General features: G+C 48.3%; 37 protein-coding genes, 1 tRNA gene and 1 riboswitch (1 of these 39 only partly in view). Of the genes, 19 read left to right on the top strand and 19 right to left on the bottom strand.

The window, feature by feature from the left end; genetic code table 11:
* Positions 1–6: 6 nt before the first annotated feature.
* The 3 genes from WH37_RS05785 to WH37_RS05775 form a co-directional block, all read right to left on the bottom strand.
* Positions 7–1,908 (bottom strand): ATP-binding protein, encoded by a 1,902-nt coding sequence (locus WH37_RS05785; protein WP_046229622.1) that lies wholly within the window; start codon positions 1,906–1,908, stop codon positions 7–9.
* Between the two features lie 288 nt (positions 1,909–2,196).
* Positions 2,197–2,273, bottom strand: a tRNA-Arg gene (locus WH37_RS05780).
* Positions 2,274–2,395: 122 nt separating this feature from the next.
* Positions 2,396–3,595, bottom strand: coding sequence for an ROK family transcriptional regulator (locus tag WH37_RS05775; RefSeq protein WP_046229621.1), 1,200 nt, complete (start codon positions 3,593–3,595; stop codon positions 2,396–2,398).
* Positions 3,596–3,858: 263 nt separating this feature from the next.
* Between WH37_RS05775 and WH37_RS05770 the strand changes: the two genes are divergently transcribed.
* From WH37_RS05770 to WH37_RS05755, 4 genes are all read left to right on the top strand, one after another.
* A complete protein-coding gene (locus WH37_RS05770; protein ID WP_046229620.1) occupies positions 3,859–4,488 on the top strand; it encodes a chromate transporter in 630 nt (209 codons plus the stop codon).
* 26 nt (positions 4,489–4,514) lie between these two features.
* Positions 4,515–5,045 (top strand): chromate transporter, encoded by a 531-nt coding sequence (locus WH37_RS05765; RefSeq protein WP_046229619.1) that lies wholly within the window; start codon positions 4,515–4,517, stop codon positions 5,043–5,045.
* Positions 5,046–5,300: 255 nt separating this feature from the next.
* Complete coding sequence (locus WH37_RS37340; protein WP_280522244.1) at positions 5,301–5,501, top strand: methyl-accepting chemotaxis protein; 201 nt, start codon at positions 5,301–5,303, stop codon at positions 5,499–5,501.
* Positions 5,502–6,150: 649 nt separating this feature from the next.
* Positions 6,151–6,345 (top strand): aspartyl-phosphate phosphatase Spo0E family protein, encoded by a 195-nt coding sequence (locus WH37_RS05755; RefSeq protein WP_046229618.1) that lies wholly within the window; start codon positions 6,151–6,153, stop codon positions 6,343–6,345.
* A gap of 4 nt (positions 6,346–6,349) precedes the next feature.
* On the opposite strand, the gene tadA is transcribed toward WH37_RS05755, so the two are convergent.
* On the bottom strand, positions 6,350–6,820 hold the full coding sequence (gene tadA / locus WH37_RS05750; protein WP_046229617.1) for a tRNA adenosine(34) deaminase TadA: 471 nt from the start codon (positions 6,818–6,820) through the stop codon (positions 6,350–6,352).
* A gap of 215 nt (positions 6,821–7,035) precedes the next feature.
* Between tadA and WH37_RS05745 the strand changes: the two genes are divergently transcribed.
* The 3 genes from WH37_RS05745 to WH37_RS05735 all read left to right on the top strand — a co-directional run bounded on the left by WH37_RS05745 (position 7,036) and on the right by WH37_RS05735 (position 10,330).
* The gene (locus tag WH37_RS05745) at positions 7,036–8,922 is read left to right on the top strand and encodes an ATP-binding protein (protein ID WP_052736831.1); all 1,887 of its coding nucleotides are present in this window, start codon (positions 7,036–7,038) and stop codon (positions 8,920–8,922) included.
* Positions 8,923–8,958: 36 nt separating this feature from the next.
* Complete coding sequence (rluF, locus tag WH37_RS05740) at positions 8,959–9,705, top strand: 23S rRNA pseudouridine(2604) synthase RluF (RefSeq protein WP_046229616.1); 747 nt, start codon at positions 8,959–8,961, stop codon at positions 9,703–9,705.
* 94 nt (positions 9,706–9,799) lie between these two features.
* Positions 9,800–10,330: a DinB family protein gene (locus WH37_RS05735; RefSeq protein ID WP_046229615.1), complete on the top strand. Its 531-nt coding sequence runs from the start codon at positions 9,800–9,802 to the stop codon at positions 10,328–10,330.
* A 95-nt stretch (positions 10,331–10,425) separates the two neighbouring features.
* Here the strand turns inward: WH37_RS05735 and motB are convergent, their stop codons facing one another.
* Together motB and motA are read right to left on the bottom strand one after the other, a co-directional pair.
* Positions 10,426–11,265: a flagellar motor protein MotB gene (motB, locus tag WH37_RS05730; protein ID WP_046229614.1), complete on the bottom strand. Its 840-nt coding sequence runs from the start codon at positions 11,263–11,265 to the stop codon at positions 10,426–10,428.
* Positions 11,249–12,049 (bottom strand): flagellar motor stator protein MotA, encoded by an 801-nt coding sequence (motA, locus tag WH37_RS05725; RefSeq protein WP_046229613.1) that lies wholly within the window; start codon positions 12,047–12,049, stop codon positions 11,249–11,251. The genes motB and motA overlap by 17 nt, the downstream gene beginning before the upstream one ends.
* 160 nt (positions 12,050–12,209) lie before the next feature.
* Between motA and WH37_RS05720 the strand changes: the two genes are divergently transcribed.
* From WH37_RS05720 to WH37_RS05705, 4 genes are all read left to right on the top strand, one after another.
* Positions 12,210–12,503 (top strand): hypothetical protein, encoded by a 294-nt coding sequence (locus WH37_RS05720; protein ID WP_046229612.1) that lies wholly within the window; start codon positions 12,210–12,212, stop codon positions 12,501–12,503.
* Positions 12,504–12,665: 162 nt separating this feature from the next.
* Positions 12,666–13,940, top strand: coding sequence for an EAL domain-containing protein (locus WH37_RS05715; protein WP_082110670.1), 1,275 nt, complete (start codon positions 12,666–12,668; stop codon positions 13,938–13,940).
* Positions 13,941–14,205: 265 nt separating this feature from the next.
* Positions 14,206–15,669: an aminotransferase-like domain-containing protein gene (locus WH37_RS05710; RefSeq protein WP_046229611.1), complete on the top strand. Its 1,464-nt coding sequence runs from the start codon at positions 14,206–14,208 to the stop codon at positions 15,667–15,669.
* 54 nt (positions 15,670–15,723) lie between these two features.
* Complete coding sequence (locus WH37_RS05705) at positions 15,724–16,926, top strand: aminotransferase class I/II-fold pyridoxal phosphate-dependent enzyme (RefSeq protein WP_046229610.1); 1,203 nt, start codon at positions 15,724–15,726, stop codon at positions 16,924–16,926.
* 21 nt (positions 16,927–16,947) lie between these two features.
* Here the strand turns inward: WH37_RS05705 and WH37_RS05700 are convergent, their stop codons facing one another.
* The 4 genes from WH37_RS05700 to WH37_RS05685 all read right to left on the bottom strand — a co-directional run bounded on the left by WH37_RS05700 (position 16,948) and on the right by WH37_RS05685 (position 21,713).
* Positions 16,948–17,475 (bottom strand): GNAT family N-acetyltransferase, encoded by a 528-nt coding sequence (locus tag WH37_RS05700; RefSeq protein WP_046229609.1) that lies wholly within the window; start codon positions 17,473–17,475, stop codon positions 16,948–16,950.
* Between the two features lie 200 nt (positions 17,476–17,675).
* Positions 17,676–18,146 carry a C40 family peptidase gene (locus WH37_RS05695; protein WP_046229608.1) on the bottom strand — a complete coding sequence of 157 codons (471 nt, stop codon included), beginning with the start codon at positions 18,144–18,146 and terminating at the stop codon, positions 17,676–17,678.
* 1 nt (position 18,147) lies between these two features.
* A riboswitch (cyclic di-AMP (ydaO/yuaA leader) is annotated at positions 18,148–18,319 on the bottom strand.
* 469 nt (positions 18,320–18,788) lie between these two features.
* Positions 18,789–19,604, bottom strand: coding sequence for a hypothetical protein (locus WH37_RS05690; RefSeq protein ID WP_046229607.1), 816 nt, complete (start codon positions 19,602–19,604; stop codon positions 18,789–18,791).
* 15 nt (positions 19,605–19,619) lie between these two features.
* Complete coding sequence (locus WH37_RS05685; protein WP_046229606.1) at positions 19,620–21,713, bottom strand: M1 family metallopeptidase; 2,094 nt, start codon at positions 21,711–21,713, stop codon at positions 19,620–19,622.
* Positions 21,714–21,965: 252 nt separating this feature from the next.
* On the opposite strand from WH37_RS05685, the gene WH37_RS05680 reads away from it, so the two are divergent.
* The 6 genes from WH37_RS05680 to WH37_RS05655 all read left to right on the top strand — a co-directional run bounded on the left by WH37_RS05680 (position 21,966) and on the right by WH37_RS05655 (position 27,420).
* Positions 21,966–22,478: a YwhD family protein gene (locus WH37_RS05680; RefSeq protein ID WP_046229605.1), complete on the top strand. Its 513-nt coding sequence runs from the start codon at positions 21,966–21,968 to the stop codon at positions 22,476–22,478.
* A 65-nt stretch (positions 22,479–22,543) separates the two neighbouring features.
* Positions 22,544–23,221 carry an RNA polymerase sigma factor gene (locus WH37_RS05675; RefSeq protein ID WP_052736830.1) on the top strand — a complete coding sequence of 226 codons (678 nt, stop codon included), beginning with the start codon at positions 22,544–22,546 and terminating at the stop codon, positions 23,219–23,221.
* Positions 23,218–23,907, top strand: a complete 690-nt coding sequence (locus WH37_RS05670) for an anti-sigma factor (protein ID WP_046229604.1) — start codon at positions 23,218–23,220, stop codon at positions 23,905–23,907. The genes WH37_RS05675 and WH37_RS05670 overlap by 4 nt, the downstream gene beginning before the upstream one ends.
* A 25-nt stretch (positions 23,908–23,932) precedes the next feature.
* On the top strand, positions 23,933–25,135 hold the full coding sequence (locus WH37_RS05665; RefSeq protein ID WP_046229603.1) for a multi-TM2 domain-containing protein: 1,203 nt from the start codon (positions 23,933–23,935) through the stop codon (positions 25,133–25,135).
* Positions 25,132–25,764, top strand: coding sequence for a hypothetical protein (locus WH37_RS05660; protein WP_046229602.1), 633 nt, complete (start codon positions 25,132–25,134; stop codon positions 25,762–25,764). The genes WH37_RS05665 and WH37_RS05660 overlap by 4 nt, the downstream gene beginning before the upstream one ends.
* Positions 25,765–26,202: 438 nt before the next feature.
* The gene (locus tag WH37_RS05655; protein ID WP_046229601.1) at positions 26,203–27,420 is read left to right on the top strand and encodes a Fic family protein; all 1,218 of its coding nucleotides are present in this window, start codon (positions 26,203–26,205) and stop codon (positions 27,418–27,420) included.
* 91 nt (positions 27,421–27,511) lie between these two features.
* Here WH37_RS05655 and WH37_RS05650 read toward each other — a convergent pair whose 3' ends face one another.
* The 4 genes from WH37_RS05650 to WH37_RS05635 all read right to left on the bottom strand — a co-directional run bounded on the left by WH37_RS05650 (position 27,512) and on the right by WH37_RS05635 (position 31,465).
* Positions 27,512–28,303, bottom strand: coding sequence for an alpha/beta hydrolase (locus tag WH37_RS05650; RefSeq protein ID WP_046229600.1), 792 nt, complete (start codon positions 28,301–28,303; stop codon positions 27,512–27,514).
* A 59-nt stretch (positions 28,304–28,362) separates the two neighbouring features.
* Positions 28,363–29,193, bottom strand: coding sequence for a carbohydrate ABC transporter permease (locus WH37_RS05645; protein WP_046229599.1), 831 nt, complete (start codon positions 29,191–29,193; stop codon positions 28,363–28,365).
* 21 nt (positions 29,194–29,214) lie between these two features.
* Complete coding sequence (locus WH37_RS05640; protein WP_046229598.1) at positions 29,215–30,102, bottom strand: carbohydrate ABC transporter permease; 888 nt, start codon at positions 30,100–30,102, stop codon at positions 29,215–29,217.
* Positions 30,103–30,199: 97 nt separating this feature from the next.
* On the bottom strand, positions 30,200–31,465 hold the full coding sequence (locus WH37_RS05635) for a sugar ABC transporter substrate-binding protein (RefSeq protein ID WP_046229597.1): 1,266 nt from the start codon (positions 31,463–31,465) through the stop codon (positions 30,200–30,202).
* A gap of 575 nt (positions 31,466–32,040) precedes the next feature.
* On the opposite strand from WH37_RS05635, the gene WH37_RS05630 reads away from it, so the two are divergent.
* Positions 32,041–35,403 (top strand): GH36-type glycosyl hydrolase domain-containing protein, encoded by a 3,363-nt coding sequence (locus WH37_RS05630; protein WP_046229596.1) that lies wholly within the window; start codon positions 32,041–32,043, stop codon positions 35,401–35,403.
* Between the two features lie 414 nt (positions 35,404–35,817).
* A complete protein-coding gene (locus tag WH37_RS05625; protein ID WP_046229595.1) occupies positions 35,818–36,804 on the top strand; it encodes a LacI family DNA-binding transcriptional regulator in 987 nt (328 codons plus the stop codon).
* A gap of 44 nt (positions 36,805–36,848) precedes the next feature.
* Here the strand turns inward: WH37_RS05625 and WH37_RS05620 are convergent, their stop codons facing one another.
* The 5 genes from WH37_RS05620 to cyoA form a co-directional block, all read right to left on the bottom strand.
* The gene (locus WH37_RS05620) at positions 36,849–37,577 is read right to left on the bottom strand and encodes a peptidylprolyl isomerase (protein WP_046229633.1); all 729 of its coding nucleotides are present in this window, start codon (positions 37,575–37,577) and stop codon (positions 36,849–36,851) included.
* A gap of 178 nt (positions 37,578–37,755) precedes the next feature.
* Positions 37,756–38,079: a cytochrome o ubiquinol oxidase subunit IV gene (gene cyoD, locus WH37_RS05615; protein ID WP_046229594.1), complete on the bottom strand. Its 324-nt coding sequence runs from the start codon at positions 38,077–38,079 to the stop codon at positions 37,756–37,758.
* Position 38,080: 1 nt separating this feature from the next.
* On the bottom strand, positions 38,081–38,713 hold the full coding sequence (gene cyoC / locus WH37_RS05610) for a cytochrome o ubiquinol oxidase subunit III (protein ID WP_046229593.1): 633 nt from the start codon (positions 38,711–38,713) through the stop codon (positions 38,081–38,083).
* Positions 38,713–40,686, bottom strand: coding sequence for a cbb3-type cytochrome c oxidase subunit I (locus WH37_RS05605; RefSeq protein WP_046229592.1), 1,974 nt, complete (start codon positions 40,684–40,686; stop codon positions 38,713–38,715). Before WH37_RS05605 ends, cyoC begins: the two co-directional genes overlap by 1 nt.
* A gap of 24 nt (positions 40,687–40,710) precedes the next feature.
* Positions 40,711–40,991, bottom strand: partial view of a ubiquinol oxidase subunit II gene (gene cyoA / locus WH37_RS05600; protein ID WP_082110673.1) — the final stretch only. It continues 682 nt past the right edge of the window; 281 of the gene's 963 nt are visible here — the last part of the coding sequence; the start codon falls outside the window, past its right edge — the gene reads right to left on this strand; its stop codon occupies positions 40,711–40,713.

Here is a 40,991-nt window from a genome sequence, read left to right as displayed (position 1 = left end):
AACGGATCAGTCAGCACCTGCGTTAACTTTTGCTTCAATAGAGTTTACACAAAATTGTTGACAGACCCTCCAATCTTTCTCAATAACAGAAATCAACTCTGTCCATAATAGTTTCTCTATTAAATCATCAGTACTTAGTAGCTCAAGATGTTTCTTTCTTCTCTCATCTACTCGTTTTATTATTCTTTCATGAGGAGAAGGTTTCGTTTTATTTTGAAGTGCATCAAATCTTAAAAAATTTAATACAATACCTCTAAATCTTTTTTCGAGTATATTTCTTCTTCTACCAATAAGTGCGAGTTCATCTGCCCATTGCTCTATAAAAGCATGATCAGAAACTTCGGTTTTAAAGCGTATATCTAGAATTTCCGAATCATCTGTTTTTTCTTGAAATATTAATCCAAGGCCCTCTCTAACCATCGTTCCAGACAATTCATATTTACCATGTGTTATCTTCAATAATCCATACTTAAACATAATAGATAAATATGTTTTCGGCAACTCATCATAATTACTTTGATATGCCCTCTCACAATAAGTTTTAAGCTCAGGATAAACTCGAAAGAGATGTTGGATTGCAACTTGTGCAATAATAGCGCCTTCTGTTTGAACAAAATCATCTAGATGCATTCTAACCATGCCGATCTCTGGCTTAAACGGTCTAGATTGAATATCAATTCTACGATGCAAAAATGAACAAGCTTTTCTGACCCAATATGGAACGTCACAACAAGTGTTGGCAATAAGTTCAGCTGTCATCTCATCAAATTGTAGCCCCGCCACCCTAGAAAGAGATTTTATCATAGCAATTGTTGCACCTCTCGGAAGTGGGCTTAAGTAGTCTTCTGGAATAAATGCTAGAGCAGCATTCTCAATTCCATTTATTGATTCAACTCTAAACCATTTGCTAGAAACCCCACTCAACAATAATGAAAAGGGTCTATTAATTCTAGAGCATTCCTGGTAAATTACACGTAAATTTCTCCAAAATACATTGAAGTCATCGACCCAATGCTTTCCAGTAGGGCTTCCTGGTGTAATATAATCTATTTCATCAAAAACTATAATAACCGGAAGTTCGCTTGTCATTACGCTTGCAATTAATTGCCGCATACTTTCTTTTATATCATTTTTTGTTGATATAGGATCCAGCGAATAATATCTTTCAGGTATGGATTTTGCTTTATCTAGCGATGAAGCTATGGATAGCATAAGCTCCGAGGAGTTAAGAGACCATACTTCATCTCTTGAGCAATCGATAACAACGATAAAACATTCGTGATAATTTCTGCATGTCTCCACAACTCTATTTACTATTGAAGTTTTACCGATTTTTCTTATTCCTAAGGTCGCTTTAATCTGCCCATTTTGTAATTGACGTGATATATCCTGTGCTTCAGTTCTTCTCCCATAAAAATTATCATCATCAGAAACTGGACCAGTAATATCAAAGGGATCATATGAGAAGAGCTCTTTACAAAGGATATTTTCAAAAACATCAGGAGGTAGTGGGAATTTTTCTTCAGAATAATATATCGGAAGAATTGAAATTCCATTTTCTCTGCCCCACGTTTTAAGTTTGGTATTACCCGCTGGATCGGGGTGAACAACAATAACTATCGTAGGTTCGAGTCTACCACTAGAATCAGAAAGTAAAGTCTTAATGGTCTTTACAGTTCTGGCCTGCTGGGATCGAAAACTTGTAAATAGTATCAATATTTCTCTATCGACATTTAACAACGTAGCCATTCTGTTGGATGGCTTCCCATAAACTAAACCATAAATTGCGTTTCTTTCAGCATATATTTCATGGAAATCACGATTTGTCACCTCCAAAAGACCTTGAGCTCCTAATAAAAAGTGGTCAATCATATTTGTGATAGCTTGTTTCGGATTGAATACAGCCAAATTATATACCTCCTAAAATTTGTAATACTTATTATTCGACAATTATTCTTATTTTTCTTCTATTTTGTTTAGAACCTCAATTATTGCGTATAACGTCTTATTTACAAACATCGCAAATACCACTGGATAAAAATTCAATTCCTTCAAATTGACTATACCATGCCATTTGGCCTATGTATAGAAAATAGCGTCTTCTAACGCACACTTCGCCCGCAGGTTCCTACCGCAAACACGCTGACAAACACAAAAAAGAACCGCACATTAGTACGGTTCTCGACTCTTTAAATATGGCGCGCCCGATACGATTCGAACGTACGACCTGCAGTTTAGGAAACTGTCGCTCTATCCTGCTGAGCTACGGGCGCGCAGCATTGATTATTTTACCATGGAAGGCTGAATCAAGCAACATTGCCTACCTGCCTAATCCCTTGTTCAACCCATCCAGCTCAGAATTCAACATTCTGCTGCACCAATATCACAACGCTCATTAAATCCGCATCTTATTGCGCACAGTCAGCGCCGCGCCGGTCACGACGGCATCCTCTTTGAGCTGGCCTTTGGAAAACCTCGGCTCATAGGCGGGGGAATAGTAGGTGTTTTTCTTCGCGGTTTCTGTAGCGGTCTGAAAATACATCGGCTTAGAATTAATTAAAGCGCCGCCCAGAATAACAAGCTCCGGATGAAAAATATTAATCAAATTCGCCAGACCGACGCCGAAATAGACGGCGGACTGCTGGAACAGCTCCCGCACATACGGATCCTCCGCCGACAGGGCTTGCAGCAGCACTTCATAATTGAGCTGCTCGGGCGTGACGGAATACGCTTTGAGCAGCGAATCCTGCCCCATCTTCGCATGGGAGCGTGCCTGATGCTCCAGCGCCTGAATCGACGCGTACGCCTCCAGCGCACCGTAATTGCCTGCCGAAGACAGTCGAGGTCCATCGGTATGAATGATCATCTGCCCGATCGAGCCTTCCATATCCATCGTGCCGTGGACGATACGGCCGTACGACATCATCGCGGAGCGCAGGCTGACGCCGGCATGCACGTACAGCGCATGCTCGATGTCTTCATGACGCAGCGCCCAGCGTTCGCCGAGCAGCGCGGTGTTGGCACCATTTTCAAGAAACGCTGTGAATCCGGTTGCTTCCTCAAACATTTGGCAAATCGGCACCTGCGTCCAGCCTCGGGCGGCAAAATACAGCGGGTCCAAAATCATTCCGCTGCTCCGGTCAAGCGGTCCAACCGCCCCAATGCCAATGCCGAGAATTTGCTCCCGCTCGATCCGATGATCCCGAAGCAGCGTGCGCATCAGCTGCGACGCGTAGTCGACCAGCGCCTGCGGCGTCATCGCCTCATCCATCCGCCAGCGCACGAGTGATTTCTGATTCAGCTGCATATCGAATAAGCCTAGCGTCGAAGAGAAACGCGAAATTTCCAGTCCGAAAATGTACCGGTAATCCGCATGAATCTGGTATAAAATCGGCCGTCTGCCGCCACTGGAAGGACCAAGACCCGTCTCCTGAATCAGACCCTCCGTCACCAGCTCCTCCAGTACACGTGTGAGCGTACTGCTCGTCAGCTTGTGCCTGTCTAGCAGCTCCGCTTTCGACACGGTGCCCTGCTCGGCGATTTGTGTATAAATAAGCTCTTTATGAGAGGGAACGCTTCGCTGCGCTTTGTACATAACTAATCCCTGCTTACTATAGGTAGGATGAAAAAATGAAAGTGCCACTCTTCATTATATCGTAATTCAAGGACAGTCGCTATGTTCAAGTCCGTCTCGAACATTTTGTCAAAATGAAATAAACTTACTCTAAATCACTTATAATCCAGCCGATTGATTCCGATAAAATGAAGTTATAAGCCTTTTTTTCTTAAGTTAATCCCAAAATGAAATAAAGGTGGTACAATAGAGAGGTAGCATCACCCATCAATGGAGGGAACCTCATGGCAAATGAACAAAATAATCGGCTAGGCATGCTGCTGCAGCTGTTTTGGATATTTTTTAGAATTGGACCTACAACGTTTGGCGGCGGCTACGCGATGATGCCGATGATCGAGCGGGAGGCCGTGCAGAAGCGGCAGTGGCTGGATGAAAAAGAATGGATGCAGCTCATTTCGCTTGCAGGGTCCGCACCCGGCGGTGTAGGCGTCAATGCGGCAGCGATGGTTGGCTATCGGCAGGCGGGCGCCGCAGGGGCTATTATCGCCATCGTTGGCATCACGCTTCCTACGCTGCTGCTCGTTTTGCTGCTCGGCTTGTTCATGCGCGTTTTTGGTGATCATCCGAAGCTGGTAGCGGCACTTAAAGGGATACATGGAGCGGTCATTGCCTTAATGGTGATGGCAGCTTACCGCATGGCGCGGGCGGCGTTGTTTGATGTTGCGACGACGTTCGTAGCGGTTGTGACGCTTGCCGTGCTGCTGTTTACTACGATTAATCCGATTTACGTCGTCATGGCGGGTCTGCTTGGAGGCATCGTATTCACGAAGGGCAAGGAGCTGCTGGGGATGAAGGTGTTAACTGAGAAAGCTTCCGTCAGCAGAAACAGCAGCGAAATTGAATATTACATTTAGACGGGAAATGGAGAGGGGGACGGAATATGCTCGGAGAGCTGTTTATTGTTTTTTTGAAAATAGGCTGTGTCTCGTTTGGAGGGGGCTACGCGGTTATTCCGATTATTCAATACGAGGCTTTATCCCGAGGCTGGATGACGCAAGGTGAATTTCAGCAGGCCGTCTCCCTTGCCGGGATGGCGCCTGGCTCCATTGCAACAAATGCCGCGACGCTGATCGGTTATCAGTCCGCCGGCATCACGGGCGCGGTCATAGCGACTGCCGGCATGGTGCTGCCGTCGCTGGTGCTCGTGATTGTGCTGTCGGCGTTCATCCTCCGTCTCCAAAATAATAAATGGCTGTCGGCCTCCTTTTACGGCTTGAAGCCGATGATTACCGGCCTAATGGTCTATGCGGCCATTCATTTCGGCTATCCGAATGATGGATCGATCCTGAGCTGGTCGTTCGCTGGGATGCTGCTCATCGTTGCATGCAGTTTGTATTTGCTGCTGCGCTACAAGCTGCATCCGTTTATCATCATTGCCGGAGCAGGGGCGGCTGGTATTATTTTATTTTAGCGGGTGCTGTCGAAGGGGGCACAATGAAAAGGCTGTTCATCTTTCCTCTCCTATAGCCCTATACTTTAGCTTGGAACCTTATTAAGCCGCTTGTTTCGGGAGTGCTGCAAAGAGCAAACTCCCGAAACAAGCGGCTTTTGGCTTTCCTTCGGATCATGGATTCAACAGCATTCGAGGAGGACGATGTTCCATGTGGAACAAATTGTCGAACGCTAACGAGCCAGAATCAACTGGAGCATTGGACTTAATGCGGAAATTGAAGCGGCGCGCGCAGGCGAAGCGGGAGCAGGCTTTAGTGTCGTGACCCCCGAAGTGCGGAAGTTGTCTGTCGATTCCAAAAAAAGCGACAGTAGAAATGGAGAAGGCGCTTGGCGACATTCAGACGTTGATCAAAGGCATGGAGCGCGGAATTTCGCAAATTGTGGCCTCATCCGAGGAGCAGGCTTCCATGGTTAGCGCTTTTACGAGCGTTATCGAGCGTCTGCAGAACTCAAGCCAATCGATGAAGGACATTGCTGATCAGATGATTTCCTACAATTTTACGAAATAATGATTCGAGAACGAGAGATCCTGTTGAGATCAACGCTTTCAGCATCTTGGAAGCGAGGAAGGCCTTGCCCCATGACGATAACCGTCAAGCGGCAGGGCTTTTTTTCAAAACAAACATAGATAAAGGGTTCGCTTATAGGTGTACTTCTATGCTAATCGAAACGCATAAGGATGCCGTACGGATAGCCGCGGCTCTCCTGCTAATGTCAGCTTTCATTTACAAAAAAAGATTTATTACGACAAAATCGCGGTGGATAAATCGACATCGTTTGTCGGGAAAATAAAAAGGACTTTCCCAAATGAAGAAATGAACAGCAGCAACCATTCATGAATGTCATCTTTGCCAATATGTTGCTGATTTGGTTAATCATTAAAACTCAAAAATGGGTATTATGGACTACTATTTTGGAATCTAATCCTGATTTTGTCGAAAGTTGCCTGAAAATTATAGGTGATTGTCGACACGTTTTTACAAACAGCCCACCGGAATAAGCGTATAATAAAATAAAATTGCCACACGAGCGCTATATTTAAGGAGTGGGCCACGAAGCGAGCTATGGACAAAATAATTCTACTCGATCAATTGCAATCGCTAAGGCTAAAGCTCCATGAGATAGCCGAAGCACGAGGTAGTCTGACAGACCCTGACGTTCTTGCGATTAGCGAGGAGGCAGACCAACTAATCGTTGCACTTCAACAGATGCAGCGTGATGAGATGATTGGTTCTTCCATGCGTCGTAAAAACGACTAGTCAATTATATATTTTTTCGTCGCAGCTTCCTGAAGAACTGGGTAAGCATTGTGGCGCATTCTTGTTGCAATACGCCGCTAGTCAGTTCCGTTTCGTGGTTGAAACGCGGCTCCTGCAGCAAATTCATTAGCGTGCCTGCGCATCCTGCTTTGGGATCGCCGGTTCCATATACGACACGCTTTACTCTTGATTGGACGATAGCTCCAGCACACATTGGACAAGGCTCCAATGTTACATACAAGGTACAGTCGAGCAGCCGCCAAGCGTCCAGCTCCTTGCATGCATCGCGGATGGCGACCATTTCGGCGTGGGCAGTAGGATCATGCTGCGTTTCTCGAAGATTGTAGCCCCTCCCAATGATTTGATGATCCTTAACAACAATAGCTCCTATGGGAACCTCACCAATTTGCTCAGCTTTTCTGGCTTCCTCAATAGCCTGTTGCATCCAAAATTCGTCTTCCTGCTCTCGCAGCATGATGCAATCCCTCCTATAAATGTAAAATCAATTGCGTTTATTCAGCGAACAGATATTCTGTTGTTAACATGTGGTGGATAACATTGGGGATAACTTTATGGTTATGCACTTTTTTATACACAAAATATTCGACCGGTATGTGCATAAGTAGCGTATATTGTTCATAGAATGTGGATAAGTCGTTCGAATTTACGACGATAAAGGTGGTCTTCGTAGTGCCATTCAAACTCAAGCTCTGCTTACTAATTGCGATAGCATTCTTCTCCATGTTTGTTACCCTACTTATTGTGGACCAATATTCGATGTTTCGCAATATGCACAAAAATCTTGGCAGCATGCTGAGCAAAGCATCTGTACAGCTTTACGAAACGCTGTCTTTATCAGATAGCCAGCTGGCGGCGGGCATGCCTCCTGACGCAGAGACGGAGGAACAATTGCATAGGCTGATTGAAGGCTGGAAGCGATGGGACGCTCGCATTTTGGATATAACCATATTACAGCCGCATGATCATGAGGAGCAGGTTACGAGCATAGCTAGCTATGATGTTATTTATGGAGAGCAGAGCCATTACGATGCCGAGCTTGAACAGGAGCTGATTAATCAGACAGCCAGGGATCGCCTTTTTCGGGTCAATGAATTCGAAGAGGATGGGGTGGCTTATTTAAAGAGCTACTACAGCAATGAAAATATGAAGCCCGCCGTTATTCGCATCGTCTATAGCTATGAATACTTTCATGAACGGGCTGCATACAAGGTGAGGGATTGGTTGAAGTATGCCAGCATCTTTATGCTATTTATCCTATTTGGGAGCTATTTGCTGTCGGGCATGCTGCTCCGTCCGCTTAAATCGATTTTGTGGAAGGTCAATGAGGTGTCTCACGGCCGTTTTGATTCGTTCATTAAAGTGAGAAGCAGGGATGAATTTGGCTTGCTCGCTGTGAAAATAAACGCAATGTCGCAAAATCTCAGCATTTACATGGACAAGCTGCGCAAAGCCTTTGAAGAAAACCGCCGGATGAAAAATTATTTACAATCCTTCATTAATCATACGAGTGATGCGATCCATGTTGTCGATTTGCAGGGAATCATTATTCAAGTAAATCAAGCCTTTGAGCAGCTGTATGGGTATACAGCGGAAGAGGCGCTTGGTTGTTCGCTGGTGCTCACACCGGAAAGCCACCGGGGAGAAATGAAGCTGATCATTGCCTCGCTCCTTGCGGGCAAGGTGCTCCCTGCACAGGAGACGAAGCGTTTAACGAAATTGGGTGAAGTCATCCCCGTCAGTGTTACGATATCCCCGATTCGAGATAGTGCAGGCGAGGTGAAGGCGTTCGCGAGCATTACCCGCGACATGAGGAGCCGCAACAAGATGGAGGAGCTGCTGCGCCGCTCCGAGAAGCTGACGACGGTGGGTCAGCTTGCGGCTGGCGTTGCCCATGAAATTCGTAATCCGCTGACGACACTCCGAGGTTTTCTTCAGCTTCAACTGAAGAATCGTACGGGAAATGCCGAGCATACAAGCTTGATGCTGTCGGAGCTGGATCGCATTAACCTGATTGTCAGCGAATTTTTGATTTTGGCAAAACCACAGGCGACACAGTTTACCGTAAAGGATGTTAAACAGGTGCTGCGAGATGTGCTGCTGTTTCTGGACAGCGAGGCAAATTTACATAATGCGGAGTTTCTTACCGTTTTCACCGAAGAGCCCTGCCAGATTTCCTGTGAGGAAAATCAGCTCAAGCAAGTATTCATCAATGTGCTGAAAAATGCAATTGAAGCGATGCCGAGCGGAGGCCCGATTTACATACGCTTAAAACGAAACACCAGCCATATTACTATAGAAATAGCGGATGAAGGCATCGGCATTCCGGAGGAAATGATTCCGCAAATCGGCAGCCCATTCGTGACAGGCAAAGAGAGCGGTACCGGACTTGGCATGATGGTCAGCCAGCGCATTATCCAGAGCCATCATGGCATGATCGATATTCAAAGCCAAGTGAACGCCGGAACAACGGTGACTATTACGCTTCCTACTTTGAAAGACGAGGGCGACGGAGGTATACTAGTAGAAAAAGCAGGCGCTGCAGGTTTATATGGATAGCAGAATGAGCGGCATACTTGGATGAGGTGAGGGCAAGTGAGAATTAATAAATTTATTAGTGAAACCGGTTATTGCTCGCGTCGAGAAGCGGACAAGCTGGTAGAAGGCGGACGGGTGACGATCAATGGCAGCCCGGCACTTCTTGGCAGCCAAGCGGAGCACGGCGATGATGTGCGTATTGACGGCAACCGAATTGGAGAACATAAGGGCCATGTGTATATTGCTTTAAACAAGCCTGCGGGCATTACTTGTACGACCGAGCTGCATATTGAAGGCAACATCGTTGATTATGTGAGCCATCAAGAGCGGATTTTTCCCATTGGCAGACTTGATAAAGATTCCGAAGGGCTTATTCTCATGACGAATGACGGCGATGTCGTGAATCCGATTTTGCGCTCGGAGGGCAAGCATGAGAAGGAATATATCGTGACGGTGGATCGCCCGATCAGCGAATCGTTTGTCATTGGCATGTCGGAGGGCGTCAAAATTTTGGGCAGCATGACGCTACCCTGCAAAGTGACGCGCAGTGCGGAGCGCGTGTTCCGCATCGTATTGACAGAGGGTCGCAACCGCCAAATTCGCAGAATGTGCGAAGCCTTCGGCTACCATGTGCGGAAGCTTCAGCGTGTCCGCATTATGAACATTCAACTGGGCGAGCTGCCTATCGGCGAATGGCGCGACTTGACGGAGCTGGAGAAAGCGCAGCTGTTTGATTTGCTGGATTATACGCCAGCGTCGCCGTCATCTTCAGCACAAGCAGGCCCTAAATCAGAATCGAATTAGAAGCTGCTGTAAGAAGAAAATAAAATTTTTTTAGTGCTCAGATTTATATTTTGAAAATGGGCATATCATATAAAGCGAGGGTGGTTGAACTAGGATGCTTTACGATTTACAAGGTGAAGCAAATATGTCGCCAATTGTAGGCATGTTATATTCCGCTGTAAAAGAGAACAGCCAACGATTACAATTAATCACCGAGGGCATGTCTCAAGAAGAGGTAGATAACAAAGGACCTAATGGCAATTTGAATAGTACTGCTCAGTTAATCAAACATATCATGTATGTTGATCTGAACTGGGTTTACAGAATAAAGGGACAACCACTTCCGCAGTCATTGAAAGAACAATATGGCCCCATGATAGATGAAAATAATCGGCTTCCAATGGTCAAAGGAATACCCTTGAACACACTTATTTCTAACTATGTAGATATATTAAAAATGTTGAAAGATTCATGTACACAATTAACAGATGCTGATCTCGATAAAGTTGCCACATTTGGCCATGAAAATGAAAAGCAAGCAACCTTACGTTGGGGGTTATGGCATATGGCTGACCATAGCCGTTACCATCAAGCTCAAATTAACCAGCTTAGAAAGTGGTATAGTGAAAATGTTCTGTCTAAATAAAAGCTCTAGTGCGATAATCTTCATTGACAGCAAAAATAAGCCGTCACTTCCGATGCATGGGCACGGTAGTGACGGCTTTTCTGTTGCCAATCCGGTTATTTTTTTGGTTTGACTTTTAGCTCCTGCGCTTTCTCCAAATCTACATAGTTGCGGATAATGGATACTTCAACGCGGCGATTTTGCGCTCGGCCTTCCTCGGTGTCATTGCTGGCAAGCGGGCGATTTTCTCCGTAGCCGCTTGCGGTAAATCTGGTCGGTGAGAGCTGTTGGTTTTCAAGCAAAATGTCCATAAAACGTACAGCACGGGAGGTGCTTAAATCCCAGTTCGATCTGAAGAGATAGGTGTTAATCGGTTTGTTGTCCGTGTGTCCCGAGACGATAATTTCGTAGTCCGGATACTGCTGGAGCATCGTGCCAATGGATGTGGCCAGCTCGCGTGAATCTTCCTTCACTTCGGAGCTTCCAGATGCGAACAGTGCCTCGTCGCTAATGGTAATCATGAGCTGAGACTGGTTGAGCTTCGTCTCCAGGTCGGAGGTGAGACCATTTTTCTTAATATAGTCATCGATTTGCTTCTTAAGCTTCTCCAGATCCTCTTGTTCCTGCTTCATCAGCTCTTCACGGCGTTTCTGCGCATCGTCCTTCTCGTCATCACCAGCAGCCGGATTTTGTGTTGAATCGCTAGGCGACTGTTGTGGCGCGTCTTTCGAATCGCCCGTAGTGACCGCAGCCGGATCAGTAAGCAAGCCTGTACCGCCAGTGAAGGCAATATTAAACGCCTGGCTCATTTCCTGGAATTTTTTTACGTCTACCGAGTTCATTGAATACAATACGATAAACAGTGCCAGCAGCAGAGTGAGCAAGTCGGCATAAGGAATGAGCCAGGATTCGTCAACATGCTCCTCATGTTCTTCGTGCTTATGCTTTTTGCTCAACGGCCCCTTCCTCCTTCTCCCTCATCTTCTCACGCTCAGTCGGAGTCAGGAATACCGACAGCTTTTGGCTAATTGCGATGGTGGATACGCCGGATTGGATAGAGAGCAAGCCTTCTACCATCATCAGACGGATTTGAACCTCAGCTTTCGACATTCGTTTCAGTTTGTTGGCGAATGGATGCCATAATACGTAACCTGTGAAAATACCAAGCAGCGTCGCGATAAACGCACCAGCGATGGCGTGGGACAGCTTCTCAATGTCACTCATATCCGACAAAGCGGCAATCAGACCAACCACGGCACCGAGTACGCCGAGTGTAGGCGCATATGTACCCGCTTGGGTGAAAATAAGCGCGCCGACTTTATGGCGGTCCTCTGTAGCTGCAATATCCTCAAGCAGAACGTCACGAACGAACTCCTGGTCGTTGCCGTCAATAATCATCCTCATGCCGTTACGCAGGAAATTATCTTCGATTTCATCTACTTTAGCTTCAAGAGCGAGCAGGCCTTCGCGGCGTGTAATGCCGGCCCATTCCATAAATTGAGTAATGAGTTGTTCGCGTGAAGTTAAGTTCTGTGCGCCAAATACCATTTTAAACAGCTTGCCGACTTTTTGTAGCTCTGACATGGGGAAAGCGATCATAACAGCTGCGACGGTACCTAAGATGATAATCATATAGGCAGCAGGATTCAAGAGACTGGAAATCGGAGCTCCCTTTACCACCATCCCGCCAAAGATACCTATAATAGCTAGAACAATACCGATAATAGTTGAATTTTTCATTATACACCCCGTCCAATACAATTTCGAAAGTTCTCTATCTTTATTATCGACAGAAGGGGTCAAGGAGATTAGACCTGAAAGGGATTTAAACAGAAAGGCATTAAAATTTGTGAAAATGCGGTAAAATGAATAGTAAACCAGTGGAAGGTGGAACTTTATTATGGGCGTAAAGCATGCAAGGGAATATGCGGATATATTGAAGGAACTTACAACGGCGGTCAGCGCGATTGAGGGCAGCTACTCCTTTTTTGAAATGGAGAAGGAAGAGTGGGAGGCGCTAGGGGAAGAAGAGAAGCACGAGGTGATGGAGGCGTTGGCCGACGATGTGTTTTTCGGGCTGGGCGAGCAGTCGATAATCGAGGTGGGCTTAGGCAAAGTCTCCTATCACGCGAAGCATCATGTCATTGAGGTAGCGCAGGGCGATAATGTCACGCATATGGTACGATTGATTTAAACCATAGGGCATGCAGGGCGCTCAAACCCCGGTCATCTGGGGAAAAATCGGGCTTTGCGAACGCTGTCGCTTCTTTACAACGTATGTCGATTCCGCTACAATAGGGTCTAACTTTATCAATGGAAGAATATATGACATCGTTTTTATGTAGAGGAGCACGCGATGAAGGACCGACAAACGATGCGAAAGATGCCGGAATCGCTGGGCCTTACGGGTGAGCAGCTGGCTGCCTTCTATCAGCCTATCTTGGCGATGGACACCAGAACAATTATGGGGTATGAGGTGCTGGGCAGAGCCTGTGCAGGCGAGCGCGTGCGCAGCTTGGGTCCGTTTTTTGGAGATGCCTCCATTTCGGTAGAGGATCATATTGCCGTCGATCGGATTTTGCGGGAGCAGGCGATGCGCAAGCTGGGTGCAGAAAATACCGAATCGCTGCTGTTTATTAATTTAAAGCCGAACTGGATTCATCGCTACCGGCAATCCGGCGAGCTGTTTACGCTGCAGCTGATCGATAAATACCGGATTGATCCGCGCCGCATCGTCATCGAAATTACCGAGGAAAGCTTTAATGGCCCGATGGATGAGCTGCGCTCCATTGTGGATCTGTACCGTTCGAGAGGCTGCCTCATTGCGATTGATGATGTAGGAAGCGGATTCAGCAGTACGGATCGTATCGCCCATATCCAGCCGAATATACTGAAAATCGATATTCATATGATCAAAAAGAGCGCAACGCACAATGGCTATCTAGGCGCCCTTCGCTCCTTCTCCGCGCTAGCCGAGCAGATCGGTGCGTCGCTGCTAGCTGAAGGAGTGGAGACGCGCCAGGATTTGGTGCGTGCGATTGAAGCGGGTGCCCGCTATGTGCAGGGCTTCTTCTTCTCCAAGGCAGAGCCGGAATTTCAGCGGGCGGATCGTTTCGCCTCATCGCTGGAAGCTGAGCTTGCGGAATATGTCCGGCAGCGCTTGCGCTCCGAGACGAATTGGCAGAAGGAAGCGGCGCAGCTTGCTGCGCGCATCGATAAGGGGCGGGCTTGCGGGCAAGAGGGCGAACCAGGGGAAGGCAATGGATGGATTGCCGGACTGCTGGAGGAACTGCCGCCGAGCTGCATTCGCATTTATTTGTGCCGGGAAGACGGCATTCAGTTATCCGCCAACTATTGCAGGGTGGAGGCTGGCGAATGGGAACGGCAGGATGAGTATTATGGGGCGAATTGGAGCTGGCGCCCTTACTTCATTCCTACCATTGCGCAGTTGAGCGAGACGCAGCGCACCCTTGTGTCGCGTGCCTACGTCGATCTGGATACATGTGACTGGATTCGGACCGTATCGGTCCTTGCAGGTCCCGGCCTTATTTTATTTGCAGATATGAAGGATTATGAACAGCAGACGGACCGGCAACGCGAGGACGCTGCTTGCAGAACCACGACAGGATGAAAAATCCGGCGTCGTGGTTCTTTTGTTAAAATATAGGAAAGGATATGATGGTTCCATCCCTTCTCTATATTTCTCGGACTGAAACGCGCCGAGCCGCCAGAGGACGGCGACAGCCGTTTACGCTTGAAATATAGGAAAGTATATGATTTTTCTATCCTTTCTCCATATTTCTCCGCGAAACGACAGCTTTGCCGCCAGAGGACGGCGACAGCCGTTTACGCTTGGGTGGGAGCATATGCCATGATAAAGGTGGGGGCGATGAGAAATGTATCATGATTTCAAGCTCATAGAAGGCCGTCCAGTATCGATTCAAGTGAAAGATTATATGAAGCGTTTAATGATAAAAGGTGCGCTGCAGCCGCACCAGAAGCTGCCGTCGACACGTGAGCTGGGCGTATTGCTCGGTGTGAGCCGCAATACGGTCATTGCCGCTTATGCGGAGCTGGCGGATGAGGGCCGCGTGTATGCCTTGCAAGGCAAAGGCAATTATGTGTCAGAGGATTCGGCGGGCAGCGCCGCCCCGTCGTCCTTGTCCTGGCAATTGCCGTGGAAGGAGCGTCTGAGCAGGCAGGCTTTGCTTGCGGAGGAGCTGGACTTGATGAAGCGCGGCATTCGCGCAGGCAAGGATACGATTTCTTTTACGAGCATTGCCCCGGATGAGAAGCTGTTTGATTTGGATCATGTGAAGCAGGCGTTTCTGGGCCGTATGTCAGTGGAAGGCCATGTGCTGCTGAACTATGGCTACGCCAAAGGCTATAAGCCGCTGATCCAGTATTTGATGACATATATGGAGAACAAAGGCGTGGATGTGCAAGGCAAGGATATGCTCATTACTGCCGGCTTTACAGAAGGATTCGACCTTGTGCTCGCAGCACTTCAGCAAAAGCACGGCGCAGTCATCTGTGAAAATCCGACCCATCATACCGCGATTAAAAATCTCAAGCTGCACGGCTTTGACATTAAGGGCGTTACGATGGAGCCGGATGGCATCCATTTGGGAGAGCTTGAACGGGCTTTGGAGGAGCGGCCCTACGACTGTGCCTATTTTGTCCCCTCCTACCACAATCCGACAGGCATTGTGATGTCGATGGAGAAACGGCTGGCGCTGATGCAGCTCATGAGCCGTTATGAAATTCCCGTCATTGAAGACGGATTTAATGAGGAGCTGCGCTACTCCGGAGCGCATGTGCCGCCGCTCATCGCTTCGGCGGGCAGCGGCAACAGCGTCATTTATATTGGAAGCTTCTCAAAGGTGCTGTTTCCCGGCCTGCGAGTCGGGTGGGTGCTTGCAGACCGCGAGCTGATTGATTATTTGGAAAGCATGAAGCGGGCCCGCAACATTCATACCTCGACGCTTGACCAATCGCTGCTTTATCAATATTTGCATAATGGCAATCTGCATAAATATTTGAAGCGGGCGCGGGCGGAATACAAGCGGAAATACGAGCTGACGCTGCAAACCTGCAAAGCCTTTGTTCCTTATAAGACGCTGTCGGGCGATGGCGGGCTGCATCTGTTTGTGACGTTTCGGGAAGCGTGCAGCGTGCGGGAGCTTCTGGAGGCGTGCACACGGCAAGGCGTTATTTTCACCTTGGGCCATCATTTCTTTACGGATGGACGGGGGAGCAATACGCTGCGATTAGGATTTTCCCGTGTGGCGGATGAGGATATTGTGCGCGGTATTCGGATTATTGGTGATACGGCCAAGCAGCTGTGGGGCCTCGAATAAGGATTAGAGCGACACTTATACATTTTAATATTTTGAAAAGGGGATGCAGGCATAATGGTGCAGTATAACGTTTCACCGCTCGTAAAGAGCTTGCCCGCTTCGGGCATTCGCAAGTTTTTCGATATGGCCGGGCAGGATGAAAATATGATTTCGCTGGGCGTGGGCGAACCGGATTTTGCAACACCGGAGCGTGTGCGTGCCGCGTGCATACGAGCGCTGGAAAGTGGTCAGACGATGTACACGCCGAATGCCGGACTAATGGAACTGCGCGAGGAAATCGCTAATTATTTGGCGAGCAGCTTTCAATTGAATTACGCGCCGAAGGATGAGGTACTGGTGACGGTGGGCAGCAGCGAAGCGATTGATCTGGCGATGCGCACACTGATTTGTCCGGGCGATGAGGTGCTGATTCCGGTTCCAAGCTACATCGCCTATTCGCCCATTGTGGCGCTGCAAGGCGGCAGTATTGTAGACGTTGAGACGCACGAGCAGGAGCAATTTAAGCTGATGGCACGATCGCTGCGGGCAAAAATCACCCCGCGCTCCAAGGTGCTGCTGATCAATTATCCGAACAATCCGACGGGAGCGGTCATGTCCTATGAGGATTTGCTCCCAATTGCCGAGCTGGTTAAGGAGCATAATCTGATTGTCGTATCCGATGAGGTTTATGCGGAGCTGACTTATGAAAGCCAGCATGTAAGCATCGCATCACTGCCTGGCATGCAGGAGCGGACGATCGTCATCAACGGCTTCTCGAAAGCTTTTGCCATGACAGGCTGGCGCATTGGTTATGCTTGCGGCCCTATAGAAATTATTTCGCAAATGCTGAAAATCCATCAATACACGGCGATGTGCGCGCCTATTATGGGGCAGATTGCCGCTCTGGAATCGCTGCGCAGTGGACTGGCAGACAAGGATCTAATGAAGGAGGCTTACAAGCAGCGCAGGGCGATGTTCGTAAGCGGCTTGCAGAAGCTGGGGCTTTCCTGCCATATGCCGGAAGGGGCGTTTTATGCTTTTCCATCCATCGCACATACGGGGCTGAGCTCGGAGCAGTTCGCCTTCCGGCTCATGCAGGAAGCGGGCGTTGCTGTCGTGCCCGGGCATGTTTTTGGCCCGGGCGGTGAAGGGCGGATCCGCTGCTCCTATTCGGTATCGCCAGCGAAGCTGTCTGAAGCTTTGGAGCGAATGGGCTGTTATATGAGCCAGACCAGGCAGGCTGAACAGTTACAGCAGTTGGAGCGGATCGGCGGTTGAAGCGGATGGGAAGAGAAAGCGTTAGCCTTCTTTCCCTCCTTCGTAAACCATGCAATGAAATTCTGCTGCGCCTTGCGGTGTCGGGCGGATATACGTGTCGGTAATGCGGAAGCCTGCCTTCTCGTATACGCGAATAGCGCGTGCATTCCAGGTCAGCACCTCCAAATCCAGCTCGCTGTGTGGGGCACGTCGGCGAGCCTCCTCTACCAGCAGCGCAACAAAGGCGGTGCCTGAGCCCCTGCTGCAAAGCTGTGGATGCAGGCCGAGGCCAAGCCGCAGCACCTCATCTCCCAGCGGGAAAAACTGCGCAAAGCCCACCAGCTCACCCTGATTGCTGACAATAGCGGCATATTGCTTCTGGCGAAGCTCGGGATCACCGAACTCCATTTCGACATTCTCCATGACCTCCCATGCAGGCCACTGGTAGATGCCGTAAGGCGGTTCGTACTGCCAATCGCACAGCTGGCGGGCATGGGAAGTCTCCATTGCGACAACCTTCCAGCCAAATGGCGGCTGGACGCCGTCAGGACTAGCACTTGCTTTTGACATGATTACACAATCTCCTTATAAACATAGCGTTTGAACGCAGGTCTTTGCGGTGAATATATACATACATGGAAACGAGCCCCTTGTGTCCGTGCCAGAAAACAGCAAAGCCGCAAGCTATTTGTCCGAAGACAAATAACTGCGGCTTTGCTGTTTGAGACAGCAGCTTTTCGTTATGTAAGCGAAAAAAGCGTGGCCTGGCTCTATTGCTCGCTTGCGTACTTGTCGTAAGCGTCTTGGCTCATAATGCGTGTAGCTGTCACGTAACGATCAGCATAATAAGACTCGCTAAGTTTGCTAATGATAACGCCTCTGCTCGAGGAAGCATGTGCAAACTTTCCATCGCCTACATAAATACCAACGTGGGAGATGCCTTTGCCATTCGTGTTGAAGAATACGAGATCGCCAGCGATCAGGTCACTCTTCTTCACTTCACTGCCGTCGTTCGATTGGGCTTGGGACGTACGGGAAAGATCGATGCCCATTTTTTCGAAAACATACTTCGTAAAACCGGAGCAGTCGAAGCCTTTCGTAGTCGTTCCGCCGCTTTGGTACGGTGTGCCGATCAGATCAGCAATAACACCATCCATTTTCGAACTCGCGAACACGCTGCCTGCTTGGAAAGCAAGCATTAATACAAGACCAACGAGTAGTGCAGTAACCTTCTTCAAAATTTGAAACTCCTTCCGGTGCCGACGAGGTTAGCTGTGGGGTTCGGTTGTGAAGGTTCCCTATGATTTCCAAGACACTTGAATCAAGCTGTCCAAGCATCGAAATCAATTCACCCAAAGTGGTTCCCCCGTATTCCTATACCTTTGCGGTATAAGAAATTAGGCTGGTTTAATTTTGCTCTGCGCTAATAATTCGTTTTTTTCATGTGATTTCCTCCTATATGAATGGATTTCTAATAATTCTCATGTAACCTTTTGGCTCAATTTTGCGTTAAAACAGGTTTCTTGCCTAATAAATGTTCGTTCTATCGCCGTTCACGAGCAAAAAAACATTTTGTCAGTTTATATGAAAAATAGGCGGCCAATATGCTATGAATCGTACATATAGGTAAGAATTATAGCGTAAAATGAAGATTTAGAGAGTTTGGTCAGAATCATCCTCTGGATTGGAAAATAAATGGAAGCGTTGTCCGCGGGTGCCGGATAACCGCAAAAAGCCGATTGCGACCAAAAGGTCGCAATCGGCTTTTTTATGAGAAGGACTTTAGAAAAATGAGAATACTAAATGAGAATTAGGTCGGGATGTCCTCATTTTCCTAAGCATAATTTCCTAATTATGGGTATTTAAAGTCGCATAAAAGGGTCTCAGCTCTGCTTCGATTGCAGGCAATCGTATTGTGCAGCGAGCGTCCATACCTTTAACAAGGTACGCAGCAGATGATAGGCTTGATGCATAATGAGCGCCAGCATTCCTGCCCAAACATAGGAAAGCCCGGACACAGAGAGCGAAGCGGTGACAGCCAGCAGCCACATCAGCACAGAGAGGCCGGCATAAGGGAGAAGATTTCGGAGCGCATAGCCGAGCGAGCGCAAGGAGCCGGTGCCCGAGGCGGCGCCGAACTGCATGGCGAGCAGCAGCAGGTGAACGAGGAAGCTCCACAGCAGCCAGCCGCCAAAGCCTGGCAGCGTGCTTTGCAGCAGTTCGCTCAGTGAATGGCCCTCCATAAGCAGCTTGAAGGCGCGAGGCAGCAGAAACCAGCCGGGCGCGAGAATAAGCAGCGTGCGCAGCCAATAGAGCAGCGTCACGGGCTTCCAAGCTTTGCGAATGCCTTGAAGAAACTGTGTTCCGCCTGTTTCACCCGTGTGATGCAGCGAATAGAGCAGCCCCGCATTGAATAGCGGCGTCAGCAGCATGCGGGCAGCGAATAAGCCGCCCAGCAGCCATAGATAAGGGTTGATCAGATCCGTTTTCGTCAATTGAAACTGGGCCTCGCTGAGAAACAGCGAAACAGCCGAGTCCGACGGATGCTGGAGGGGAAAGCGCCGCAGCAGCGGCAGTATAGTCATATCAATAAAACGGTAAAGGAAAAATCCCCATAATAGCTGGTACAGGAACAACAGAATGACGATATAGAAATGGCGGATGGCGAGCCGCCAGCCTTGCTTCATATGCTGCTTCATTTTTTAACCTCCTCTCTACCAGCCTACGGATGCGAGCAAGCCTTCAATGAGCTTCGTCAGGCCGAGGCTCCACCGAATGCGCGATTGCTCCGGCACTTCTGCGCGCATGAAATTGTTAATATGCTTGTTGTCCAGCACATTGCTGTTTTTCGGGTCGACCGCTACCCATTCGAGCGGAGCCGCGTGCATCACCTTGTATTGAATATGCGACTCGGCGGCATCCCATATTTTCGAAACCGTTTCGCCGTCGGTAAAGGAGAAAATGAGCGGGATGGGTCCATTTTGTCCGCCATTGCGCTTAATCAGTACGGTGGACTCGTACTGCGTATTGCTGTCCTGGTTCACTTCATTCACTCGAATGGCCTCTACTGAAAAATCCGCCATCAGGCTGCCATATACATATTGGTGAAAATAGTCCTGCCATTTTTCCTTCGTAACCTGCTCGACCACTCGCTGGAAATCAGACGTGGTTGGATGCTTGAATTTATATTTTTGAAAATACGTGCGCATAATTTTTTGCATCGTCTTTGCTCCGACCTGCTTCTCAATGCCGACCAGTACGAGCTTGGCGCGCATATAGACATTTTCCGCGTATTCATCGCTGCTGTGATAGGCCCATGAAGGCTGCTTAAGCGGTGCAGGGGCTGTAATATAGCTGGCTTCCAGAGCCAGATTAGGCTCAACGTCATAGGCGTTCTCCATCACTTTATCCTCGGCATACGAAGTAAAGCCTTCGTCGAGCCAAGCTTCTTCAAACTCGTTCGATGCGACCATCCCGTACCAATACTGATGACCAATCTCATGTGCAACTGTCCGCTCGAGGCTGTAGCCAGGGTTGTCGGATTCAGCAGCCAAAGCGGTCACGAGCGTTGGGTATTCCATGCCGCCTGCGCCATTCGCACCCTTCGGAGGGACGATAATGGACAGCGTTGAATACGGATAATCACCGTACCACTCCGCATATTTGGACAGCGCTGATTTCGCTGCATGTAAATAGCGGTCTTTCAGCCCTTCGTGGGCAGGATCCAGATAAAGCTTGATGCGTACGCCCGGAATGCCCGGTCCCGACAACGTGTCCTCCGCATATATGAAGTCCGGCGAAGCTGACCAAGCAAAGTCATGCACGTCCTCGGCATAAAAATGATAGACGCTTGTGCCATTTTGCGTCACAGCTTCCTTCGTCTGAATGCCGGTAGCGGCGACCTTAAAGTTTTCTGGCACTGTTATCTGGGCGCTATACAAGCCAAAATCGCTGTAAAACTCGGAATCGCCATGGTACTGATGGACGTTCCAGCCTTCATTCGTTCGGCCGCGTGTGCCAGCCATTTCATAAACAGCAAGCTTCGGAAACCACTGGCCCGCCATAACGAAGCTGCCGGAATAGCCCATGCGGGCGAACACCTCGGGCAGCTTGACCTCATAGGTCATGGAGAGCGTTACTGATTTGCCCGGTGCGACTGGAACTGGAAGGTTGAGCTTCGTCAGCGTATAGTCGTCCATATTTCCATCATCGGGCTGGACATAATGCAAGCGGGGAAGCAGACTCTCGCCCTCTAGCGTTTGCAAGGTGATCAGCTTCAAATAACCTTGGCTGTCGACCGTGGCCTTGTCGCCCCGCAGCTGGCCGCCAGACTCGCGCATGAACGTAGACTTTTCTGATTGAAAGGCATTGGGGTACAGATGAAAATACAGCTCGGACACTGTTTTGTTGCCCGGGTTCGTCCAAGTGACAGTCTGGGAGCCATCCAAATATCTGATGTCCTCCCGAAGCGCAACATGCATGTTGTATTGGACGACTCTTTTGCTGAGCGTCTGCGCAGCATCAGGCTGGGCAGGGTCGGGCTGTGCCGGTGCTGCCGGGGCAGGCGGCTTGGCCGTTTGCGAAGCAGCCTGTGTGTCAGCTGCTATACCGGCCGCACCGCTTGGTGTGGCAGTAGTTGTGTGGGCTGCGGCGCTATTTACTGAACCAGCTAATGATGGATCTGAGGTGCCGGAGGCGTACGTATACTGGGATAGCCAAGCGTTTCCGAAGCCATGATGCAGCGACAGTCCGAGCAGGACAGCTGAGAGCATAATGAGCGCGATTCGTTTGAAAGGTCCTGGAGTCATTGAACGTTTCCCTCCCGTTGACAAGCATCTACAGCATGTATATGTCGGCTTGTACAGGAATAGTCTTGCGGTTTTTGCAGTGGGGCTGTTGAGGGCTTGTAAAGCGGCACCCTCTTGCGGATTTGGCAGGAATTTGTGTAGTGTACGCTTGTGTTATTGCGGAAAAACGTTCAAAATGGAAAGGAGAGATTGGCTGCAAGCTGCTGCGGCAGTACAATAGATGAAATGTGACGAGAGGACGTGTACGAACGGATGGAACAGCAAGGACAACCGGAGAAAAAAGAAAAGAAATCACTCGCGCTTAATGTCGTGAGCAATAAACAGCATAAAGGCTTTGGTGCGGGAACCATTGATCTAAGCCAAGTATCCTGCGTTATTATTGATGCTGGCGTCGCTTATATCGACGACGGCGCGATGCATGCGAAAAGCAAAGTAGAGCGCGGCATCAAGTTTTCGCCTAATAGAGAGGATACGCCAAATGGCCGCCAATGCTGGATTGTATGGGTGGCGGTAGAACGTGGAGAGAATGGCACGAATTATGCTGGCGCAACGGCTTGCGAAATGTGGATTGACACGGAAGCACGCCGCGGCTGGAAAATTCTTGCCGACCATGTCAACAAGCTCGATCATGCGATTAAGCGCCGCTACAACTTGGGCGAGCTGGGCGCGGAAGAGAAAGCCGCTTTCCGCAAGCTGCTTATTGAGCATAATGAAGAATGGTGGACCAACTCTTCCGATGAGCTGAAGCAGGCTTTGGAGGCGTAGGCTTGCAGAAAGCATGACCAAGACAGCTCCCAACTAGGAGCTTATAGGTAACGGGTTCCGCCCCAATGCGGCAGCGATTGCTGCGCTGGAGCGGGGCCTTTTTATTTTTTTCGAAAAATGTAGTTGCAGGTGCAGGGGATGACCGAGGTTCCGGCGTCTATTATAACGGGAAGGGGGAGAGCAAGATTCAGGATGAAGCATGGTTAATAGCGCTCCGCGACGGCGGGCCTGCGGAATTCCAGTCATTCGTGCAGGAATATGGCGCTCATATTTATAAAACGGTTTATGCTGTGCTTCATTCGCCGCATGATGCGGAGGATGTTACCCAGGAAGTGCTGCTGCAAATTCACCGCTCTCTCCCCGAGTGCAGGCTGGAAGGCTTTAAAACCTGGGTGACCCGCATTGCTGTAAACCGTGCGATTGATTGGAAGAGGAGCAAGGCACGCAAGCCGGAAGAACTGAGCGAATATGTGGACTATTTGGGACCGGACACCGATGGGCAAGGAGCCGCGATGCCCGCGGAGCGCGCTGCGATCGAGCGCGAGGAAAAACGCTACATACGAGAACAGGTCGAGCAGCTCCCGGACAATTATCGTGAAGTCGTAAACGCCTATTATATAGAACAGAAATCATACGAGGAAATTTCGTCCTCAACCGGGCTGGAGCGCAAAAGCGTAGAATCGCGCCTGTACCGGGCAAGAAACTGGATCAAGCGGCACTGGAGAAGGGAGGACTTTGAATGAGTCATCATGAGGAACACAAGCATGGCGATGGTTCGAAACCTAAACAACAGCAGCGGGAGCAGGGTGAGCAGCAGATAGCGCCAGCGACAAGTAAAGCATCCACGCCATGTAACCATGTGGAGGCTTCCCTTCTGGAGCAATACGTGGCGAATCTGCTTTCCGATCCGGAACGCGAGCAGATTGAGCGGCGGCTGGCGGGCTGCGACGCATGCTTGGAGCGTTTTATGCTTGTATTGGAGGCGGATATGGCGGTGAGTGTCCGTACGCCTGAGCTTCATATAGCAGGAGCAAGTCCGCTGAATCAGACGATTAAGCTCCCAGATTTCGAGCAGCTGGGCAGAGTGCTCAGCGAGCGGCTGTTCGGACCGTCTGAACTAGAAAAACAGGAGCAGCAGCTGTCTGTGCCAGGTCCTTTCCTTCAAGAGAAATCATACCGCCGCAAATCCTGGCTCCAGCATCCGGCAACGCATTATTCAGCTGCTGCGGTTATTACCCTGCTGCTGCTCGGTACAGGAGTGCTGAACAACATTTCGCAGGAGCTTGAAAAAATAGACCACAGCAGGCTGCAGCAAAAAGAGGAGCAGCACATTCGAGATACGGAGCAGCGCGAGTCCTCCTGGTCGCAGCAAATGATGAATCGTACTTCCCACTGGCTGGACGGCATAGCCTCCAAACGGTTTAAATAACGAATGATGAAGGAGAGATCAAGGGATGAATAGGGAGAAAAAGCCCATTGTTGCGCTGCTGCTGTCCATGTTTCCGGGCTTTGGCCATGCTTATCTGGGGCGTCCGATAAGATTTATTTTATACGCTGCAGGAGGGTTTGGACCGCTCGCGATTCTGATTCTAATTTCAATCGTAAATTATATTGAAGATGATACGGGCTTTATTCTGTGCTTAATCTCGTTTCTATTCTGGGGCATCAATATGCTTGATATGATTGTAACGCTCATTGGCAGGCGGCAGCCGTATCCGAATGAAGCTGCTTATGGTGCAGGAGCACCTCCAAGTCCAGATCAGATGTACAACAACATGCCGCCTGGAGCGATGCGCGCACAAGCTGACGCAATGACCTACAGCGAGCAGAAAGAGCGCACGAATACGCTGCTGCTGTCGATCATTCCTGGCTTGGGTCATATGGCAATGGGACTGATGCAGCGGGGTATTACCTTTCTCGTCGCATCCATCGGCTTGTTCGCCGTCGTCATTTTTATATCGTCGGTCACGGGGACGGAAGAGTTTCTTGTCTTTTTGCTAGGCGTGCCTGTCATTTGGATTTATTGCATCTTTGATGCTTCTCAGCAGCTGCACCGCAAGAGACGTGGAGAGCCGCTTGAGGATCGGCCGTTTTTTGAAGAGCTGGAGGAATACATGAACAAGGGGCGCAAAAATAAAGCGCTCGCCGCAGCGCTGTCGCTCTTTCCTGGAGCAGGCCATCTGTACCTCGGGCTTCAGACCCGCGGTCTGCAAATTATGGCGGGCTTCCTCATCTCCGTTTATTTAATGGATGCGCTGCGCCTGTCGATGTTTTTATTCCTGATGCCGCTGTTCTGGTTTTTCGCTTTCTTCGATGTCATGCGGCAGCTTTCGACCGAAGCACAGACAGGGCTGAAGGATCAGGCGATTATTACGCAGCTTGCACCGTATCAGCGTTGGATCGGCATCGCCTTGCTGCTGATCGGCTTGTATTATTTGGGTGATCGTGTACTGGTCGAATATGCGGAGAATTATTTTCCGAGATGGTATGCGCAGTACCAAAATATAAAATACAATTTGCCGACCGCACTCGTGGCTTTTGTAATGATCGCCGCAGGCCTGCGCTTAGTATTCGGCAGAAGCAGCCAGCGCAATACGGGACTTCCCCCTAGAGATCTGCAGTCTTCGAATTCGCTTCGAAAGGGGAAAAGCGAATGAAGCAGTGGCGTGTAGGCACGCTTTCGATGGGTATCACTTTATTATTGATGGGGGTCGCTGTAGCGGTTTCCATCTGGAGCGGCACAGGGGCATACAATATGCTGCTGTGGGTGGCTCCGCTAGTTTTTATTTTGCTCGGCGCGGAAATTTTATTGTACATTTGGTTTGCGGGAAGCGAGCGGACGACGCTGCGTTATGATTGGATCAGCCTGTTTATCGTCGGTATGATTGGGAGCTTTAGCCTTGCGATGGCGGGGCTGATATCTACGGGGATATTGGACGAGCTTAGAGGGGCGATGCGCCAAATGGAACGAACGGCACTTATCGAGACGGCGCCAATTTCCGTACCGGAGAAGATCGATAAAATCGTCGTACAAGCGCTTCGTCCGGTAAGTGTGGATCAAGTGGATGGCGGAAAGGTGCAATTGCTGGGGCAGGTGCAATACTGGGCTGCTGAGCCCATCGACACATCGGAACAGCTGATTAGCACAAGCGTAGTGGGAACGGTCATGTATGTCATGGTTGGCGAATTTGAGCGGCATAACGGACCGATTCAGTCGAACGCGTATAACGCTCAAATGACACTAATATTGCCAAAGTCGATCAAAATAGAGCAACGAGGGTTTTAAGACTTAAACACTGAAATATGTAGTCGTGAAATGAAACAAAGCATCTGTTGAAAAATAACTATAAAGCAACTTAACAACGTCGATCTCCCAAAAAACTTGGGAGATTTTTTTGGTAATGAAGAAAATGGTAATACAAGAAAAGAAGAATTCACTATTGAATAACAGCCAGCTTTCTTGTCGAGAATGGTAACACCTGATTAAGTAGGGGGATGTTATTCATATGCTGGTTACCTGTCCTTCTTGTAAGAGGGAGGTCAAGATTAAAAAGAATGGCAGCGGGAGATGCGTTTGTGGTGCTAGCATCAAAGTGCTAAATAGGATAAACAAACCTCAACTCCATATCTATGTGTAAAAATAAAGCCGTTTTTACACATAGATATGGACATTTTTATTTTTATATGTAAAAATATTAGGTAAATGACTAATGGAGTGTCGAATATGAGGCATATTTATAAAGTGTTCCATGAAAAAAGTGCTGGTGATTTTCACGAGGTCTATTTAAGAAGAGTTAATCATGATTCAACGATGCATTTGGGCTTGAAAATAAAGCCAATGAATCAACCTCAGATATATGAGTTATATTATGTGCCTACAAACAAAATGATCATGCTAATTAGTAAAATTCATTCCATTTCAAACCATTTTCAAAAAATATTTGAAGCTCTTCCTAAAGTTGCGAGAAGACAATTTATTAATGAATGCTTAGTAGAAGAGTTGTTTAACACAAACGATTTAGAAGGAATCAGAAGCACCAGAGAAGAGATCGCCAGAAGCGCCAAGGAGATAAAGTTAAATAAAAAATCTAAAAAAAGATTTGAAAGCATGATTAAATCGTATATGCGGCTCGTGGGTAATGAAATTGAATTTCCTAAGACACCGCAACACTTGAGAAAGATATATGACGATATTACAAATAAAGAAATTGATCAGGATGAACTGCCGGATGGAGAGATTTTCAGAAAAGAAGTGACTTATATTTTAAAGAAATCGGGTACGGGTAAAGTTGTCCACCAAGGAATCACACCAGAAAAAGAAATTATACAAGCAACAGAACAGCTGTTAAAGTTTATGAATGAAAATGATGAAATTCCTGCTATTATTAAAGTGGCTATCGGCCATTATTATTTTGGATATATACATCCGTTTTATGATGGTAATGGAAGAACCTCGAGATTTATTAGCAGCATGTATTTGTCAGAAGCATTAGGGAACATTTCAACGCTCTCTTTATCGAGAGGGTGCAATAAATATAAAAATAAGTATTTAGAGGCTTTTGAATTTACGAATAGTATTAAAAGCAGAGGAGAAATGAATGGTTTTATTGAAGTTTTTTTAGAAATTATTCTTGAGGCTCTCATTCAGATGAATGCAGAGCTGAAGGAAAAAGATGAATTATTGAAAATTGCCGATAAAAAGCTAGGAAATGATTCTGAAATTAAAAATAAGGAAGTTAGAGAGATCATGTTCGTTTTAGCCCAGAACCATTTCTTTGACTCGGGCAACGGGCTGACAATCAAGGAATTGGCCGGAATTTTCGCCAAGTCAGAAGTGACGATAAGAAAATCGATGAAGGAATTGCTGGCATTATCGCTAATTGAGCAGAGGGGCGAAAGGCCAGCATACTTCTGCATCCGGCAAACTTATTTTGAAACCTGATTTTAGGCATTTTTTATTGGATCATTTTAAAAAGAAAAAATCCTGTTGCGCTGCTTTCTAACCAGCAGTGCAACAGGCATAAAGGGAAAAACTAGCGGGAAAGCGGCAGCCAGTCAAGGACGCGCTGGATATTGCGGTCCCAGTAGCCCCACTCGTGCATGCCAGGCTCCTCGTCATAAGTGAGCGGCAGCCCGGACTCCTCCATCGCTGCCTTGAAACGAAGATTATCTTCATACAGATGATCTTCGGTCCCGCAGCATTGGTAAAACCTTGGCTGATCCTCGGGAGGAAGCTCGGCTGCGGAAGTCAGGAGGTTAAACAAGTTGCTCGGTCCGGCTTTCAGCTTCTCTACGCTGCCATACAGCCGTTCAAACTCACCTGCATCCGTATATGGAAATGCTGGGTGTTGGAGACGGCTTGCAACATCAAGCGCGCCAGAAAGGCTTGCCGCAGCTGCAAAGCGCTCGGGATGATGCAGTCCCAGCTTGAACGCGCCGTAGCCGCCCATCGAGAGGCCGGCGACAAAGTTGTCTTCCCTACGGGCTGACAGCGGGAAGAAGGAGCGAGCAACAAGTGGCAGCTCCTCGCTGACAAAGCTCCAATAGCGGCTGCCCTGCTCCATATCGGCATAGAAGCTGCGATGCACGCCAGGCATGACGACAGCGATCCCTTTGCTGGAAGCATAACGTTCAATTGACGTATAACGCGTCCAAGCGGTATGGTCATCAGACAGCCCGTGCAGCAAATACAGCACCGGATATTTATAATCCGTTCCTTCCTTGCGGGAGGCCACTTCAGCTAAGGACGGCTGCGGCAAAATAACCGACATGCCAGTCGAGAAGCCCAGCTTTTCCGAGAAAAAATCACATTGAAACAAGGCCATTACTAGCGAACCTCCTTGTTGACACACTTTTTAGCCTATTTATATCGTGAGTCCAGCGCTTATTTAATGCCGGAAATCGAATAATTCTCAATAATTTGCTTCTGGAAGAAAATAAAGACGATGACGACCGGCAGCACCATGAACGTGGAGCCTGCCATTTGCAAAGCATAGTTGCTACCATGCTCGCCTTTGAGCAAAGCCAGCCCGACGGACAGCGTGTAGAGCTTCTCGTCATTGGCAATAATAAGCGGCCACAGGAAGCTGTTCCAGCCGCCGATAAACGTCAGAATACCTTGAATCGCTAGAATGGCTTTAGAGATCGGAAGCACGATTTGAAAGAAGGTGCGAACTTCGCTTGCCCCGTCCAAGCGAGTCGCTTCCAGCAGCTCGTCGGGTATCGTGGACATAAATTGGCGGAACAGGAAGATACCGAATGCGCCAACGAAGCCCGGAAGCACAATGCCGACCATCGTATTCGTCAAATGCATTTCATTGAGCAGCAGGTAGACTGGAATCATCGTCACCTGGCCGGGAATCATCATCGTTGCGAGTACAAGATAGAACAGCTTATCTTTGCCTTTGAACTTGAACTTGGCGAAAGCATAACCAGCCATCGCATTTAGGAACAAGCCGATAAAGGAGAAAAAGACAATCAGCAGCGTATTGCTCAAATACGTGCCAAAATGCATATTGACGAACAAATTGCTGAAGTTTTCGAACGTAATATTTTTCGGCCACAATGTTGGAGGCAGCTGCTTGACCTCGCTTTCCGTTTTGAACGCCGACATAATCATCCATGCGAACGGAAGCATCATTACTACCCCGCCGCCAGTCAGCAAAATGCCGAGCAGCCATTGAAGGGCTGTGCCGCTTTTTGTTTTCGGTGCCATAATTATTCCCCTCTCCTTTCTTTAAACATCTGTTTCCTTGTTCTGGAACTTGAATTGAATGAGCGTAATGACGATTATGGAAATAAATAGGATAAAGGATCCTGCCGCAGCATATCCGAATTTGCTGTATTGGAAGCCATTGTTGTAAATGAACAAGGCTACGGACATCGTGCCGTTAAGCGGTCCGCCTTTGGTCATAATGAGCGGCTCTTCGAAAAATTGAATCCAGCCAATCATCGTGGTAATGGAAACGAAGAAAATAGCATAACGCAACAGCGGAAGCGTAATCGTCCGCATTTGCTGCCAGCTGCTGGCTCCGTCAATTTGCGCAGCCTCATAATAAGAGCGTGGAATACCCTTAATAGCCGCGATGAAAATAAGCATATTCAGTCCGATCGCCCGCCATAAGGCAAGAATGATCAGTGAAATTTTAGCGATAATCGGGTGCTGGAGCCACTGGACATCAGGAAGATGCACAAGGTTCAGCACATAGTTGAACAAGCCAAGCGATGGGTTGTACAAATAAGTCCATACGACCGCAACGGCAACTACGTTGGTCACGGACGGCAAATAATAAATGACGCGGAACGTTGTAAAAATACGTGATCTGCCGAAGTTAATCAGCAGCGCAATCGCAAGCGACAGAGCGATAACGGACGGAACGCCAATAATAACATAATAAAGCGTGTTGGTAATCGCTTGGACAAATAACGGATCAGTCAATACGTCCAAGTAGTTTTGCATGCCTACAAATGAAATGTTAGACACATCGGCAAGGCCGGCGAGGTCCATATCGGTAAAGCTGATGACCAGTGCAATAACGATAGGCAGCAGGGAGAACATAGTGAGCAAAATCAACGTTGGCGCTATAAAAAAATAAGGTGTTTTATTATTCAGTATGCCTTTCATCGGCTAAGTCACATCCTTTAAATTTACGCTTTTGCGCAAATGGACAATAATAGGGATAACCGGCAGCCCTATCCTAAAGCAGCTGCCGGCTAAAAGATTATTTAATTAATTTCTCAGCTTCAACGTTCAAAGCGTCCATTTGTTTCTGCACGTCAGCGTTAGCGCGATAAATTTGCTCAAAGCTGGCTACATATTTTTGTGAAATTTGGTCATAAGCGGTGAGAGCTGGCGTTGCTTCAGCATGCTTGAGCTGCTCCCCAATAACTTGAAGGTTAGGATCAGCAGTCATGGAAGCATCTTGCCATACGCTTTGTACGGCTGGAAGCGCATCGGACAGCTCTTTCCATTTCAACTGAACTTCCGGTTTGCTCATGTAGGCAATAAACTTCACTGCCGCTTCTTGATTTTTGCTGTATTTGAATACCGTCAGATCCGAACCGCCGAGAATCGAGTTGTTGTTCGCTGGGCCAGATGGAAGAACGGCAGTTGCCCATTTGCCTTCGATGTCTGGCGCTTGCTCTTTAATCGGCTTGATCATCCAAGGTCCGCTAATGAACATTGGGATGACGCCATCGCCAGCAAAGCCTTGAACGGCATCGATGCCGAGATCAACAGGAGAAAGCTTCTCTTGATAGAAGCTGCCTACATATTTGACAGCGTCAACGAATTCCGGCTGATTGAACAAAGGTTTATTTTGCTCACCAAAAATCTTGGAACCGTTCTGGCGGGCAAACATAATGCCCAGAGTCGGCTCGCCTGGAACGAGGTCAATGCCGTATTTGCCTTCGCCGCGCGCAGTCAGCTTCGTTGCTGCATCCTTCAGCTCATCCCAAGTAGCAGGCGCTTTGTCATAGCCTACTTCTTTCAGCAGATCGGTACGGTAGAACAGGACGCGAGTTTCAGCATACCAAGGAATACCGAACGTTTTGCCGTCAAATTGCGTTGTATTTACGATACCCTCGAAAAAGTTCTCAGGCTTAAACTCAGGATATTGGTCGATGTAAGGCGTCAAATCAAGCAAAGCGCCCGCATTTGCAAATTCCGGCATCCAGGAAGTACCCATTTGCAAAACGTCAGGACCGGATTTGGAGGCAACTGCTGTCAGCAGCTTGTCATGCGCCGAGCCCCAAGGAATAACCTGTACATCGACTTTAATGTTCGGGTTGTCTGTCTCGAATTGCTCGGAAATCGTTTTGAGCGTCTGTTCTTGGTCACCCATGCCCCAAACTTTAATCGTGACGGGCTGATCGCCGGTTGCAGCTTCGCCTGTTGTATTTGTGTCATTGGATGTTGAGCATGCTGTCAAAATACCTGAAAGCAGCATTGTACTGATAAGTGCAGTTTTAACGGATTTATTAAACATTCCAATCTTCCTCTCTTTAAGAAGCTGTAATTTAAGATGCAGTAGCTTAAGTAAATGATGACTGTATTGTTGCCGGTTTATGCAATGGCGCTGGCAGTAAAGCAGCTGGCTTCCCTCTGAACATATGCCTTAAGCGACATGCCTCCTCTCCCATATTCCTGAAAAGCTCCCCTTAGTATATAAGCCTGGTGAAACATAGAAACGTTTCGATTTTAGATTATACGCGATTGCATCATGAGATGCTAGTGACCGTAGAAACGTTTCGATGTCATTATAAAACAGAATGTAATCGTATTCAACACATTTTTTTTGGCTATTGAAATTTGCTTTTGAAGCGTTAAAATGATAATAGAAACGTTTCGCTCATATGAAATTCGGGTAATGGGAGTAATTGACGGGAAGATGAAAACGTTCTATAATCCTTTTAGTTGTAAAATAGAAACGTTTCGATTGATTTCGGCAAATGCCGTCAATCTGCATCAACTTCGCTAGTATTAGCTGTTTATTATGCGTTTATTGATGAAAGCCTATGTATACAAATTAAGTAAATCAAGATAGGGAAGTGAGTGGTAACCATGACAGCAGCAAGCACAAGCAGCTTTCGAGTAGAGGCCGGACATTTATCGTTCACCTTCCTCAGCAGCGGCGATCTTTATCAAATTACCCATAACGACACCATGATTAATCAACTTCTATCCAATGCGATAGACGGTTCACTGAATAATATATATTTGCGTTTGCACCGTGAATCGGGCATTGTGGCCATTCCACTGCTCGGCGTACGCTCAAATAGCCGTGTTTACTATAGTGAGCAGCAGGTTGTATGGGAAGGAGAAGCGGAGGGCGTTCGCTATAAGGTTCGTTTTCTGCTATCGGAAGCAGGCGCATGGTTCTGGGATGTGCATGTGATAGGCAATGGCGAGACGGTAGATGTGATCTATGGCCAGGACATCGGGCTTGCTGATCAGGCTGCTGTTCGCAGCAATGAAGCTTATCAATCGCAATATATTGACCATTCGGTATTTGAGGATGAGCAGCGCGGCTATGTCGTTTGTTCCCGTCAAAATATGCCGCAGCGCGGAAGCTTCCCTTATTTGCAGCAGGGGGCATGGACAGGGGCGGCTGGCTATTCGACAGATGGCTTCCAATTTTATGGTCTAAGCTATAAGGAAACGGATATTGCTGAAGCATTAACGAAGCCATTGCTGGCGAATGAAGTTTACCAATATGAATTTGCCTACACGGCTCTGCAAGCGCCACTTGCCAAGCTGAACGGCGAGCTGAATGTTGTTTTTTACGGCTTGTTTAAGGAAAATCATTCGGAGGCGGTTAGTTCGCTAGCCTTTACGGCGGAAGTGCAACAAGCGTGGGAACAGGTATCTGCTGCGCCCGCTATACAATCGCAAGAAGCGAATCCGGTTCGCAAAGCGGCTGCTATAGGTTCCCCTTTACAAACCGTATCGATGACGGCGGAAGAGATTAACGGCTTGTTCCCTGAACGCCAGCAGGAGGAGTATGCAGGAGAATCCCTGCTTTCTTTTTTCACTTCGACCCATGAGCATGTTGTATTAAAGGAAAAAGAGCTGCTGATCGAGCGTCCGCATGGTCATATTTTGATGACGGGCGGCAATGACCGCTTGAACTCGAATGTGCTGACGACGACCTCGTATATGTACGGCCTGTTCAACTCGCAGCTGGTTGTAGGCAACACGACGTTCCACAAATGGGTGACGAATGCCCGCAACGCACTGAATGTGCCGAAAACGTCGGGACAACGCATTTATATAGAGCTGGATGGCGTATATCGTCTGCTGACGATGCCGTCGATGTTTGAAATGGGCTTTAACTTTGCAAAATGGTATTACAAAACGTCCGATGATCTTATCATCATTACGAACTATACAACTGTAGATACGCCGGAAGTCCGGATGCATGTTCGCTCGACAAGCGGACGTAAGTACCGTTATCTGGTCACAAACCAAGTGTCTATGAATGACAATGAATATATTTTGCCATATCATATGAATAAAAATCAGGACTGGCTTGAATTTACGGCCGATTCAGCGGCGCTGAGCGCTAGTGTTTATCCAAAGCTTCGTTATCGAATGCGCATAGATGGAGCGGAGATGACCGTTGCAGATGAGCAAAAGCTTGTAACAGGCATGGAGCCTGGCGGCGCATCGCTAGTCGTTCTGGAGCTAGGCGCGAGCAGTGAATGGACGGCTACGGTGCAGGGCTTGCTGCAAGGTGAAGAGCTTCCAGTGAAAGCCGCTAGTGTAGAAGATGCAGAAGCGCAGGCACAGGCTTATCGTGCTTTTTACAAGCAGGTTATGAATGGGTTTGAGCTGACGCAAAAAGGCGGCAATACCGCTGAGGTGGATAAGTTTAATACGCTGGCATGGTGGTACACGCATAATATGCTCGTCCATTATTCGGTACCGCATGGCTTGGAGCAATATGGCGGAGCTGCTTGGGGAACACGGGATGTTTGCCAAGGGCCGACCGAATATTTTATGGCGATGCAAAATTACGGCGCGGTTCGTGAAATATTGCTGACGGTATTTTCCCATCAGTATGAGGAAGACGGCAATTGGCCGCAATGGTTTATGTTCGATAACTATGTGAGTGTGCAGCAGGAAGAAAGCCATGGCGATATTATCGTGTGGCCGCTCAAGGTGCTGAGCGACTATTTGACAGCGACGCAGGATTATTCCGTGCTGGAGGAGCAGATTCCTTATACGACTAAAGAAGGCTTTGCATTCACGTCGCATAAGGCATCGCTGCTTGAACATGCACAGAAGGAAATCGCCTATATAAAGGGACATTTCCTGCATGACACCCATTTGTCCTCCTATGGCGATGGCGATTGGGATGACACGCTTCAGCCTGCCAACGCCCAGCTTAAACAGTATATGGTGAGCAGCTGGACAGTGGCGCTTACGTATCAGGTATTTACGCATTTGTCTGCGGCGATGCAAGCGCACAATAGCGATTGGGCGGCAGAGCTTGGCGCACTGAGTGAGGGCATTAAAGCGGACTTCAATCGTTATATGCTGCAAACCGACGTCATTCCTGGCTTCTTGTATATGGAGCAGCCAGAGCAAGCGGAGCTGATGCTGCATCCATCGGATGCGGTGACAGGCATACAATACCGTCTGCTTCCGATGACCCGCAGCATGATTGCCGAGCTGCTTACGGCTGAGCAAGCCGAGTCGCATTATGCGCTCATCAAGCGCGAGCTCTATTGCCCGGATGGCGTGCGGCTGATGAACCGTCCAGCGAAATATACCGGTGGTGTAAGCACGCATTTCAAGCGCGCTGAGCAGGCGGCGAACTTTGGCCGCGAGGTAGGGCTGCAATATGTACATGCCCATATCCGCTATGTCGAAGCGATGGCTAAGCTTGGTAAGGTAGATGAAGCATGGAATGGACTAGCAATCATTAACCCGGTTGGTTTGAAGGATGCTGTGCCTAATGCGGAGCTTCGCCAAAGCAATTCTTATTTCAGCAGCTCGGACGGCAAATTTAATACGCGTTACGAGGCGCAGGACCGTTTTGCACAGCTGCGTGATGGCTCTGCTCCGGTTAAAGGCGGCTGGAGAATTTATTCCAGTGGCCCGGGAATTTATATGAACCAGCTCGTAGCAAATGTGCTTGGTATTCGCCAAGTGCAAGGCAAGCTAATGGTTGATCCGGTGCTGCCGCAGTCGTTGGATGGCCTGCGATTCGATTTCGAGTATCAGGGCAATCCGGTCACCTTCGTCTATCATTTGAATGGAGATGGCAATGCGACTGTGAAAAGCGTGAAAATAAATGGTAATGAAATGGAAGCTGAATTCGGCTCCAATCGTTATCGTACGGGCGGATTAGAAATTTCTCCGCAGCTGCTGAAGCAGTATCAGTCAGGCGAAACAACGATTATCGATATTTTCATGTAAGGACTGGTGTACGGCGATTCGTTTCGGATCGCCGTATGCACATAAGGCGATGCAACTTTAGCCTGTTATGATATAGTTAATTAATCAGGAATATTTTAAAATATAAGTGTTTATAAGTTTATATGCCTTTAATAGGTTTTTATTTTTACGCGAAACGAGCTTTGCTACCGAAGGTAGCTGCAGCCGTTTACGCTTGAAATGTAAGGATAATAAGATGAATTGTTATTATCTAGGCTTACATTTTTACGCGAAACGAGCTTTGCTACCGAAGGTAGCTACAGCCGTTTACGCTTGAAATCTAAGGATTATAAGATGAATTGTTATTATCAGGCTTACATTTTTACGCGAAACGAGCTTTTTCCATTTAGATGGAAAAGCCGTTTACGCTAAGAGTTACAGATTGGAGAGAGTGCAGTGGTCAGTATTAAAGATATCGCTAAGAAGGCTGGTGTCTCGATATCGACAGTTTCCTACGCGCTGAACGGTAGCCCGAAGGTGACAACGGAGACATGCGCCAAAATTTTAGCTATAGCCAAAGAGTTGAACTACGTGCCGAATGCAGCTGCCCGAACGCTTAAGACGCGTGAGACCAAAATTATTGGCGTATATTTGACCGACTTCAGCGGAGCCTTCTATGGGGATTTGCTGCAAGGGGTAAATGAAATGCTGCACCGCAAAGGCTATGATACGATCGTATGCAGCGGCAAACGTTCGCATCGCATGCTTCCTGAGCGGATGATTGATGGCGCAATTGTGCTCGATGCCATGTTCGATAGTGATGAGCTGCTGCGTTATGCGGAGCTGGGGCATAAAGTAGTCGTACTCGACCGCGAGCTGAACCACCCAAATATTAATCAGGTGCTGCTTGATAACAAGGCAGGAGCTACGCTTGCGATGGAGCATTTGCTGGATCGGGGCTTTCGCAAAATCTATGCGATTATGGGTCCGGAGGAGTCTTATGACGCAGGTCAGCGGCTGCAAGCGGTCAAGCAGGCGGTGGAGCGCTGCGACGACTTAACGTTTAAAGCCATTGAAGGCAGTTTCCGTAAGGAATCCGGCGAGGAAGCAGCTAAAAAAATATTGGCTGAATACACGGAGCCAGCTGCTGTTTTTTGCATGAACGATGAAATGGCGATTGGCGTACACAACTATGTATCCCAGACGGACTATGTCGTGGGCGAGCATATTCATATTATCGGTTTTGACAATGTGGAGCTGGCCTCGTATATGCAGCCAAAGCTTGCCACGATCGATTATTCGAAACATAAATGGGGAGCGCTTGCATCTGAGCAGCTGCTGAAAATCATAGCCGGAGAGCCGGTCGAAAACGAGCGAATTTATGTGACGCTGGTCGAAGGCGACTCTGTTGGCATAAATAAAGAGGCTAGCGCCCAGCGCTAGCCTCTTTCCTTGTTGTGGAGCAAATACAGCGAACATTTCAAAACCTACTTCGTTTTTTCCGGCTCCTCGAACGTCATGCCCTTCAAGTCAACGGTCACTTTCGTCATCGAAAGCGGCTCATTCGGACGATCTTGGCTGTTCGTCGGCTGGTTAACGATTTGATCGACCGCATCCATGCCTTCAATGACCGCGCCGAAGGAAGCGTATGCGTCATCAAGCGTTGGCGTATCCGCTACCATAATGAAAAACTGTGAGCCGGCGGAGTTCGGTTCACCCGTTCTGGCCATGGAGATCACACCGCGCGTGTGCTTCAAATCATTTTGAAAGCCGTTTGATGTGAATTCCCCTGGAATCGAGTAGCCTGGGCCACCAGCGCCTGTCCCGTCCGGGTCGCCGCCCTGAATCATAAATCCCTGAATAACACGGTGAAAAATCAAGCCATCATAATATCCTTTTTGGACAAGGGATATAAAATTGTTAACCGTATTCGGTGCAATCTCCGGGTACAGTTCAACTTTAATGTTAGTATCATTGCTCATTTGAATCGTTACGACCGGATGCTTGTCCGAGCCAAGCAGATTGGCCGGTTGGTCCGATGAAGGCTCAGCTGATGCAGCGGGTGCGGAAGGCTCGCTAGACGCATTAGCTGCCGTTCCAGCGCCTCCTGAGCTGGAATTGCTACTCGCACTGCTTCCTCCGCCGCAAGCGGATATAACAAGCATCATAGCTGCCAGAAGCAGCAGCAGCGAAAGAGCTTTTTTAGTGCTTTTCATTTTCAACATGTGGATGGTTCCTCCTAAATTAATATAGAGACGCGGCAACACCTGCGCTCTGATCGTGTTAATAATCCCAAGTGTACTATAGCCTAATTGGAAAATAAAGCGAAACAAAATAAGAACCCCCGCCAGCGCTCAAGGAGCGCCATCGGAGGTTCTTGCTGTATTGCGTGAGTTAACCTACAACGTTGTAGGACATAATCCAAATGGAGCCTGCTACGACGGTGAGCAGAATAATCAGGCCGAAGACTAGGGCCATCGTATTATAGCGCGGCTTGGCTTCATCCTTGAGATGCATGAAGAAGAACAACTGAACGACAAATTGCAGTCCCGCCATAATCAGAATGACGATAATCGTAAGCTGCTTGCTCAGCATATCGTTCATGACAATTGCAATCGGGATAATTGTCAAAATAATGGATAATACGAACCCGATGACATAGGACTTCATGGAACCATGTGAATCATGAGACGGGGAATGCGAATTGTGGTTTTCCATGCTACATCACCCCCATCAGATAGACGATCGTAAGGACGAAGATCCATACGACGTCCAAAAAGTGCCAGTACAAGCTAATAATGTTGACTTTGCGCTGGGTAACCGGCGTAATGCCGCGACGGGCTAATTGAATGATCAGCGCCGTCATCCAGACAATACCGACCGATACGTGAAGACCGTGCGTACCGACGAGTGTGAAGAAGGCCGACCAGTATGCGCTGGTGCCAATCGTCACGCCTTCGTGTACCAGTTCAATAAACTCGCTAACCTCCAAATAGATGAAGGCAAGACCGAGCACTGCGGTAACAGCGAGCCAGCCAATGAGGCCCTTCTTATTGCCTCTGTGCATTTGAAGCACGGCGATACCGCTCGTAAAGCTGCTTGTGAGCAAGATGAACGTTTCGGCGATAACGCCAGGCATCTTGAACATCTCGGCGGCTGTCGGGCCGCCGTCCGTGCTGAAGCGAAGTACGATGAAGGTTGCAAATAACGTACCGAACAAAATAATGTCCGTAATCAGAAACATCCAGAAGCCGAATGTTTTGAGTGATTCATGTTCATGCTCGTGGTGCTCGTCATGATGACCGTGGCCGCCATGGCCGTGCTTATCATGACCGGTTACTGCTTGTGCCATTATTTTGTCCCTCCTAATGCGGCTTCCGTCCGCTCGATCTCATCTACAGGAATGTAGTAGTCGGTATCGTAGCTGAAGGAACGTGCCAGCATGCAAATGGCAACGCCGATTGCGCCAGGTATAATCATCCATTTCCAATCCCAGACAAACCCGAAGCCCATAACGAAGAAGGAAACGGAAATCAAAAATGGAATCGCAGAGTTTTTCGGCATATGAATCGGTTCAAGTGGAGCAAGCGGCTTAGGCTTTCCGCCATTTGCCAGACGCTGCTTCTCTTCCCACCAAGCATCCTCGCTGTCAACAACCGGAACTCTTGCAAAGTTATAAAGCGGTGCAGGAGATGGAATCGACCATTCCAGCGTGCGGCCATCCCATGAATCGCCGGTTGGCTCTTTTTTGTAAAACTTGATGCTGTGCGCGATTTGCCATACTTGGAACAGGAACGCGAGACCCATAATAAACGCGCCGACAGTGGAGACGACGTTAAGCGGCTGCCAGCCCATATCAAAGTTGTATTCGTTGAAACGACGGGTCATACCCATCAAACCAAGCGCGTACTGCGGCATGAAACAAACGTAGAAACCGATGTTCCACAGCCAGAATGCCCATTTTCCGAGGCCTTCATGCAGTTTGAATCCAAACATCTTCGGCCACCAGTAGTAAAGTCCGGCGAAGTAACCGAATACGACGCCCCCGATGAGCACTTGATGGAAGTGGGCAATCAGGAAATAACTGTTGTGGAACTGGAAGTCAGCAGGTGCGACGGAGAGCATAACCCCAGTCATACCGCCGACGACAAAACAAGGGATAAAGGCGATCGTCCAAAGCATCGGCGTCGGGAACGTCAGCTTGCCTCGGAACATCGTAAACAGCCAGTTAAATACTTTAACGCCTGTAGGAATCGCAATAAGCATCGTTGTTACGGCGAAAAACGCATTGACGTTTGCGCCCGAGCCCATGGTGAAGAAGTGATGCGCCCATGTAAAGAACGAGAAGAAGCTGATCGACATGAGGGCGAATACCATGGATTTGTAGCCAAACAGCTTTTTCTTCGAGAAAGCCGATACGATTTCGGAGAAAATACCGAACGCCGGCAAAATAACGATATACACTTCGGGATGTCCCCACATCCAGATGAGGTTGATATACATCATCGGGTTTCCGCCGCCATCGAGCGTAAAGAAGTGAGCGCCGAAGTAACGGTCAATAAACAGCAGGAACAGGGTAACGGTCAAGATTGGGAAAGCGAACATAATGGTAATACAGGAAGAAAGAACGGACCAGACAAACATTGGCATTTTCATCAGCTTCATGCCTGGTGCGCGCATTTTCAAAATCGTTACAACAAAGTTAATACCGGTGGCCAAGGAGCCGATACCGGAAATCTGAATGCCCCAAATATAGAAATCCTGTCCGAGACCTGGGCTTCCTGACAGCTCGGAGAGCGGTGGATAGGCCAGCCAGCCTGCATCCGGCGAACCGCCGATAACGAAGGAAACGTTAAACAGCATCGCGCCAAAGAAAAACATCCAAAAGCTGAGCGAGTTCAGGAACGGATAGGCGACGTCGCGTGCACCGATTTGCAGTGGCACAACGATATTGAATAAGCCGAACATAAGCGGCATCGCCATAAATAAAATCATAATAACGCCGTGTGTTGTAAAGATCGCATTATAGTGATCGGCGTGGAGGAACTCCACCTGCGGTACAGCGAGCTGCACCCGCATCAGCAGGGCATCGACGCCACCACGGAAAAGCATGAGAATCGATGCGATAATATACATAATGCCGATTCGTTTATGATCGACGGTGGTCAGCCATTCCGTCCATAGCCAGCGCCATTTTTTGAAATACGTTAAGGCGAATACGACGGCAACCATGGACAAGCCGATGGATACCTGTGCTCCAAGAATGAGCGGGTCGCCAGTAATGAAAAAATCATTGAGTAAGAAATCGATTAGATTCTGAAACATGCGGCGTCTCCTTTCGTCTTGTGTTTAGTGTGAATGCTGGTTCGTTGAAGTTTCTTGGTCATGATTCATATCCATACCGTCCATATCTTTCATGTCCGTATCACTCATATCCATGTCGTGATCCATGTTGGTGTCTTCTTCTGCAGCTGTGGATCCGCCATGATGATGAGCAGAGCCGCCTTCGCCAATATATTGCATCACGACTTTCTGGAACAGTCCTTCAGGGAAGGAGGAGAACGATTGTACAGTCTCAACGCTTGGCTCAGTCAGCTTCTCGAAGCCTTCTTGTGTCAGCGCTGGAGCGG

Source organism: Paenibacillus algorifonticola, from assembly GCF_000971975.1.
In the GTDB taxonomy this organism is placed as follows: Bacteria; Bacillota; Bacilli; order Paenibacillales; family Paenibacillaceae; genus Pristimantibacillus; species Pristimantibacillus algorifonticola.
This window is presented reverse-complemented; position numbering and strand designations above follow the sequence as displayed.

Coding starts and splice junctions, on each gene's coding strand:
- WH37_RS05775 (WP_046229621.1), bottom strand. CDS start 3,595: ATGTACAAAGCGCAGCGAAGCGTTCCCTCTCATAAAGAGCTTATTTAT.
- WH37_RS05770 (WP_046229620.1), top strand. CDS start 3,859: ATGGCAAATGAACAAAATAATCGGCTAGGCATGCTGCTGCAGCTGTTT.
- WH37_RS05765 (WP_046229619.1), top strand. CDS start 4,515: ATGCTCGGAGAGCTGTTTATTGTTTTTTTGAAAATAGGCTGTGTCTCG.
- WH37_RS05755 (WP_046229618.1), top strand. CDS start 6,151: ATGGACAAAATAATTCTACTCGATCAATTGCAATCGCTAAGGCTAAAG.
- tadA (WP_046229617.1), bottom strand. CDS start 6,820: ATGCTGCGAGAGCAGGAAGACGAATTTTGGATGCAACAGGCTATTGAG.
- WH37_RS05735 (WP_046229615.1), top strand. CDS start 9,800: ATGCTTTACGATTTACAAGGTGAAGCAAATATGTCGCCAATTGTAGGC.
- motA (WP_046229613.1), bottom strand. CDS start 12,049: ATGAAAAATTCAACTATTATCGGTATTGTTCTAGCTATTATAGGTATC.
- WH37_RS05720 (WP_046229612.1), top strand. CDS start 12,210: ATGGGCGTAAAGCATGCAAGGGAATATGCGGATATATTGAAGGAACTT.
- WH37_RS05715 (WP_082110670.1), top strand. CDS start 12,666: ATGAAGGACCGACAAACGATGCGAAAGATGCCGGAATCGCTGGGCCTT.
- WH37_RS05710 (WP_046229611.1), top strand. CDS start 14,206: ATGTATCATGATTTCAAGCTCATAGAAGGCCGTCCAGTATCGATTCAA.
- WH37_RS05705 (WP_046229610.1), top strand. CDS start 15,724: ATGGTGCAGTATAACGTTTCACCGCTCGTAAAGAGCTTGCCCGCTTCG.
- WH37_RS05700 (WP_046229609.1), bottom strand. CDS start 17,475: ATGTCAAAAGCAAGTGCTAGTCCTGACGGCGTCCAGCCGCCATTTGGC.
- WH37_RS05690 (WP_046229607.1), bottom strand. CDS start 19,604: ATGAAGCAGCATATGAAGCAAGGCTGGCGGCTCGCCATCCGCCATTTC.
- WH37_RS05685 (WP_046229606.1), bottom strand. CDS start 21,713: ATGACTCCAGGACCTTTCAAACGAATCGCGCTCATTATGCTCTCAGCT.
- WH37_RS05680 (WP_046229605.1), top strand. CDS start 21,966: ATGGAACAGCAAGGACAACCGGAGAAAAAAGAAAAGAAATCACTCGCG.
- WH37_RS05675 (WP_052736830.1), top strand. CDS start 22,544: ATGCGGCAGCGATTGCTGCGCTGGAGCGGGGCCTTTTTATTTTTTTCG.
- WH37_RS05670 (WP_046229604.1), top strand. CDS start 23,218: ATGAGTCATCATGAGGAACACAAGCATGGCGATGGTTCGAAACCTAAA.
- WH37_RS05665 (WP_046229603.1), top strand. CDS start 23,933: ATGAATAGGGAGAAAAAGCCCATTGTTGCGCTGCTGCTGTCCATGTTT.
- WH37_RS05660 (WP_046229602.1), top strand. CDS start 25,132: ATGAAGCAGTGGCGTGTAGGCACGCTTTCGATGGGTATCACTTTATTA.
- WH37_RS05655 (WP_046229601.1), top strand. CDS start 26,203: ATGAGGCATATTTATAAAGTGTTCCATGAAAAAAGTGCTGGTGATTTT.
- WH37_RS05650 (WP_046229600.1), bottom strand. CDS start 28,303: ATGGCCTTGTTTCAATGTGATTTTTTCTCGGAAAAGCTGGGCTTCTCG.
- WH37_RS05645 (WP_046229599.1), bottom strand. CDS start 29,193: ATGGCACCGAAAACAAAAAGCGGCACAGCCCTTCAATGGCTGCTCGGC.
- WH37_RS05640 (WP_046229598.1), bottom strand. CDS start 30,102: ATGAAAGGCATACTGAATAATAAAACACCTTATTTTTTTATAGCGCCA.
- WH37_RS05635 (WP_046229597.1), bottom strand. CDS start 31,465: ATGTTTAATAAATCCGTTAAAACTGCACTTATCAGTACAATGCTGCTT.
- WH37_RS05630 (WP_046229596.1), top strand. CDS start 32,041: ATGACAGCAGCAAGCACAAGCAGCTTTCGAGTAGAGGCCGGACATTTA.
- WH37_RS05620 (WP_046229633.1), bottom strand. CDS start 37,577: ATGAAAAGCACTAAAAAAGCTCTTTCGCTGCTGCTGCTTCTGGCAGCT.
- cyoD (WP_046229594.1), bottom strand. CDS start 38,079: ATGGAAAACCACAATTCGCATTCCCCGTCTCATGATTCACATGGTTCC.
- cyoC (WP_046229593.1), bottom strand. CDS start 38,713: ATGGCACAAGCAGTAACCGGTCATGATAAGCACGGCCATGGCGGCCAC.
- WH37_RS05605 (WP_046229592.1), bottom strand. CDS start 40,686: ATGTTTCAGAATCTAATCGATTTCTTACTCAATGATTTTTTCATTACT.